We start from the raw sequence: 55,683 nt of genomic DNA, 5'->3' as shown, positions 1-55,683 counted from the left end.
GACCGGTCGATGGTCGCGGCGTCCTTCGGCCTGGATGCGCCGGTGGGCCGCGGCGGCGAGCACGGCATGGCGCTCGTCGACTGCACGGGCGTCGACGCGGGCGTGCGGGCCGAGGCGGGCGTGCTCCGCGGGCCGCGCGGCGCGGTCGCGTACGCCGTCATGGTCCACTTCGACGACGCGGACCTCCGTGCCCGCCTCGCCGTCCGCGACGCCCTGGGCGTGGTCGGGCTCGACCTGCTGGAGCACGTGCACTGAGCCGGGCGGATCCCGCCGCCCTGCGGTCGTGGATCCGCCCGGGCGTAGAGTCGTATGTCGCCCGCCACCCCTCCCGGGCGACGGAGGAGACCCCCACGATGACCGGCATGAACCCCGCCACCGCCAAGCGCCTCGCCCGCGACGACGTGGCGCCGATGTACGCGGAGGTGGACGCCGCGATCGCCCGGGCGGAGATCCCCGGCACCCCGGAGTGGCAGGAGAAGATCCGCGGCCGCATCGTCATGGTGCGCCACGGGCAGACCGAGTGGAGCGTCAACGGGCGCCACACCGGCACGACCGACATCCCCCTCACGGAGACCGGCGAGGAGCAGGCGCGCGCGGTCGGCGGCGTGCTCGCGGGCACCGAGTTCGGCCTCGTGCTCGCCAGCCCCCGCTCGCGCGCCCAGCGCACCGCGGAGCTCATCGGCTACGGCGACCAGGCCGAGGTCGACGACCGGCTGGTCGAGTTCGACTACGGCGCGTACGAGGGCCGCACCACCGCCGACATCCAGTCCGAGCGCGGCCACTGGGACCTCTGGACCGACGGCGTGCCCGCGGGCGACACTCCGGGCGAGACGTCCCAGCAGGTCCGCGACCGCGTGCTCCAGGTGCTCGAGCGCGTGCTGCCCGTGCTCGAGTCCGGCCAGGACGTGCTCCTCGTCGCGCACGCGCACGTGATCCGCGCGCTCGCCGTCGCGTGGGTCGGCCTGCCCGCGGAGGCCGGCGGGATCCTCACGCTCTCCACCTCCACGCTCAGCGAGCTCGGCTTCGAGCACGGCCGCCACGCGATCATGCGCTGGAACTGCCCGGCGGACGGCTGGGCGCCGTCGCCCGTGGGCGGCAGCCGCTAGCGCCGCGGTCGCCGGGACCGCCGTCGTCGCGCGGCCCGGCGCCCCGGCGCGGTTCCGATCGCCCGGCGCGGTCGTGCACCGGCTCCCCGCGTAGGATCGCCCCTCGTGGCACAGAAGAAGAAGCGCACCCGGCAGGCCCCCTCGTCCGCAGCCCGCACCCGACCGGGATCGCCCGCCAAGGCCCGCTCCGGCAACCCCGCGAAGGCGCGCAAGGCCACCGCAGGTGATTGGATCTCCGGCGCCCGCATCCGCACCCTCCCGCTCGCCGTCGCCCCCGTCGCGATCGGCGCGGGAGCGGCTCGCGCGCTCGGCCCCGACGAGGGCGTCTCCCTCGGCCTCGCGCTCCTCTGCCTCGCGGTCGCGGTGCTGCTGCAGATCGGCGTGAACTACGCCAACGACTACTCCGACGGCGTGCGCGGCACCGACGACGTGCGCGTCGGCCCCGCCCGCCTCACCGGATCCGGCGCCGCCAAGCCCCGCACCGTGCTCACCGTGGCGCTCGCGTTCTTCGGCCTCGCCGCGGTCGCGGGTCTCGCGATCGTGCTCATCACCGGCCACTGGTGGCTGCTCGCGGTCGGCGCCGTCGCGATCGTCGCGGCGTACTTCTACACGGGAGGCAAGCGGCCCTACGGCTACGCGGGCCTCGGCGACGTCGTCGTCTTCGTGTTCTTCGGGCTGGTCGCGACGGCCGGCACGCAGTTCATCCTCATCGGCATGATCACGGGCGAGGGCTGGCTGGGCGGCGTCGCGGCGGGCGGCTTCGCGTGCGCGGTGCTCATGGTCAACAACATCCGCGACATCGAGCAGGACGGCAAGGTCGGCAAGCGCACCCTCGCGGTGCGGCTCGGCCCGCGCGGCTCGCGCATCGTCTACTGCATCGAGATCGCGATCGCCTACGGCATCGTGGTCTTCTTCTTCCTCTTCTACCCGAAGGCGCTGCTCGTGCTGTTCACGCTCGTGCTGGCGCTGCCCGCCGCGATCATCGCGTGCACCGGCCGCACCCCCAAGGAGCTGATCCTCTCGCTGCAGCTCACGAGCATGGCGGCGCTCACCTTCGGCCTGGGGCTCGGGGCGGCGTTCGCGTTCTGAGCGCGATGTATCCGGCGGTCGTCGCGGCGCTCGACGCCGACCACGAGACGTGGGCGACCGACGACCCGCGGCTGCTCGTGCTGCGGCAGCGGTCGGGCGGCGGGCGGCGCGCGGTGCTCGTGGTGGACGCGGGGCTCGAGGCGTGGTGGACGGAGCGCCAGGCGACGGATCCCGAGCGGGCGGCCGCCGCCCTCGCGGCCCAGGTCGCACGGGCGTCCGCGGAGGCGCGGCCGGGGGAGCGGTACCTGGTCATGGACCACGGACGGCTCACGTCGTCCACGCGCATCACGCCTCCCGCGGTGCGCGATCAGGCTCCTCCGACCACCGGCCGGTGGGTCGCCTACGTGCCGATCGAGCGCGACGGACCCGCTGGCCCTGTCTGACGCGCGCGGCTCAGCTGCGCTCGGCCTCGCCGTCGGCGCGCGGGGCGGCCGCGGCGGTGTCCGGGCTGCCGGCACGCGGCGTGCCCGTGGCCGTAGCGGCGGGCGCGACGTCGGCGGATCCGGTTGCGCGAGCCCGGCGCTCGGCCGCGTCGACCGCGGCGTCCTCGGAGTCGTCGTCCTCCACGGGCTTGCGGCGCCCGGCGGCGACGGCCGCGAGATCCGCGGCCATGGCCTGGCGCTGCTTGCTCAGGAAGATGTACGAGCCGCAGAAGGACACCACCGCGCCGATGACGGCGGCCAGCGGCCAGAAGTCCGGGCTCACGGCGACGACCAGCCCGAACGGGACGGCGAACAGGAGGATGCGGACGACGGTGTAGACGAGCCAGTAGCGACGGGAACTCACCGGGTCAGCATAGGTCGGTCGCCTGGACGGGCCCGCCGCCTGTGCGGGCCGCCGCCGCCCAGCCGGGGTGCGGCCGGCGCCCTCTTCCCGCTCGCTGGACGCCCGGCGTCCTCCCCGGTTGCGGAGCTACCATCGGGAGATGCCCCGCCTGTTGATCGGTCTCGCCGTCGTGATCGTGTTCTTCACGGTCTTCGTCATCGTGGACACCTCCCTGACGCCGCGGACCCGCATGCGCGGCCTCCCGAAGCCCGCGTGGATCGCGGTGGTCGTCCTGGTGCCCGTCATCGGCGGCATCCTGTGGCTCGCGATCGGCAAGGACCGCACCGACCTCGCGCGCGCATCCGGTCGCCGCCTCGGCCCGGACGACGACCCCGACTTCCTCTCCGGCCTCGGCCGCACGCGCTCCGAGGAGGAGCGCATCCGCCGCCTCGAGCAGGAGCTCGCCGACCTCGACAGCGACGGCACCGCTCCGGACGACCCGCAGGAGCCGGGCGCCACGGGCGGCCCCACCCGCCCGAACCGCGACGACGACGACCGCGCGCCGGGCCGCCGGGACGCCTGACCTCCGGTGACCACGACAGACTCCCGCCCCACCCGCCCCTCCTCCGCCGCTCCCCGCACCGGGAACCCGTCGACGGATCGCGCCATCGCGATGCTGCTGGCGCTGGTGCGCGAGGGCGTCACCGACGTCGTCCTCTGCCCCGGATCCCGCTCCCAGGCCCTCGCGCTCGTCGCCGCCGAGCTCGAGCGCGTCGAGGGCGTGCGCCTGCACGTGCGGATCGACGAGCGCGCCGCCGGGTTCCTCGCGCTCGGCCTGGGCGTGGAGTCCGGCCGCCCGGCGCCCGTCATCACGACCTCCGGCACGGCCGTCGCGAACCTGCACCCCGCCGTGCTCGAGGGCTGGCACTCGGGCGTCCCGATGCTGCTCCTCACGGGCGACCGCCCGGCGGAGCTCCGCGGCATCGCGAGCAACCAGACCACGCGCCAGCCCGGGATGTTCGGCGACCGGGTGGTCGTCGTCGACGTGCCGGCGCCCGAGGAGACCGCCGACGACCTGGCGCACGATGCGGGTCTCGCGCGCGACGCGTACCGCCGTGCCCGCGACGAGCGGACGCCCGTGCACGTGAACGTCGCGTTCCGGGATCCGCTGTCCGTCGCGGTGCCGGACCTCGCGGACGCCGTCGCGGAGGCCCGCGCCGCCGCCGACGAGGCCGCCGCCGCTCCCGCCGCGCCTTCGCCCGCCGACGTCCTCGACCTCCCGCACGGCCCGCGCACCCTCGTCGTCGCCGGCCATGCCGCGGGCGAGGCCGCCGAGGAGCTCGCGCGCGCCGGGGGCTGGCCGCTCGCGGCCGAGATCTCCAGCGGATCCCACTTCGGCCCGAACCTCGTCGTCTCCTTCCGCGAGCTGCTCGCGCGCGAGGGCTTCGGCGACCGCGTCGAGCGCGTCATCGTGTTCGGCCACCCCACGCTCACGCGCGAGGTGCCGCTGCTCGTGGGACGCGAGGACGTCGAGGCGATCGTCGTCGGATCCACCGGCGGCGAGGACTACGACCCGCGCCACCGCGTCACCGCCCACCCGGCCGCCGTGCGCGTGGTGGGCGAGCCCGCGGATCCCGCGGACGCCCGCCGCTGGCTCGGCACGTGGGTGCAGGCGAGCCGCGCGATCCTCGACGAGGCGAGCGCCGCGGAGTCCGCGCCGCTCCTGCCCTCGGGCACCACGCCCGCCGAGCGCCGCGACTTCGCGCGCGCCGAGCTCGCCGCCGTCCGCGCCGACGTCACCCGCCGCCACCTCGTGCGCGCGCTCTGGCAGGCCACCTGGCCGCACGACCGCCTCGTGCTCGGGGCGTCGCGCCTCATCCGCGAGGCCGACCGGGCGCTCCCCGGCAAGCGCGTGCGCGTGCACGCCAACCGCGGGCTCGCCGGCATCGACGGCACGATCTCCACCGGGCTCGGCATCGCGCTCGCGTCGCAGGCCGGATCCGGGAGCGCGGCCGCCGGGATCACGCGCGTGCTCGTCGGCGACCTCACGCTCCTGCACGACGTCGGCTCGCTGCTCATCGGCACGGGCGAGCGGGTGCCGCGGATCCAGGTCATCGTGGGCAACGACGGCGGTGGCACCATCTTCGACGGCCTCGAGGTCGCGGACACGGCCGCGCCCGCCGCCATCGACCGCGTCATGTTCACGCCCCAGCGGGTGGACCTCGCGAGCCTCGCGAAGGCCTACGGCTGGACGCACCTGCGCGCCGCGACGCACGGCGAGCTGGAGGCGGCGCTCACGACCGCGTCCGAGGCGCCGCTCCTCATCGAGGTGCCGCTGGCCAGGTAGCGCCTGCCCTCGTGGCGCGCCCCGCCGCGCGTCGTCCGATACCGTCGGGGCGCGGGCCCGGACCCGCGCGATCGGGGGACGCATGCTGGGGGTCGCGCTCGCGCTCGGATCCGCGGTCGCGCACACCGGCTGGAACACGCTGAGCAAGGCCGGCGCGGCCGGCGGCACGGCCTTCGTCTGGCTCAGCACCGCCGTCGGCCCGATGGTCGCCCTCCCGGTCGCGGTCGTCGTCGTGCTCGCCCAGGGGTCCGTCCCGGCGTGGTCGTGGATCGGCGCGGGCGCGGTGGGCGCCGTCCTCCACGGCGGCTACATGCTGGTGCTGCAGGCGGGCTACCGGCGCGGGGAGGTGAGCGTGGTGTACCCCGTGTCGCGCGGCCTGGCGCCCGTGCTCGTGGCGGTGCTCGGGGTGGCCCTGTTCCGCCAGCCCCTCGGGATCCCGTCGGGCGTCGGCGTCGCGCTCATCGCGGCCTCCGTGCTGCTGCTCCTGCGCGACGGATCCGGCGACGGGCGCGGGAGGGGCGTCGGCTGGGGCGCGCTCACGGCCGTCGTCATCGCGGCGTACACGCTGTGGGACGCCGCCGTGGTCGTGAGCTGGGGGATCCCGCCGCTGCCGTACTACGCGGTCGTCGCGGTGCTGCAGCTCGGGATGATCAGCGTCGTCGCCCGCCGCCACCTCGGTGCCGCCGCGACCGGGGACCGCCGTCGGCTCGGCCTCGCCGCGGTCGTGGGCGTGCTCATCCCGCTCTCCTACGTGCTCAGCCTGGTGGCGCTCGAGCACGCGCCCGTGGCCGAGGTGGCGGCGCTGCGGAGCACGAGCATCGTCATGTCGGGGATCGTCGCGTGGCTCGCGCTCGGCGAGCGGCTCAGCGCGCGTCGGGTCGCCTCGACCGCGCTCGCGACCGGCGCGGTGCTCCTGATCGCGGTGTCGTCGACCTGAGGCGCGTCCGTCCGGTCCCGGGCGCGGCTAGGAGGCCGGGATCGTGCCGCGCCACGTGCCGAGCGCCCGGCGCTCGTCGGCGGTGGAGCCGACCGCCTCGAAGAGCGCGTCGAGGTCGACGCCGTCCATCGCCTCCCGGAACGCGGCCTCGCTCGTGGTGCCGCGCTCGGCGAGGAACGCCTCGATCGCGGGCTCCATGTCGGGCTGGCCCGAGTTCGCCGACCGCTCGGGGCCCCGGCGGATCGCCTCCAGGTAGTCGTCGACGATGTCGTCCGGCTCGGCGCCGACCGCGAGCAGGAGCAGCAGGGCGACGAGGCCCGTGCGGTCGCGCCCGGCGCCGCAGTGGAAGAGGACGCCGCCCGCGGGGGCCTCGAGGATCGCCCGCAGCGCGGATCCGGCGCGCTCCGGCAGCTCGGCGAGGTGCGGCAGGTAGTACAGGGGCGTGCCGACGAGGCCGGTGTCCCAGTAGGGCACCCAGAAGTCCGGGTGGTCGTCGAGGCCGTCGAGGTCGACGTGCGCGACGTGGATCCAGTCGGGTCGCGGGTGCGTGTCGCGGGCGCGCTCCGCCGGCTGGCGGAGGTCGAGCACCGTGCGGAAGCCCAGCTCGCGCACGTGCTCCCATCCGGCGTCGGTGACGAGGTCGGCGTCCTCGCAGCGGGCGAGGACGCCGGTCGGGGTCGTGCCGCCGCCGCGGAGGCGGATGCCGCCGAGGTCGCGGGCGTTGACGAGGCCGTCGATCGGGAGGGCGCGGTCGGATGCGGTCATCGCTCGAGTCGACCACGGCGGCGAGCGGCCCCGCATCATCCTCCCGACCCTCAAACACTTATTTGACAGTTGGTGCTCCCGCGTGGTCGGATGGCCGCGTGCCCGCCGACGAGACCGACCTCCGCGACCTCCGCGTCATCGCGCACCCGCTGCGCCTGCGCCTCCTCTCGCTCTGCACCCGCTCGCCCGTGAGCGCGTCCGAGGCCGCGCGCGAGCTCGGCGAGACGCAGGCGAACGTGAGCTACCACCTGCGGCGGCTGCGCGAGGCGGGACTCCTCGAGGAGGCGGGCACCGAGCGGATCCGCGGGGGAGCGGCCAAGCGCTACCGCCACGTGCCCGCGAGCGGCGAGCGGCTCGACGCGCTGACCGGGGGCGCCATGCCGACCCTGGCCGCCGCGCTCACGGCCGAGCTGACCCGCCGTGCCGCGCTGCACGCGGAGGGCACGCGGCCGGTGATCACGGACGCCGAGCTCACGGTCTCGACCGGCACGTGGATCCGCGTGCAGGAGCTGGCCCGCGAGCTCGGCACTGTGCTCCACGACGACTCGGCGCGCCGCCCGGGCGACGACGACGTGGCGGTGAGCGCGACGATGGCGCTGTTCGCGATGGCGGCGCCCGCGACCGATCCGTCGGCGGCGCCCGCGCCCGCGGATCCGGCGCCCGCGTGACCGCGACCCGCACGCCGCCTCCCGCCCGCACCGGCTACCTCGCCGTCCTGGCCCTGCCCGGCGCGCTGCGCGTGTTCCTCCCGGCGATGCTCGGCCGGCTCTCGTTCGCGATGGTCGCGCTCGCGCTGCTGCTCCTCGTCCAGGCGCGCACCGGGTCCTTCGCCGCCGCCGGTCTCGCGACCGGCGCGTTCGGCCTGGCCAACGTGCTCGCCTCACCGGCCCGCGCGCGGCTCGTGGACGCCCGCGGCCAGCGTCCCGTGCTCGTGGCGCTCGCGGTCGCCCACGCCCTCGGGCTCGTCGGGGTCCTCGCGGTCGTCCGCGTGAGCGCGCCGGTCGCGGTCGTCGTCGCGACCGCCGCGCTCGCCGGCCTCGCGATGCCGCCGCTCGGCGCGGCGATGCGCGTCGTCTGGGCCGCGCTCGTGCCCGACGCGCGGATGCGGACGCGCGCCTACAGCCTCGACGCCGTGGGGGAGGAGGTCGTCTTCACCGTCGGCCCGCTCCTCGTGGCGGCGCTCGTCGCGGTCGCGGATCCCGAGGTCGCCGTGCTCGCGTCGGCCGCCGCGAGCGTGCTGGGGACGCTCGGGATGACGTCGTCACGGCTGTCCCGAGCGCAGGGCGGGCGGCCGACGCCGCCGCGGGAGGCGACGGCGGGCGGGGCGGAGCGAGCGGCGCGCCGCCGGCCAGCGGATCCGCTCCGCCAGCCGCTCGTGATCCCCCTGCTCGTGATGCTCCTCGGGGTTGGCGCGGTCCTCGGATCCGTCGAGGTCGCCGTGGCCGCGCTGGCCGAGCGCGCCGGCAGCACGGCGCTCGCGGGCCCGCTGCTCGCCGCCTTCGCCGCGGGCAGCGCGGTCGGTGGCCTCGCGTACGGGACGCGCGCGTGGCGGGCGCCCGCGCGGATCCGCCTGGTCGTGCTCGTGGCCGCCATGCTCGCCGCGACGGCCCTGCTCGCCGGGGTCGCGGCCGGGCTCCCCGCCGCGCCCGACGCGCTCGCCCTGCTCCTGCTCGGCGCCGCGCTCGTGCCGGTCGGCCTGTTCCTCGCGCCCGCCATGGTGTCGGGCTACCTCCTCGCCGACGCGCAGACCGCGCCGTCGGTGCGCACCGAGGCGTCCGCGTGGGTGAACACGGCCGTCAACACGGGGGTCGCGCTCGCGGCGGCCGGGGTCGGCGCGGTGGTGGATGCGGCGGGCCCGGTCGCCGGCATCGTCGTCGGCGGGCTCGCGGCGCTGGTCGTCGCGTCGATCGCCGCGCCGTCGCTGCTGCGGAGACGCGTGGCGGTGGAGCGAGCGGCGGCGGAGGCGCCAGCCGTCGACGGGGCCGGACTCTAGCCCAGCGCCTCCACGACGGGCCGGAACTTCATGGCCGTCTCGGCGCGCTCGCGCTCGGGGTCGGATCCCGCGACGATGCCGGCGCCCGCGTGCGCGACGATGGCGCCCGACGGATCCACCTGGGCTCCCCGCAGCGCGATGGCCCACTCGCCGTCGCCGTCGGCCGCGACCCAGCCGACCGGCCCGGCGTAGCGTCCGCGGTCGGCGGGCTCGAGCTCGGCGATGAGCTCCAGGGCGGCGGCCGTCGGATGCCCGGCGACCGCGGCCGTCGGGTGCAGCGCGCCCACGAGGTCGAGCGACGAGGATCCGTCGCCCAGCGTGCCCGTGACGTCGCTCGCCAGGTGCCACAGGTTCGGCAGCTTGAGCGTGAACGGCGCGTCCGTGGTGGCGAGGTCGCGGCTGTGGGGTCGGAGCGCGTCGAGCACGCTGTCGCGCGCGAACGCGTGCTCCTCGTTGTCCTTGGGGCTCGCGGCGAGGCCGGCGGCCGCGGCGGCATCGGCCCGCGCGTCCGCGCCGCGGGAGACCGTGCCGGCCAGCACGCGCGCGCCGACCGTGCCGCCGCCGACGCGCACCAGGGTCTCGGGGCTCGCGCCGATGAGGCCGTCGACCGCGTACGTCCAGCAGTCCGGGTAGCCGAGCGCGAAGCGGCTGAGGGCGAGCCGCAGGTCGCCGCCGAGGGGGAGGCGGCCCACGAGGTCGCGCGCGAGCACGACCTTCTGCACGTCGCCGGCGCCGATCGCGGCGACGGCTCGCGCCACGGCCGCCTCGTAGTCGTCGGGGCCCATGGATCCCGGCCGCAGGTGCAGGCGGTACTCGGCGCCGGAGCGCTCGGGCACGGGGATCGCGCCGGCGGCGAGCGCGTCGAGCGGGGAGGCGACGTCGCCCTCCTCCTCGTCGGCCAGCCGGATGCGCGTCACCCACGACACCCCGTCCCGCCGCCCGACGACGACGCGCGGCACGACGAGGACGCTCGCGGCTTCGGAGTCGTCGGCGAAGGCGAAGGCGCCGAACGCGATGAGGCCCGAGCCGGGGATCCCGAGGGGATCCGTCACGGTCGAGGCCGCGGCCACCTCGCGCCATGCGGCGGCAGCGGCGCGCACGCGGTCGGGCCCGCGGAACTCGAGCCGGAGGGCCTCGCCGATGCCGCCCATCCCGGATCCGTGCCGCAGCCACAGGAGCGGGTGCCGGGCGTCGAGGAGGGGGACGAGCCGGGCGATGGAGTCGACGGGCGTGGTGTCGACGAGCAGCGCTCGGACGCGGGATGCGGTCACGGATGCCAGCCTACCGCCGGGGATCCGGGCCTCCCCGGGTGCCGGCCGACCCCCGATGCGGGCCCCGCCCACGCTCGCCGCCCCCGTCCTCTGATGGGCCCCTGGGCATCCGGCCGCCGCCCACCGCGCGCCCAGCGCGCCCGAATAGACTGAACGCGTGATGCGAGCAGACCTCAGCAAGAAGCCCGGCCAGGTGTCGGCCATGTTCGACGAGGTCTCGAGCGCCTACGACCGCACGAACACCCTCCTCTCGGTAGGGAACGACCAGCTGTGGCGCGTCGCCACCACGCGGGCCGTCGCGCCGGTCGCCGGGGAGCGCATCCTCGACCTCGCCGCGGGCACGGGCACCTCCAGCGCCGCGCTCGCCGCGTCCGGCGCCCACGTGGTCGCCGCCGACTTCTCCGAGGGCATGCTCGAGGTCGGCCGCCGCCGTCACGCCGGGAACCCGCGCATCGAGTTCGTGCACGCCGACGCCACCGACCTCCCCTTCGAGGACGACTCCTTCGACGCCGTCACCATCTCCTTCGGCCTCCGCAACGTGGTCGAGCCGCGGAAGGGCCTCGACGAGCTGCTCCGCGTGCTCAAGCCCGGCGGACGCCTCGTCATCTGCGAGTTCAGCACGCCGCCCGTGCCGCTCGTGCGCCGCGGCTACGACCTCTACATGAAGGCCGTCGCGCCGTCGCTCGTGAAGCTCGTGAGCTCCAACGCCAGCGCGTACGAGTACCTCAACGAGTCGATCCAGGCCTGGCCCGACCAGGAGACGCTGGCCTCGTGGCTCCGCGAGGCGGGATTCGCGTCCGTCGAGCACCGCAACCTCACCGCGGGGATCGTGGCGCTGCACCGCGGCGTCAAGCCCGCCGGCCGTCACGCCGCTCCCCGTCCCGCCGCGTCCTGACCGCGCGTGAACCCACAGACAAGGACGCCGAACATGAGTCCGAGCATCCCGCTCGCCCGCCGCGGCACCTCCGTCGCCTCCCACGCCAGCCTCACCGAGCGCCTCTTCTCGTCCTCCGGTGATCGCCGCATGGCGCGCAGCATCGACGACGGGCTCGCGCTCGTGGAGGAGCAGCTGCTCCGCGAGGTCCGGTTCGCCGACGACGTGGCCGACGTCACCACGCGCTACCTGCTCGACGCGGGCGGCAAGCGCGTGCGCCCGATGCTCGCGCTCCTCATCGCGCAGCTCGGCGAGGGCAACACGCAGCAGGTCGTGGATGCGGCCGTCGCCATCGAGATCACGCACCTCGCGTCGCTGTACCACGACGACGTCATGGACGAGGCGGACATGCGCCGCGGCGTCCCGAGCGCGCAGGCCGTGTGGGGCAACTCCATCGCCATCCTCGCGGGCGACCTCCTGTTCGCCCGCGCCAGCAAGATCGTCGCCGACCTCGGCCCGCGCGCCATCCGCCTGCAGGCGGCCACCTTCGAGCGCCTCGTCCTCGGCCAGCTGCACGAGACCATCGGCCCGCGCGAGGACCAGGACCCCATCGAGCACTACCTCGACGTCCTCGCCGACAAGACCGGCTCCCTCATCGCGTGCGCCGCGCAGATGGGCGTCATCTACTCCGGCGCGGATCCCGAGCTCGAGTCGGCCGTGCTGGCCTTCGGCGAGCGCACCGGCGTGGCCTTCCAGCTCGTCGACGACGTGCTCGACCTCGCCGACCAGCCCGAGGAGACCGGCAAGCTCGCCGGCACCGACCTCCGCGCGGGCGTCGCCACCCTCCCGCTCCTCTACCTGCGCCGGCTCGCGGAGACGGACGCCGCCGCCGCGACGCTGCTCGCCCGGATCCAGCGCGACGTGGAGCACGAGGAGACGCCCGAGTCCGAGGCCGACCTCACCGCCGCCATCGCCGAGCTCCGCGACCACGAGGTCACGGCGCGCACCATCGCGGAGGCCCACCGCTGGGCCGCCGAGGCGGTCGACGCGCTCGCGCCCCTCCCCGAGGGCCCGGTCAAGAAGGCGCTCACGCGCTTCGCCGACACCATCGTCGAGCGCACGCGCTAGCTGCCGCTCGTCCCCGCCGGCTCTCGCGGGGATCCGCACCACCACGCCCCCGCACGGCCGGCACGGGGACGACGACGAACCGGAGACACCAGTGACCAAGCTCAGGCTGGCCATCGTGGGCGCAGGGCCCGCGGGCATCTACGCGGCCGACATCATCCTGAAGGCCGAGAAGCAGTTCGACGTCTCCATCGACCTGTTCGAGCGCCTCCCCGCGCCGTACGGCCTGGTCCGCTACGGCGTCGCGCCCGACCACCCGCGCATCAAGGGCATCATCGGCGCGCTGCGCGACGTGCTCGACCGCGGCGACATCCGCATCTTCGGCAACGTCGACTACGGCCGCGACATCACGCTGGAGGACCTGCAGAAGCACTACAACGCGGTCATCTTCTCCACGGGCGCGATCCGCGACGCCGAGCTCGACATCCCCGGCATCGACCTGCCGGGCTCCTACGGCGCGGCCGACTTCGTCAACTGGTTCGACGGCCACCCGGACTTCCCGCGCGACTGGCCGCTCGACGCCCGCGAGGTCGCGGTGATCGGCAACGGCAACGTCGCGCTCGACGTGGCGCGCATGCTCGCGAAGCACGCCGACGACCTGCTCCCCACCGAGATCCCGGACAACGTCTACACGGGGCTCAAGCACTCGCCCGTCACCGACGTGCACGTCTTCGGCCGCCGCGGTCCCGCGCAGGTGAAGTTCACGCCGCTCGAGCTCCGCGAGCTCGGCGAGGTGCCCGACGTCGACGTGATCGTCTACGACGAGGACTTCGGCGTGGATCCCGCCGCCGAGGAGGCCGCGAAGACCAACAAGCAGGTCATGGTCATCAGCCGCGTGCTGGAGAAGTGGCGCACGCGCGAGACCGGATCCGCGTCCCGCCGCCTGCACCTGCACTTCTACTCGCGCCCGGCGGAGGTGCTCGCGTCCGACGACGCCGAGCCGCGCGTGGCGGGCCTGCGCATCGAGCGCACGCGTCCGGACGGCCTCGGCGGCGTCGAGGGCACGGGCGAGTACCGCGACGTGCCCGTGCAGGCCATCTACCGCGCGGTCGGCTACTTCGGCTCGCCCGTCGACGGGATCCCGTTCGACGAGCGCCGCGGCGTCATCCCGAACCACGAGGGCCAGGTCCTCGACATGGACAACACGCGCATCCCCGGCGTCTACGCCACGGGCTGGATCAAGCGCGGGCCCATCGGCCTCATCGGGCACACCAAGTCCGACGCCATGGAGACCGTCTCCCACGTGCTCAACGACCAGGGCGACTGGTGGACGCCCGAGGCGCCCGAGGAGCAGGCGATCGTCGACCTCCTCGCGGAGCGCGGCATCGAGTACACCGACCTCGCCGGCTGGCACGCGCTCGACGAGCACGAGATCGCCCTGGGGCAGCCGCACGGCCGCGCCCGCATCAAGGTGGTCGAGCGCGACGAGATGCTCGAGGCGTCGCGCCCGCGCCAGTCCGTGTGATCCGCACGCGCTGACGGACTCTCCCTGATCGACGCCGACGGGCGCCCGCGGTCCTTCCGCGGGCGCCCGTCCGTCGTCCGTCCCCAGCCGCGCGCCCGTCCGCCCGGTCGGAGCATCGCAACCCCTAGGGTCGCCGCGTGATCCCCGCCGCCCCGCCCGCCCTGGTCGTCGCGGCCGGGGTCGCGGGCCTCGCGGGTGCCGCGCTCGGCGCCTGGTCCCCGGCGCTCGCCCGCGTCGCCCTCGCCGGCGGCCGCCGCCGCGACGGCCTCGACGCGCGCCCGCTGGATCCGCTCCCCGGCCTCGGCCGCACCGCCGCGATCGCCGCCGCGCTGGTCACGGGCGCCGTCGCGGCACTGGTCGTCGCGGAGACGCCGCCCGCGCGGATCCCCGTGGCGCTCCTCGTCGTGGCCGTCGGCCCGGTGCTGGTGCTCGCCGACCTCGCCGCGCACCGCCTGCCCGACCGCGCCACCGCTCCCGCGGCGGTCTCGGCCGCGGCGCTCGCGCTGGCCACCGGCGGATCCCCCCTCCTGCTGCAGGCGGCGGCGTGCGGTGCCGGTGCCGTCCTCGTGCTCGGGCTCCTCCAGGCCGCGACCGGCGGCGGCCTCGGCACCGGCGACGTCAAGCTCGCCGGCGTCGTCGGCCTGGTGCTCGGGCTGCTCGGGCCCGCGCAGGTCGCGCTGGGCCTGGCCGCGGGCACGCTCCTCGGCGGCGTCGCGGCGACGGCCCTCCTCGTGGGAGGCCGCGCGCGGGCGTCGACCGCCGTCCCCTTCGGCCCGTGGCTCGTGCTGGGCGCGCTCCTCGTGGCGTCCGCTCCCAGTACGCTCACCTGAGCGTGCGGACGACCCCGGCCGATGGTTGCCTGTGCGCGGAGGTCCCCCTCGCCGCGACAGGCGTACGGTGGACGTAGTGTCCAAGACCCCGGCATCGACGTACTGACGAGCCAGAGGAAGAGAAATGGCACAGAGATCGCTCACGCTGCTGCAGGACGAGACCGGCGTCCTCTTGGCTGCGGCCTCGCGCGCGGTGGTCTCGCTCTACCGCCCGCTGCTCCAGCCGCTCAACCTGACGCATCCGCAGTACCTCGTGCTCCTGGCCCTCGACGAGGAGGAGCCGCAGGCCGTCGTCGACCTCGCGGAGAAGCTGCATCTGACCCCCGGCACGCTCTCGCCGCTGCTCAAGCGCCTCGAGGTGTTCGGCTACGTCACCCGGTTCCGCGACACCAGCGACGAGCGGCGCCTCTCCGTCGGCCTGACCGACGCCGGGCGCGACATGCTGCCCGTCATCTGGCGCGTGGGCGACCAGGTCCGCCGCGACATCGCCGGCGACGCGTCGATCGAGGACTCCGGCGACTCGGAGCTGCGCTCGCTCCTGCAAGCCGTGCTCGACCGGGCCGTCGCGCATGAGCAGGACGGCGCCGACGGCCCGGCGCCCGAGGCCGACTGACCCTCGCGGCTACTGCACGCCCGAGGTGAGGCGTGCCAGGTTGTCGAGCACCGTGCTGGTGCGGGTGCGCCGGCTCCACTCCTCCAGGGTCAGCTCGCGGCTGCGCTTCCGATAGCCGTCCTCGACCCGCCGCATCTCACGCACGAAGCCGGGACCGCGCACCATCAGCGAGACCTCCATGTTGAGGCTGAACGACCGCATGTCCATGTTGCTCGAGCCGATGACGGCCACGTCGTCGTCGATCGTGAAGTGCTTGCTGTGCAGGATGTACGGCGCCCGGTACATCCAGATCCGCACGCCCGCCTTCAGCAGCTCCTCGTAGTACGAGCGCTGCGCGTGGTAGACCACGGGCTGGTCGCCGATCTCGCTCACGAACAGCTCCACCGAGAGCCCGCGCTGCACGGCCGTCGTGATCGCGTACCGCATCGAGTCGTCGGGCACGAAGTACGGCGACGTGATCACGATCCGCTCCTGCGCGTAGTAGAGCAGCGCGTTGAACAGCCGCAGGTTGTTCTCGCCGGGGAACCCGGGGCCGGACGGCACGACCTGGCAGTCGAGCTCCTCGTCGTCGTCCGAGGCCGCGATCTCGATGGGCTCGGTCTCGCGCACGAGCAGCTGGTCGGTCTCCGCGTACCAGTCGGTGATGAAGATCGCGTTGAGGCCGCTGACGATGGGGCCCTCGAGCCGGGTCATGAGGTCCTGCCACTTGAGGCCGCGCTTGCGGTTGACGACCTTGTTGTAGCTGCGGTGCACCATGTTCTGGGATCCCATGAAGCCCACGCGACCGTCGACCACGAGCACCTTGCGGTGGTTGCGGAGGTCCGGCCGCTGGTAGCGCCCGCGCAGCGGCTGCACGGGGAGCATGAGGTTCCAGTCCGCGCCGATCGCCGTGAGCTTGCGCGTGGTGCGCTTGTAGCCGGGCGCGCGCAGCGACGCGATGTGGTCGAGCAGCACCCGCACGGTGACGCCGCGCTGCACCGCGCGCTCGAGCGCGTCGAAGAAGGGGGCGCTCGTGACGTCCCACGCGAGGATGTAGAACTCGACGTGCACGTACCGCGTGGCCTTCTCGACCTCCGCGGTCATCGCCTGGATCGACTCGTCGTAGTGGCTGTACAGCTTCGCCCGGTTGCCGCCCACGAGCGGCATGGAGCCGAGCGTGCGGTTGAGCTCCACGACCGAGTCGAGCCACGACGGCCAGGAGTGCTCGCGCGTGACGCGCTCGATGCCCTCGGTCGACTCGATGATGAACCGGTTGATCTCCTGCTGCTTCTCCCGGCGCCGCTTCGGCAGCCGGGTGGAGCCGATGAGGAGGAACAGGAAGATGCCGATGTACGGCAGGAAGAAGATCGCCATCAGCCACGCCATGGCGGTGGACGGCCGGCGATTCCGGGGGATGACCAGCAGGGCCACTACGCGCACGATGAAGTCGACGACGACCGCGAGCCCCGCTAGGACGAGGGTGGTCATCGAGGGGTCCATCAGCCGGAGTCTATCCGGCGGGATGCCGTCGCGACCGGGCCGGGCGCCGCACGGACACGGGCCTGCGGCGCCCGGCGGATCAGCGGAAGTTGACGAACTGCAGGTCGAGATCCACGTCGGCGCCCTTGAGCAGCGCGATGGTCTGCTGCAGGTCGTCGCGGCTCTTGCTCGAGACGCGGAGCTCGTCGCCCTCGACGCGGCTCTTGATGCTCTTGGGGCCCTCGTCGCGGATGATCTTGCCGATCTTCTTCGCGTTGGCCTGGTCGATGCCCTGCTTGAGGGTGACCTCGATCCGATACTCCTTGCCCGACGCGAAGGGCTCGCCCTCCTCGAGGCTCTTGAGGCCGATGCCGCGCTTGATCATCTTCGTCTGCAGCACGTCGAGGATCGCCTTCACGCGCTCCTCGCTCGAGGCCTTCATGAGGATGGTGTCGCCGCTCCACTCGATGGAGGCGCCCACGTTCTTGAAGTCGTAGCGCTGCTCCACCTCCTTCTGGGTCTGGTGGACGGCGTTGTCCGCCTCCATGCGGTCGACCTTGCTGACGACGTCGAACGAGGAATCTGCCATGCCGACCATGTTAAGGGACGGGCGGCTGCGGGCCCGCGGCGAGGGGATCCGACGATTTCGGTTCGCGGCCCGGCGCCCGCTATCATCGACGAGCGTCTCCGGTCCGTGATCACACAGGTCGGGTGCGCATGGCGAGTTACCCTAGCGGCCAAAGGGATCTGACTGTAAATCAGACGGCTCAGCCTTCGGGGGTTCGAATCCCTCACTCGCCACCGCACTGGACGGCCCCGCTCGCGCGGGGCCGTTCGTCTGCCTCGACGCATCCGTCGGGGCCCGCCCGCGCGGGCAGAGTCGCCCGCGCGCCCGACGACCTGGATCCACCACCGATGTTCCCCGCCGCACCCGGCCCCTCGACGCGCGCCCTCGGCACGTCCGGCGTCGTCGTCTCCACGCTCGGCCTCGGCACGAGCGGCTTCGGCTGGACCGCCGACCGCGAGGCGGCGTGGGCGATCCTCGACGCCTACCGCGAGGAGGGCGGCACCTTCGTCGACACCGCGTCCTCGTACTCGCAGTGGGTGCCCGGCCACGCGGGCGGCGAGTCCGAGGCGATCATCGGCGGCTGGCTGGCCGCGCGCGGCTGCCGCGACGACGTGGTCGTCGGCACGAAGGTCGGCAAGAGCCGCGACGCCCCCGGCACGTCGGCGGAGTCCATCCGCCGCGGGGTCGATGCCTCGTTGCGCCGGCTCGGCACGACGCACGTCGACGTCGTGCACGCCCACCTCGACGACACCCGCACCCCGCTCGAGGAGACCGTCGCCGCGCTGTCCGACCTGGTGAAGGAGGGCAAGGCGCGTCTCGTCGGCGTCTCCGGGTTCCGGCCCGAGCGGATCGAGCAGGCGCTCGCGCTCGCGCACGGATCCGGCGCCGTGCCGGTCGGCGTGGTGCAGGAGGAGTACAGCCTGCTGGCGCGCGACCACGCGGAGGGGCGTCTGCAGGCGCTCGTCAGGCGGGAGGGCCTCGGCCTCGTCGCGCACAGCGTGCTCGCCAAGGGGTTCCTCACGGGCAAGTACCTGCCGGGTGCGCCCGCCGTGCCGTCGGCCCGCGCGCTCGACGCCGAGCAGTACATGTCGGCGGGCGGGCACGCGACGGTGCGCGCCGCCGAGGAGGTCGCGCGGACGCGCGGGGTCACGGTCGCCGAGGTCGCCATCGCGTGGGTGCTCGGCCGGCCCGGGATCGCGAGCGCTCTCGTGGGCGCGCGCACGGTCCGGCAGATCCGGCAGCTGATGCCCGCGGCGCAGCTCGCGCTCGACGACGACGAGGTGTCCCGGCTCGCGTCCGCGGCCGCCCGGGCGACGCGCGACGAGATCGCCTGACCCGCCCGCATCCCGCCCCGCCCGTATCCTGGGGCGACCGCCGCCCGAGCCGTCCGAGCCTCCCGAGGAGATCCGCCCGTGTCCCGTCCCTGGCCCGAGGGCTCCTACATCGCCGCCCTGCTCGTGATGACCACCGCGACGGGCGCCATCGACGGCGTCAGCTACCTCGCGCTCGACCGCGTCTTCACCGGCAACATGACCGGCAACGTGCTCTTCATCGGCTTCGGCCTGGTGGGCGTCGCCGACATCCCCGTGCTCAACAACCTCGTGGCGCTCGTGGCCTTCATGCTCGGCGCGGTCATCGCGTCGCGCATCACCCGACGCGCGCCCACCGACGTGCACCTGCCGCGCTCCTCCGTCTGGATCCTCGTCACGGGCACCCTGCTCACCCTCGCGCTCGCCGTGGTCTGGCTCGCGGTCGGCACGCTCGAGACCGGGGTCATGATCGGCATCACCGGCTTCCTCGCGCTGCTGCTCGGCGCGCAGGCGGCGGCCGTGAAGAGCATCGGCCTGCGGGACCTCTCCACCGTCGTCGTGACGATGACGATGGTGAACCTCTCCTCCGACAGCCGCGTCGCCGGGGGCACGGGCGCCGCGTGGGCCCGCCGCATCGGCGCGATCGTGTGCATGGGGCTCGGCGCGCTGGTCGCCGCGCTCATCACGACGCACGTCGGCGGCGCGTGGGCGCTGCTCGCCGCGGGCGGCCTGATGGTGCTGGGCGTCGGCCTGCTGTGGAACGCGCGCCGGATCGAGCGGGGGCGCCTCCGCGAGGCCGCGACGGAGATCCCCGCGGTCGACGAGCGCACGGGCGTCGCGCCGGCCTGAGCCGTCGCGCCGCGGCGTCCCCGAAGGCTCTGGCAGGGTGGTCGCATGACGACCCCCGGTGACACCGCGCTCCTGACCATCGCCCGCGACATCGCCGTCCGCGCCGGGGAGCTCGCGCTCCGCCGCCGCCGGGAGGGCGTCGAGGTGGCCGCGTCGAAGTCGAGCCCCGAGGACATCGTCACCCACACCGACCGCGAGACCGAGGACCTCATCCGGCAGGCGCTCCAGGACGTCCGCCCCGACGACGGCTTCCTCGGCGAGGAGTCCGAGGGCACGTCGGGCAGCTCGGGCCTCACCTGGGTCGTCGACCCCATCGACGGCACCGTCAACTTCCTCTACGGGATCCCGGCATGGGCCGTGAGCGTGGCCGTGGTCGAGGGCGAGGCGGATCCGCTCACCTGGACCGCCCGGGCCGGCTGCGTCGTGAACCCCACCCTCGGCGAGGTGTACACGGCGACGGCGGGCGGCGGATCCGCGCTCGACGGGCGGCCGCTCGCCGTGAACGCCGGCGTGCCGCTCAGCCTCGCCCTCGTCGGCACCGGCTTCTCCTACGGCGCCGAGACGCGCATGCGGCAGGGGCGCGTGATCACCGACCTGCTCGGCGAGGTGCGCGACATCCGCCGCATCGGCGCCGCGTCGCTCGACCTCTGCAACGTGGCGGCGGGCCGCACCGACGCCTACTTCGAGCGCGGGCTCAAGCCGTGGGACCACGCGGCCGGCGCCCTCATCGCCGCGGAGGCGGGTGCGCGCGTGACCGGGATCGGCGGCGGACCGGCCTCCGACGACCTGCTCATCGCGGCCGATCCCGAGCTCGCGCGCGCCCTCGAGGAGCGGCTGGAGCGCCCGCGCGCATAGCCCCTGAGGGCCCTCCGGCGCATCCCCCGGGTGGCGCGAATCCCTTCCGGCGGTTAGCCTTTACCGATCCGTTACATCGCGACCGGGCTGGAACCGGTCGCTGGCGCACGCCCCGACACCGCTCGGCCGGCATCGCGCAGCACCTGTCCCTCGCACTAGGAGTCCCACGATCCTGTCCGTCCTCCACGCCTCGCGTGCCCCCCAGGCCTCCGACCGGCGGCCCTCGTGCTGACCCCCGACGAGACCGCAGGGACCGTGTACGCGACGCGACGCGAGCGACGCGAGGCAGAGCGGCGGGCCGCCGAGGCGCAGCAGGCACCCGAGGCGCAGCAGGCACCCGAGGCGCAGCCGGCACCCCACGTGCGGCAGGCACCCGAGGGCGACGCGGCTGAGCAGCCCGCGGCCGAGCAGCCCGCGCTGGTCGCGCCCGCGCCCCGCATCATCCACATCCCGGTCGAGGCACCCTCCGCCCCCACCACGCACCTCCCCGCGGACGCCGAGCCCGCCGCCGCGATCGCCGCGGAGACCGTCCCCCTCGCGACCCGCGCCCGTCGCCTCCGCGCCGCGTCCGCCGCCGCCGCTCCCGAGTCGCGCCGCTCCTCGTACGTGCCCGCGAAGCGCGCGAGCGTGCCGGCCGCCGCACCGCACGCCCGCATCCGCGGGCGCCGCGTCCCCGCCTCCGCGCGTCCCGCCCTCGCCGCCCCGGCGCCCGAGGCCGCCGCCGGCCGTCGCCGCGCGAACGCGTCGCGCGGGCTCACGCTCCTCACCATGGCGTTCGTCGCGACGGTCACCATCGCGACCTCGCTGCCGTCCTCCGCGTTCCTGACCGGCCAGGACATGGCGCAGGCGAACGTCGTCACCGACGCGCCGGCCACGTCGATCCCCAGCCAGAGCGTCGCGCTCTCCGCGGCTCCCGAGGCGATCGTCGTCGGCGGCACCGACGACGCCTTCACCGCCACGACGCCGCAGCAGATCATGCTCGCCCAGACGTCCAAGGGCGCCGGCGCCTTCACGAACAACATCAACGGCACGATCCAGTGGCCCTTCGCCTCGGGCGTGCCCATCAGCGGCGTCTTCGGCCACCGCATCGCGCCCTGCTCCAACGGCTGCTCGAGCGACCACAAGGGCGTCGACTTCGCGCCGGGCCTCGGGGCCCCCATCCAGGCGATCGCCGACGGCGTCGTCCGCGAGGCCGTGCCCACCGACTCCAGCGGCCTCGGCGTCCACCTCGTCATCGACCACGTCATCGACGGGCAGCTCGTCACGAGCGTCTACGGCCACATGCTGCCGGGATCGCTCCTCGTGAAGGCGGGCGACGCCGTCAAGGTCGGCCAGCAGATCGGCCAGGTCGGCAACACGGGTGCGTCCACCGGCCCGCACCTGCACCTCGAGATCCACGTCGCGGACGGCACCCCGGTGGATCCCTTCGCCTGGCTGAAGGAGCACGCGAACTAGCCCGCGCAGCGCTCGCACGACGACGCCCCCTCGCCCGAAGGCGAGGGGGCGTCGTCGTGCCGGGGCCGGTCAGCCCCGGATCAGCCACACGGTCGTGTCGGACGGCACGGCGTCGCCGTCGAGCGGCCGGCTCGCGAGCAGCACGCGGCCCTCGGGCAGCGGCACCGCGGCCTGCCCGAGGTTCGCGATGACCGTGACGCCCGCGCTCTCGAACGCGATCACGTCGTCGCCCTCCGCGTCGATCCACTCCAGCGCACCCAGCGCCAGGCCGTGCTCGCGACGCAGCAGCAGCGCCTCCGTGTAGAGGGAGAGGGTCGACGCGGGATCCGCCTGCTCGGCGTCGCGCGCGAACCGGTCCCAGTCGTCGGGCTGCGGCAGCCAGCTGGCGTCGCCGTCGCTGAAGCCGTACGACGGCTTCCCGGCCTCCCACGGGATCGGCACGCGGCAGCCGTCGCGGCCGTAGCGCTCGCCCGCGGTGCGGTGGAACGTCGGATCCTGGCGCGCGGAGTCCGGCAGGCGGATGTCCTCGGGCAACCCGAGCTCCTCGCCCTGGTAGACGTAGGCGCTGCCGGGCAGCGCGAGCATGAGCGCGCTGGCGGCGCGGGCGCGGCGGAGGCCGAGCTCCTCGTCGACCGTCACGGTCGAGTTCGGCCCGATGCCCACGCCCTGCGGGTTATCGCCCGAGAGCGCGAGGCGGCTGGCGTGCCGCACCACGTCGTGGTTCGAGAGCACCCAGGTGCTCGGCGCGCCCACGGAGGAGAAGGTCGCGAGCGACGCGTCGATCGTGCGGCGGAGCGCGGCGGCGTCCCAGGGCGTCTCGAGGTAGCTGAAGTTGAACGCCTGGTGCATCTCGTCCGGGCGCACCCAGTCGGCCAGCTTCGCGAGCGGCTCGACCCACGCCTCGGCGACCATCGCGCGGTCGCCCTCGTAGGAGTCGAAGATCTCGCGCCACTCGCGGTAGATCTCGTGCACGCCCTCCTGCGCGAAGTACGGCGGCGGGGGAGCGGGCTGGTCGTCGGCACCGCCGGCGCCGCCCATGCTGCCCTGGCCCTCGGGCGGCGTGTAGTCGGGGAGGCCGGGCGCCTTGACCATGCCGTGCGCGACGTCCACGCGGAACCCGTCGACGCCGCGGTCGAGCCAGAAGCGGAGGATCTCGCGGAAGCGCTCGCGCACCCACGGGTTCGTCCAGTCGAGGTCGGGCTGCGACGAGTCGAACAGGTGCAGGTACCACTGGCCGGGCGTGCCGTCGGGCTCGGTGAGCCGGGTCCACGCCGGGCCGCCGAAGATCGACTCCCAGTTGTTCGGGGGCAGCTCGCCGTCGGCGCCCTTCCCGTCGCGGAACATGTAGCGGGCGCGCTCCTCGCTGCCGGCGGGGGCGGCCAGCGCCTCCTGGAACCAGCGGTGCGCGGAGGACGTGTGGTTCGGGACGATGTCGACGATCACGCGGAGGCCGAGCTCGTGCGCGCGGCGCTGCATCCGCTCGAAGTCGTCGAGGGTGCCGAACAGCGGATCCACGGCGCAGTAGTCCGCGACGTCGTAGCCCGCGTCGTTCTGCGGCGACAGGAAGAAGGGGGAGAGCCAGACGGCGTCGACCCCGAGCTCGCGGAGCGCGGGCAGGCGCTCGGTGATGCCGGGGAGGTCGCCGATGCCGTCGCCGTCGGAGTCGGCGAAGGAGCGCGGGTAGATCTGGTAGATGACGGCGGTGCGCCACCACTCGGATCCGGTTCCGTGCTGCGGTGTGCTGTCGGGGTGGGCCGAGGTGTCGTCCCGGGCAGCCGTGGACAGGGCTGTGGGGGCAGGCGAAGTCATGCGACGAGCCTAGGCGACGGGCAGGGAGCGCTCCCGACGCCCGGGGAGCGGCGGAATACGCGGGGGCGCGGGCCGGCTTGACCCTGGGGACGGCCGCCGCCGCCATCACCGGACGAAGGAGATCAGCCATGACGAACCCCGCACGCGTGCCCCTCGGATCCAGCGGCCTGGAGGTGCTGCCCCTGTCCTTCGGCGGCAACGTCTTCGGCTGGACCGCCGACGAGGCCACCTCGTTCCAGCTCCTCGACGCCTACGTCGCGGCCGGCGGCAACTTCATCGACACGGCCGACGTGTACTCCGCGTGGAAGCCCGGCAACTCGGGCGGCGAGTCCGAGGAGATCATCGGCCGCTGGCTCGCCGCGCGCGGCCGCCCCGACGACCTCGTCATCGCCACGAAGGTCGGAGCGCACGAGGCCGCGAAGGGCACCTCGCGCGACAGCGTCCGCCGCGGCGTCGAGGCCAGCCTCCGCCGGCTCGGCGTCGACGCGATCGACCTCTACTACGCGCACGTCGACGACCAGGACACCCCGATCGAGGAGACCGTCACCGCGCTCGCCGAGCTCGTGACGGAGGGCAAGGTCCGTGCGATCGGCGCCTCCAACTTCACGGCCGAGCGCCTGCAGGCCGCGCTCGACGTCTCGGCCCGCGAGGGCATCGCCCGCTTCGAGGTCCTCCAGAACCGCTACAACCTCGTCGCCCGTGACGACTACGAGGGCGCGCTCGCCGACCTGCTGATCCGCGAGGGCATCGCGTCCGCGCCCTACTCGAGCCTCGCGAGCGGCTTCCTCACGGGCAAGTACCGCGGCGCGGACGTCGACAGCCCGCGCGCGGGCGCGGCATCCAAGTACTACGACGACCACGGCCGCGCGCTGCTCGAGGTGCTCGACCGGGTCGCCGAGGCCCACGGCGTCTCCGTCACGACGGTGTCGCTCGCGTGGCTGCGGGCGCAGCCGTCGGTCACCGCGCCGATCGCCAGCGCGCGCGACCTCACGCAGCTGCCCGACCTCCTCGCCTCCGTCGAGCTCGAGCTGACGGCCGACGAGATCCGCGACCTCTCCGCGGTCTGATCCCCGGGAGCCCGGCCGGACGTGCGCCGGTCCGGGCCGTCACGCGTCTCGTGGGCGGTCCCGGACCTGCTATCGTCGTAGGGTTCCAGCGCGTCTCCGACGCGCCCGGGCACGCCCCCATAGCTCATTGGTAGAGCACTTCCTTGGTAAGGAAGAGGTAGTGAGTTCAATCCTCACTGGGGGCTCGATCCCCGGCCCTCGATCACGGGCGGCCGCGGGGATCGTGGCGGGGTAGCTCAGGTGGTTAGAGCACACGGCTCATAATCGTGGTGTCGCGGGTTCAAGTCCCGCTCCCGCTACGGAAGCGCGGATCCCTCGGGGTCCGTCCTCCTCGATAGGCCCCGGACACCTCTCGCCAGGTTCCGGGGCCTTTCCTTCGTCCGCCGGGCATCTGCCGCCGGGGCCCTGCCCGCGTGTCCTCCCGCGGCGCCCGGCCTTCCGGCGTCGCCCACCACGGCGTAGCCTCCGGGCATGACCCACCACGACTCCACGGACCCCACCGACCACGACGACGTGCTCTACAAGACCCAGGGCAACCCCGTCCCCGACGCGCACGACGAGGAGCGCCGCGAGGCTCCCGCCGGCGGCGACTACACCGCCAGCGAATCGGAGGAGGAGAAGGAGGCGCGCGAGGGCGGCGCCTGATCCGCATCCCGCGCACCGAGCGCACGAGGGCCGCCGCGACGCGTTCGCGGCGGCCCTCCATCCGGCCGACACGCCGAGTCCGCGCGGGCGTCGGATCCGGTCCGGCATCCCGGATCCGCATGACGACGCGGGAGGCGCCGCGACACGCCGAAACACTAGATGTAGTGGAATGACAGGTCTGTAGTTCGGGTTATATAGTGGAGAACCTCACCGCCCCACCGGGTGGCCGAGCAACCCGGATCCTCGCGAAGACGCGGAACCGGAGGCCATCGGGGCGAGAGCCACGAGACCTGAGGAACCGCACCGGCGGTTCCCGACCAGACACAACGGGAGGCACCCATGGACTACGACAACAACGACACCGTCGGCGGCTACGCGATCCCCGTCGACCCCATGGAGCTCCTGCAGTGCGACTCCTGCCAGTAGGCATCTGACGCCGCACGAGCGGCATCGCGACCCGGGCCCCGGTCCCCACGAGAAGTGGGGGCCGGGGCTCTCGCATGCCCGGACGGACCGCGGCCCGGGCGCGCGGACGCCCGCCGCGTAGGATCGTCCGGTGCCAGTGAATCCAGAGCTCCAGGGTCGCGTGCTCCCCGCCGCCGCCCCGTACCTGGTGGGACGCGAGAAGGTGCGCGAGTTCGCCCGCGCCGTCGGCGCCACCCACCCCGTCCACCTCGACCCCGAGGCGGCGCGCGCCGCCGGCCACGCCGACGTGGTCGCGCCGAGCACGTTCCCCGTGGTCGTGCAGGAGGCGACGCTCGCGCAGCTGCTCGCCGAGCCCGACGCCGGCATCGACTTCAGCCGCGTGGTCCACGGCGAGCAGGCCTTCACGTACTCCCGCCCGGTGGTCGCGGGCGACGAGCTCACGGCGACGCTCACCGTCACCAAGGTGGCGACCCTGGGCGGCAACGCGATGGTGACCGCCGAGTCCGCCATGGTCGACGGATCCGGCGCCCACGTCGTCACGGCCGTCTCCACCCTCGTGGTCCGCGGGGACGACGCGTGAGCGCCGGATCCGGCGCAGCCGCCGCGGCCGTGCCCGTGCTCGCCGACCTCGCCGTGGGCGACGTCGTGGCGGAGCGATCGCTGCACCTCACGCGCGACTCCCTCGTCCGCTACGCGGGCGCGTCGGGTGACTTCAACCCCATCCACTACCGCGATGACGTGGCCGCGTCGGTCGGGCTACCCGGCGTCCTCGCCCACGGCATGCTCACGATGGGCCAGGCCGTGCAGCCCGTGGCCGACTGGGCGGGGGATCCCTCGCGCATCGTCTCCTACGGCGTGCGGTTCACGCGGCCCGTGGTCGTGGATCCCGCCGACGGCCAGGACCTCTCGATCGTGGCCAAGCTCGGCGCGATCGACGCCGAGGCGGGCACCGTGCGCGTCGACATCGCCGTCTCCGTCGACGGGAAGACCGTCCTCGGCCGCGCCCAGGCGCAGGTCCGGCTGGCGTAGGGCCCCCGTGACGATCGAGACCCACCGCGACGCCCCGCTCGCCGACCTCACCACGCTGCGCGTGGGCGGTCCGGCGGAGGAGCTCGTGACCGTGAGCGAGCGCGACGAGCTGGTCGACACGCTCCTCGGCCTGTGGGCCGTGGGCGAGGACTGGATGGTCCTCGGCGGCGGATCCAACTCCCTCATCTCCGACGAGGGGGTCGAGGGCACGGTCATCCGGATCGCGACCCGCGGAGTCGAGGTCGGCGAGGAGCGGGCGGACGGCACCGTCCTCGTGCGCGTGCAGGCCGGCGAGCCGTGGGACGCGCTCGTCGCCCGCACCGTGGCCGACGGCCTCGCCGGGCTCGAGGCGCTGTCGGGGATCCCCGGATCCACCGGCGCCTCGCCCGTGCAGAACATCGGCGCGTACGGCCAGGAGGTCGCCGATGTCCTCGAGGGCGTCGACTTCCTCGACTACGAGACGGGCGAGGTGGAGCGGCTGGGTGCCGCCGACCTCGACCTCGGCTACCGCACCTCCGCGCTCAAGCGCGGCCGCGTGGGCGTCGTGCTGTCCGTCGACTTCGCGCTCACCCGCGGCGAGGGCCCCGACGCGCTCGGCCTGCCCGTCGCCTACCCGCAGCTCGCCGGCGCGCTCGGCGTCGAGCTCGGCGAGCGGGTGCCCGTGGCCCGGGTGCGCGAGACCGTGCTGACGCTCCGCGCGTCCAAGGGCATGGTGCTCGACGACGCGGATCACGACACCTGGAGCGCCGGTTCCTTCTTCACCAACCCCATCGTCAGCGCCGCGTTCGCGCGCACGCTCCCGGCCGACGCCCCGCGCTGGCCGCAGGAGGATCCGCCCCAGGACCTCGTCGTGCCGCTCGGCGACCAGTGGGAGGTGGCGGAGGCCATCGAGCGCCAGGCCGCCGCGCGCCGCCGACACGAGCCCGCGGGCGTCAAGCTCAGCGCCGCGTGGCTCATCGAGCACTCGGGCGTGCGGCGCGGCTTCCGGCTGCCGGGATCCGGCGCGGCGGTCTCGTCCAAGCACACGCTGGCGCTCACCAACCGCGGCACCGCGACCGCCGAGGACGTCGCCGCCCTCGCGCGCTACGTGCAGGGCCGCGTGATGAGCGAGCACGGCGTGATCCTGCAGCCCGAGCCCGTGCTGGTCGGCCTCTCCCTCTAGCGGCGGGCCGACCGGCGGGGCCGGGCGGCGGATCAGGCCAGCAGGTCGCGGATCCGGCGCACGCCCTCGAGCAGCGCGTCGTCGCCCAGCGCGTAGCTGAAGCGCAGGAACCCGCTCGGGCCGAACGCCTCGCCGGGCACCGCCGCGACCTCCGCCTTCTCGAGCAGCACGTCGGCGACCTCGAGCGAGGTGGTCGGGGTGACGCCGTCGATGTCGCGGCCGAAGAGGCCCGTCACGTCGGGGTAGACGTAGAACGCGCCCTGCGGCGTGGGCGTGACGAAGCCGGGGATGGCGTCGAGCTCGGCGACGATCGTGCGGCGGCGGCGGTCGAAGGCCTCGCGCATCCGGTCGACGGTGTCGCGGGGGCCGCGGAGCGCCGCGATAGCCGCGCGCTGCGAGACGTTCGAGACGTTCGAGGAGAGGTGCGACTGCAGGTTGCCCGCGGCCTTGATGGCGTCGGCCGGGCCGACCATCCACCCGACGCGCCAGCCCGTCATGGCGTAGGTCTTGGCGACGCCGTTGACGAGGATCGTGCGGTCGGCCAGCGCCGGGACCACGTCGACGATGCTCGCGGCCTCGGCCCCGTCGTAGACGAGGTCCTGGTAGATCTCGTCGCTGATGACCCAGAGGCCCTTCGAGTCGGCCCACTCGCCGATCTCGCGGGTCTGCTCCCGCGAGTAGACGGCGCCCGTGGGGTTCGACGGCGAGACGAACAGCAGCACCTTGGTGCGCGGCGTCCACGCGGCCTCGAGCTGCTCGACGGTCACGAGGTAGCCCTGGTCGGCGCCCGCGAAGACGTCGACGGGCACGCCGCCCGCGAGGCGGATGGCCTCGGGGTAGGTGGTCCAGTAGGGCGTGGGCACGAGGACCTCGTCGCCCGGGTCGAGCAGCGTCTGGAAGGCCTGGTAGACGGCCTGCTTGCCGCCGTTGGTGACGATGATCCGGTTGATCCCCACGTCGAGGCCGGAGGAGGCGCGGGTCTTGTCGGCGATCGCCTCGCGGAGGTCGGGGAGGCCGGCGGCCGCGGTGTAGCGGTGGTTGCGGGGATCCCGCGCGGCCTCGACCGCGGCCTCGACCACGTAGTCGGGCGTCGGGAAGTCGGGCTCGCCCGCCGCGAAGCTGATGACGGGGCGTCCGGCGGCCTGCAGGGCCTTGGCCTTGCCGTCGACCTTGAGGGTCGCGGACTCGGCGATGGATCCGATGCGGGTGGAGACGCGGCTGAGGGGGACGGTGCTCTGCGGTTCGGCCATGCATGTGAGCATAGGGATCCGCGCCCGCCGCCACGCGGGTGCCGACGCCGGCCTGGCCGCCGCCCGACCGTGGGCCCGCGGATGCTGGTACACTCGTCCGGGTCGGTATCTCCGCCATGCTCTTCCGCGCCTTCTTCCGTCCGTGCTCGCACGGTCGTGGCGCATGAGGGCAGGCGGGTGTCGACGCAGAGGGTGGTGGCTCAATTGGTAGAGCAGCGGTCTCCAAAACCGCAGGTTGCAGGTTCGAGTCCTGTCCGCCCTGCTAGATGGAACGGGTCCCCGGGCACGTGACATCGCGGCTCGCCCGAACTCCGGGCGACAGCCGAGCAATGCAGGAAGGGACCCACGCGTGGCGCGGAAGATCGTCGACGAGCCGAGCGAGGAGATCGTCGCGCAGGCTCGCGAGCAGCGGGACGCACGACGCAACCCCTTCGCCCGGCTGGTGCTCTTCATCAAGCAGGTCGTGCAGGAGCTCAAGAAGGTGGTCACCCCCACCCGCAAGGAGCTGCTGACGTTCACGGGAGTGGTGCTGGCCTTCGTCATCGTCATGATGGTGATCGTCTCGCTCCTCGACCAGCTGTTCGGGTACCTCGCCATCGTGGTGTTCGGCAACGGCGCCTAGCACCAGGGCCTCCACGCGGAGGCGGCACGGGCCGGAAGGCGAGCGACGCGGGGACCTGAGGGTCCACGCGCGCGGAGCACGGCAGCGGCGCGGATCCTCACGGGTCCCGCATCCGCGCGGCCCGGCGCCCGGGAGCAGCACGGCACAGAACGGCAACGCACGACGAAGAACGAGGGAAGTAGATCCATTGGCTGAGAGCAAGCGCGACGACGTCGACCTCGCCCCCGCGGCGGAGCAGTCCTCCGAGGTGGACGAGGTCCAGGAGGGCCACGCCATCGAGTCCTCCGAGGAGAGCTCGGATGCGGCAGAGCACACCGCCCTGCACGTCGAGGGCGACTCGGTCGAGACCGACCTGACGGCCGCGCTCGACGCGATGGAGTCCGTCGAGGACCCCGAGGCCGACGCCATCGTCGAGGACGCGCTCGACATCGACTCGGCCGACGAGGCCGAGGCCGCCGTCGAGGCGACCGACGACGAGGCGGAGGAGGAGGCGGCCGAGGAGGCCCTCGAGCCCGCCGACGTCGCGCCCGCCACCGCGGAGGACGTCGCCCAGGCCGAGGCTGACCTGGTGCCGGACGAGGACGCGGACGACGCCGAGGTCGACCCCTACGAGGACTTCCGCAAGGAGCTCCGCTCCAAGCCGGGCAAGTGGTACGTCATCCACTCCTACGCGGGCTTCGAGCGCCGCGTGAAGAGCAACATCGAGAACCGCATGGTGTCGCTCAACATGGAGGACGACATCTACCAGATCGAGGTCCCGATGGAGGACGTCGTCGAGATCAAGAACGGCCAGCGCAAGATGGTCAACCGCGTGCGCATCCCGGGCTACGTGCTCGTGCGCATGAGCCTCAACGAGGACAGCTGGTCGGTCGTCCGCCACACCCCCGGCGTCACGGGCTTCGTGGGCAACGCCCACAACCCCACGCCCCTCCGCTTCGAGGAGGCCTTCTCCATGCTGAAGAGCCTCGTCGAGATCAAGGAGGTGGCGCAGGTCAAGGGCCAGCCCACCAAGGGCGGCCAGGCGCAGCGCGTCGTCGCCGCCGAGGTCGACTTCGAGATCGGCGAGACCATCACGATCAAGGAGGGCTCGTTCGCGGGCCTCCCCGGCTCCATCAGCGAGATCAAGCCCGAGAGCGGCAAGCTCACGGTGCTCGTCTCCCTGTTCGAGCGCGAGACCCCGGTCGAGCTCAGCTTCGACCAGGTCACCAAGCTCTAGGCGGTCGGGCCGCGCGGCCCGCTCGATCTAGCAATCAAGAAGAAGGAAGAGAAATGGCACCGAAGAAGAAGGTCACGGGTCTGATCAAGCTGCAGATCAAGGCCGGCGCCGCCAACCCCGCACCGCCCATCGGGCCGGCGCTGGGACAGCACGGCGTCAACATCATGGAGTTCTGCAAGGCGTACAACGCCCAGACCGAGGCTCAGCGCGGGAACGTCATCCCCGTCGAGATCACCGTCTACGAGGACCGGACGTTCACGTTCATCCTCAAGACGCCCCCGGCCGCGGAGCTCATCAAGAAGGCCGCCGGAGTCGCCAAGGGCTCGGGCACGCCGCACACGGTCAAGGTCGCGAAGCTCACGATGGACCAGGTCCGCGAGATCGCCGAGCAGAAGCAGGCCGACCTCAACGCCAACGACATCGACGCCGCGGCGAAGATCATCGCCGGCACCGCCCGCTCCATGGGCATCACGGTCGAGGCCTAGCCTCCACCACCCGCGGGTCCCGACCGGGATCCGCTCCAGCATCACGCGGGAGAGCCGGCCAGGCTCACATCAACCGCACTCTCGAATCAGGAGACACGAATGGCGAAGTCAAAGGCCTACCGGGCCGCAGCCGAGAAGATCGATCCCGCCAAGGCGTACACCGCCTCGGAGGCCGTCGAGCTCGCGCGCGAGACCGGTTCCAGCAAGTTCGACAGCACCGTCGAGGTCGCGCTCAAGCTCGGCGTCGACCCCCGCAAGGCAGACCAGATGGTCCGCGGCACCGTCATCCTTCCTCACGGTACCGGCAAGACCGCTCGCGTCATCGTCTTCGCGACGGGCCCCGCGGCCGAGGCGGCCATCGCCGCCGGCGCCGACGAGGTCGGCGGCGACGAGCTCATCGAGAAGGTGGCGGGCGGCTACACGTCGTTCGACTCCGCCGTCTCGACGCCCGAGCTCATGGGCAAGGTCGGTCGTCTCGGCAAGGTGCTCGGCCCGCGTGGCCTCATGCCCAACCCGAAGACCGGCACGGTCACCCCGGACGTCGCGCGCGCGGTGTCCGACATCAAGGGCGGCAAGATCGAGTTCCGCGTCGACAAGCACGCGAACGTCCACTTCGTGGTCGGCAAGGCGAGCTTCTCGCCCGAGCGGCTCTCCGAGAACGTCGGCGCCGCGCTCGAGGAGATCATCCGCCTCAAGCCGTCCTCCTCGAAGGGCCGCTACGTGCAGAAGGCCACGGTCTCCACGACCTTCGGCCCCGGCATCCCGGTGGACGTCAACTCCATCTAGCCCCATCGCGCGAGACGCGCACGCACGACATGCACCACAGGAAGGGCCCGCCTCGGCGGGCCCTTCCGTCGTCTCCGGGGCGCGCGGCTGCCTAGGCTCGTCAGGGTGAGCATCCCGGATCCCGCCGCCGCCCCTGTCCCCGCTGTCCCGTCCTTCCGCGTCGCCGCGCCCGCCGACGCGGAGGAGGTGGCGGACCTCGCCGCCCGCACCTTCGCGCTCGCGTGCCCGCCGACGACGACGGCCGCCGCGATCGCGGAGCACATCCGCACCGTCCTGTCGCCCGCGCGCTTCCGGGCGCACCTCGCGGATCCCACGCACCGGGTCGTGCTCGCGGAGGTCGGGGGCCGCCCGGTCGGCTACACGATGGTCGTCCAGGCTCCCCCCGCGGACGCCGACGTGGCCGGCGCGCTGCGGCTGCGGCCGGAGGTCGAGCTGAGCAAGGTGTACGTCGAGCGGGGGTCGCACGGCGCGGGGCTGGCAGGGCCGCTCATGGCCGAGACGCTGCGGGTCGCGCGCGAGCTCGCGGGGGAGCGAGGGCGGGACGCGGAGGCCGGGATCTGGCTCGGCGTGAACGAGCACAACGCCCGCGCGATCCGCTTCTACGAGCGCAGCGGCTTCCGCATCGTGGGGACGCGGTCGTTCCGGCTCTCGGATGCCGTGGAGACGGATCACGTGATGGAGCAGCCGCTGACCGCGACCGCCTAGGCCGGCAGGGCCGCGGTGCCCGACGTCAGGCCGTCGCCGCCAGGGCCGCCAGGCGCGCGGCAGCGACCCCGGCCGCGTCGCCGTCCGCCGGGGCGACCGGGGCGATCGAGCCGCGCTCGACCACGGGCATCCCCACGAGGCGCTCGCCCGGCTCCGTGTCGCGCAGGACGAGACGCACCGCCTCGCGTCCCATCTCCTCGTGCGGGAGGGCGATGGTCGTGAGGCCGGGCCGCAGGTAGGACGCCAGCTCGTCGTTGTCGAAGCCGACGAGCGAGACGTCGGTGCCGACGCGGATCCCGCGCTCCTGGCACGCCTGGTACGCGCCGAACGCCAGGCGGTCGTTCAAGCAGAGGATCGCGCGCAGGCCGGGAGTCGCGTCCAGGATCGCGCCCGCGGCCTCGTACCCGGCGTCCGGCTCCCATTCCCCGCACGACCGCTCGACCGCGAAGCGCAGCCCGAGCTCGGCCATCTCGGCGCGGATCCCGTGCAGCCGACGCGCCACGGTCTCCGACCGGAAGAGGGTCCTCTCGGTCGCGACGTCGCTGCCGAGGAGCGCGATGCCGTCGGAGTGGCCGGCGGCGGCGAGGAGGTCCACCACGCGGCGTCCGCCCTCCTCCTCGTCCGGCAGCACGGAGCTACCGTGGTGCGGGCTGGTGGCGTTGAGCATCACGACGCGCGTCGAGGCGGGCACGTCGGGGACCACGAGCTCCCGTGCGCGCATGGTGGCGAAGACGATGCCGTCGACCTGGCGGTCGAGCACCGCGGACACGGCCTCGGCCTCCCGCGCCTCCTCGCCGCCGGTCTCGAGCACGAGCACGACGTGACCGGCGCGCTCCGCCTCGACGAGGGCGCCGCGGATGAGGCCGCTCGCGAAGCGCGTGGTGGCGACGACGTCGGAGATGAACCCGATGGTGAGCGACCGGTCGGTGCGGAGGGCCCGGGCGCCCATGTTGGGGCGGTAGCCGAGCTCGGCGGCGGCGGCCAGCACGCGGCGGTGGGACTCCTCGGAGAAGCGCGTCGCGGGCGTGCCGTTGAGGATCTGCGACGCCGCCGTCGGGGACAGGCCGGCGAGCCGGGCCACGTCCGCCAGGGTCGGTCGCTTCTGGCGCATGTGGCGTCCTCCTCCTCGTGAGCGTATCCGGTGATCCGCGGGCCGCGGCGATGCCGGGTTGACACCCGCCGTCGCGGCGCGCATGATCTCCTGCGACGGGTAAATGGATTTACCACCACCCTGTCATACCGCGTGCACCGCCGCCCGCGGCTCCCGCACCGCCCCGCCCCGCATCACCTGACGAAGGAGTCACCGCATGTCCACCATGAGAAGGGCGGGACGCGCGGCAGCGCTCACCGCCGTCGCCGCCGTCTCGGCGCTCGCCCTCGCGAGCTGCGCGCCCGGCAGCGCGCCCGTCGCCTCCGCGCCCGCGGGCGACGTGAGCACCGCGATCCCGACCGACGCCGTCACCATCCGGATCCAGGACGAGACCGGCTTCCCGGTCACGGACGAGCTGACGGCCGAGTTCACGAAGCAGCACCCGAACGTGACGTTCGACATCACGCGCGACAGCTTCCAGAACCTCCTCGCGAACACGCCGCGCCTCCTCGCGAGCGACGACGCCCCGGACCTGATCCGCCTCTCGACGCTCGGCACCACGGTCAAGGACGGGCTCCTCACGAACCTCGACCCCTACTTCGACGCCTACGGCTGGGACCGCTTCCCGGCGGGCCAGCTCGCGGGGGCCCGGATGGACGACCAGGGCGTGCGCGGCGAGGGCTCGCTGTGGCAGTTCGGCATCGGGTACAGCGTCACCGGCATCTACATGAACCAGAAGCTCGCCGACCAGGTGGGCATCACCGAGATGCCGACCACCATGGACGAGCTGGAGGCGGACCTCGCGAAGGCGAAGGACGCGGGCGTGCTCCCCATCCAGACGGGCATGCAGGACGGCGTCGGCACCTTCATCCTCCAGTCGCTGATCAACCAGCAGGGGGACAAGCAGGACCTCGTCGACTGGATGTACAACAAGCCGGGCGCGACCATCCAGACCGACGCGGCGCTCGCGGGCGCCACGCAGTTCCAGGACTGGGCGAAGGCCGGGTACCTCCCGCCGGACGTCAACGCCATCAACTACACGACCATGGTGTCGAACTTCTCGGCCGGCCAGGGGCTGTTCATGTGGGACGGGAACTGGGACGCGGCGAACGTCGAGAAGGCCCTCGGGCAGGGCGGCGCGCAGTTCGGCCTCGTCCCGCCGCTCGAGGCGGGCGGCGAGCACGTCGCGATGGGCACGGGCAACACCTTCGCCATCCCGGCCAAGTCGAAGAACGCCGACGTGGTCGCCGCGTTCCTCAACTGGATCGTGACCGACGAGAAGGCGCGCCAGATCGTGGTCGACGTCACGGGCGCCTCGCCCGGCGGCGACCCGGCCCAGGCGCTGCCCACAGCCCAGGAGGGCAGCCTCATCGCGAAGGCCCTCGAGCTGTCCGCCGAGGTCGGCGACGACGACGGCTTCGTCGACTTCATGGCGAACAGCACCGCCGGGATCTACCAGGGCTCGCTCCAGCCGAACGAGCAGCTGCTGCTCACCGACAAGATGACGCCCGCGGACTTCCTGAAGGCCACGCAGGACTTCTACGAGCAGGACCTCGCCGCACAGTGAGCACCACGGACCGCACCATCCCCGCGGGGGCGACGGCGACCGCCGCCGTCCCCGCGGGGCCGTCCCCGCGCGGCAGCGGGCCCGGGCGCGCGCCCGCGAGGCGCCGCCGGCTCGGCCCCGAGGCCCGCCGGACCGCGACCGTCGGCTGGATCATGCTGCTGCCGGCCGTCGCCGCCTACGGCGCGTTCGTCGTCTGGCCGCTCCTCACCGCGGTGCAGTACTCGTTCTACAAGTGGAACGGGATCGGCGCCTCCACCTTCATCGGGCTCGACAACTACGTGCAGATCTTCACCGACACCCGGCTGCTGACGCCCATCGTCAACGCGCTGGTCCTCGTGGTCTTCTTCATGGTGATCCCCATCACCGCCGGCCTCGCGCTCGCCACGCTCCTGCGCGGCATGAAGCCCGGACCGTTCGCGTCGATCTCGCGCACCATCCTGTTCCTGCCGCAGATCGTGCCGCTCGTCGCGGCCGGCATTGCGTGGTCGTGGATGTACGCGCAGTCCGGCACCATCAACTCCATCCTCGACGCGGTGGGGCTCGGCTTCCTGTCGCGCTCCTGGCTCGCCGACTTCGGCACGGCGCTGCCCGCGGTCGGGCTCATCGGATCCTGGGTGCTCACGGGCCTCTGCACCGTGCTGCTGCTCACGGGCATGGGCAAGATCGACGGCTCGCTCTACGAGGCCGTGCGGCTCGACGGCGCCGGCTTCCTCCGCGAGTTCGTCACCATCACCCTGCCAGGCCTCCGGCAGGAGATCGCGGTGCTCGTGACCATCACGGTCATCGCCGCCCTGAGCACGTTCGACATCATCTACACGACCACCAAGGGCGGGCCGGGCACCACGACGCTCGTGCCCGGCATCGAGATCTTCCGGCTCGCGTTCGTGCAGAGCCAGGTGGGCCTCGCGTCCGCGTTCGGCGTGGTGCTGCTCGTGTTCGTGCTGCTGCTCGTGCTCCCCGTCCAACGACTCTCGAGGGAGCGCGACTGATGATCGTCAACCGCACCGAGCTCGTCGTGGGCCGCATCCTCCTGATCGCGGTCCTCGTGCTCACCCTGCTGCCCTTCGCCAGCATGCTCACCGCCGCGCTGCAGTCGCCCGACTCGCTGCCGAACGGCTTCTCCTGGCCGACGCCCGCCTACTGGGAGAACTTCGTCACGGCGTTCACGGTCGGGAACATCGGCACGCTGATGCTCTCGAGCCTGTTCATCGTCGTGATGGTCGTGCCCGTCAGCCTCGTCTGCGCGACGCTCGCCGGCTACTCGCTCGGGAACCTCCGGGTCCCCGGCGGGAAGTACGTGCTCGTCGCCATGATCATCGGGCTGACCATACCGTTCGAGGCGATCATCATCCCGCTCTACTACCAGATGACCGGGTTCGGCCTGATCAACACCAGGTGGGCGGTCATCCTCCCGCTCATCGGGCTGTACATGCCGTTCAGCGTGTTCTGGATGCGCGCCCACTTCGTGGGCGTGCCGCGGGAGCTGTCGGAGGCCGCGCGCGTGGACGGCGCGAGCATCTGGCAGGAGTTCCGGAGCATCCAGCTGCCGCTCGCGCGACCGGCGCTCTCGGCGCTCGGGATCCTGCTGTTCCTCTGGACCTGGAACCAGTTCCTGCTGCCGCTCGTGATGATCGACGACCCGAGCGAGCGCACCATGGCCGGGGCGCTCGGCGCGTTCCAGGGCCAGTACATCGACGCGCTGCCGCTGCTGTTCGCGGCGTCGCTCATCGTGATGCTGCCCACGGTGATCGTGTACGTCATCTTCCAGCGGCAGTTCATCGCGGCCCTGCTGCAGGGCGCGGTGAAGGGCTGATGGCGTTCGCGCTGCCCGGGCTCTGGGTCTGGGACTCGTGGATCGCCGTCGACGGCGACACGACGCACCTCTTCTACCTGCACGCGCCGACCGCGCTCGGGGATCCGGACCTCCGGCACCGGAACGCCGCCGTGGGCCACGCGACCTCGACCGACCTCGTCACGTGGACCGACCACGGCGTCGTGCTCGAGCACGGGCAGGTCGGGTCGCCGGACGCGTCCGCGACGTGGACGGGGAGCGTCGTGCGCGACCCGTCGGGCCTCTGGCGCATGGCGTACACGGGCTCGGTCTTCCTCCGGGACGACGCCGGCGTGAACGTGGAGACCGTGCTGCAGGCGACCTCGACCGACCTGCACCGGTGGGAGAAGGCGAGCGTGTCCGCGCTGTCGGCCGACCCGCGCTGGTACGAGACGCTCGCCGACGGCACGTGGCGCGAGGAGGCGTGGCGGGATCCGTGGATCGAGCCGGACCCCGCGGGCGACGGCTGGCGCATGCTCGTCACGGCGCGGTCGCGGGCCGCCGCGCCGGGTGCGGGGGCGGATCCGCTCGACCGCGGCGTCGTGGGGCACGCCGTCTCGCGCGACCTCGTGACGTGGACCGCCGCGGCGCCGCTCAGCGCGCCCGGCGCCGGGTTCGCGCACCTCGAGGTGCTGCAGGTCGCGGAGGTGGACGGCCGCCGGGTGCTCGTGTTCTCGTGCGCGGGATCCGACCTCGCGGGTGCGCGCGCCGGGCAGGAGGGCGGAGTCTTCGCGCTGCCGCTCGACGACGACCAGCCGTTCGGCCGTCCCGTCGACATCGGGCGCGCCCGGCTCCTGCACGGCGCGGGGCTGTACGCCGCGCGCATCGTGCGGACGCCGTCGGGCCCGGCGCTCCTCGGCTTCGAGGACGCCGGCGCTGACGGCGCGTTCGTCGGCCGCATACCGGATCCGGTGCCCGTGCGCTGGGACGCGGCCGGGCACCTGGTCGCGACGCCCGCCGGGTCCGCGTCGTGAGCACCGCGGACCCGGGGACGCGCGTCGACGGCGTGGTCGGCTGGGTCGCGCCCGGTTTCGAGGGCGTGCGGCGGGCCTTCGCGGACGCTGTCGCGTCCGACGTCGGCACGGGCGCCGCCCTCTCCATCCGGCACCGCGGCGACGTGGTGGTGGACCTCGCGGGCGGCGTCGCCGACGATGTGACCGGCCGCGCGTGGGGGCTCGACACCCCGAGCGTGCTGTTCTCCGCGACCAAGGGGGTCATGTCGATCCTGGTCGCGCGCCTCGTGCAGGAGGGGCGGCTCCGCTACGACCAGCCGCTCGCCGAGCTGTGGCCGGAGTACGCGCAGGCGGGCAAGGCGGGCACCCGGGTCGCGGACGCGCTCGCGCACCGGGCCGGGCTCGCCGCGCCGCGCGGGGACTGGACGCTCGCCGACCTCGTCGACTGGGATCGCGCGACCGCGCTCGTCGCGGCGGAGGAGCCGCGGTGGGACCCCGGCACCGCCTGGGCCTACCACGCCATCACGCACGGCTGGCTGACGGGCGAGATCGTGCGGAGGGTCACCGGCCTGATGCCGGGCGCGTCGTTCCGGGAGCTCGCGACCGGGCCGCTGGGCGTGGACGCCTGGATCGGTATCCCGCCCGAGGTCGGCGACCGCGTCGCGCGCATGCACGTGGGCACGACGCTGCGGCAGCTCACCTCCCGGCAGCGGGCGGAGGTGGCGGCCGGCGGATCCGACCTGCCGCTGCGGGCGCTCACCCTCGGCGGCGCGCTGCCCCTGGAGCTCGTGGGCGACGACGCGGGCTTCTCCCGCGCGGACGTCCAGGCCGCGGAGATCCCGGGCGCCGGGGGGATCGGCACCGCCCACGCGCTCGCCGCCGTCTGGTCGGCCGTGGTCGTGGAGACCGCGGGCGTGCGGCTGCTCGACGACGACACGATCCGCCTCGCCACCCGTCCCGTCTCCGGCGGCGACGAGCCGCCCGCGTTCGACGTGCCGGCGCCGTGGCCGCGCTGGGGCATGGGCTTCCAGCTCGACTCGGCCGCGCGCCTCTACCTCGGATCCGGCAGCCTCGGCCACGACGGCGCCGGCGGCCAGGTCGCGTTCGCCGACGTCGAGCACCGGGTCGGCTTCGCGTTCCTCACCAACCGGATGGAGGCCGACGACGACCGCGGGACCCGGATCGTCGACGCGCTGCGGGTGGCGCTGGGCGGATGAGCGCGGGCGCGCGGGGCTGGCGCAGGTCAGCCCCGCGCCACGTTCAGCACGACCTTGCCCCGGGCGTGCCCGCTCTCCATGTGGCGGTGCGCCTCGGCGGCGTCCTCCAGGTCGAAGACCTCGTCGACGTAGACCTTGATGTCGCCCGACTCCAGGAGCCGGGAGATCACCGCGAGCTTCTGCCCGTCGGGCGCGACCTCGTAGTGGGTGGCGCGCACGCCGACCGCCGCGGCGTCCTGCACGAGCGTCGGCCAGCCGCGCACCGGCGCGCTGACCAGGAGGCCGCCGCGGCGGAGGACCTGCAGCGAGCGGGTGCCGGTGTCGTCGGTGCAGTTGCCGACCAGGTCGATCACCACGTCCACGTCGGCGAGCACGTCCTCGAAGCGCACCTGCGTGCGGTCGATGACCTCGTCGGCGCCGAGCTCCGCCAGCCAGTCCACGTTGCGGGGCGATCCCGTCGCGACGACCCGCGCGCCGAAGTGGCGCGCGAACTGCACCGCGAAGTGGCCGACGCCGCCGGCCCCCGCGTGGATCAGGACGACCTGGCCCTCGTGCGCCCGGCCGATGTCGACGACCATGCCCCACGCCGTGAGGGCGCTCACCGGCGTCGCCGCGGCCTCGACGTGCGAGAGCCGGGCGGGCTTCCGGGCGAGGCTGACGCTGGGGACGGCGATGTAGGGGGCGTAGCTGCCGGGCATCCGCGGCACCATCGCGAGGCCGAACACCTCGTCGCCCGGATGCAGCGCGTGGTCCTCGTAGGGCGACTCGACGACGACGCCGCTGAAGTCGCGGCCGAGCACCGCGGGAAGACTGGCGAGCGTCGGGCCGCCGGGCTCGCCCGCGCGCAGCCGCAGGTCGATGGGGTTGACGCCCGCGGCGACGACCTTCACGAGCACCTCCGAGTCGAGGCGGTGCGGCACCGGGACGTCGGCGACGTGGAGCACGTCGGGCCCGCCGGTCTCCGTGACGACGACCGCGCGCATGGTCTCCCCGTGGGGCGCGAGGGCGATGGCGGCGGCCGCCCGATCCCGCTCGGCCTCCGCGGCGACGCCGGCTCTGGACTGGATGACCTGGCTCATCGTGCGACCCCTCCTCGGAACGAAGCGGCATGGTGGATCCCACCCGGCCCCCGCTCGTCCAGTGAAGTCGCCGCGTGAGTCGGGCGTGTTTCCGCGGTGTTCCCCGGGCGAGAAGAATGCCGAGGGCACTCGTCGATGGCGGGGGGCCGCGCGCGGCGCCCTCGCATCGGGCCGGGCAGTGCGGCCGGCGCGGCTCAGGCCAGGCCGCGGGCTCCCGCCGGCGCGTTCGCCATCCGCACGATGAGCGCGATGAGGTCGTTCGCGCGCGCCACGAGCGCGGCGATCTCGGCCTCGTCGCGGTCGATCCACTTCCACTTCGGGATGTCGTGCACGGGCACGAAGTCCACGTGCTGCTCCCACACGATGAGGGAGCGCTCGGCGCCGAGCACGTACTGCTGCCACCAGATCTGCCGCAGGTAGTTGCGGGGGATGCTGCGCCACGGCTTCGCGGTCGTCTTGATCTCCGCGAGCTCGAGCCGCCCGTCGGCGCGCAGGCCCACGCCGTCGGGGGTGGCGAGGTGGCGGCGCTGCCCCTCCGCGTGGAACAGGTGCGCGCTCGGGACGATGCCGTGCTCGGCCTCGACCCAGCGGGCGATCTCGGGCTCGCGCTCCCGGCCGTGGTCGGTGTAGCGGTTGCCGCCGAAGCCGGATCCGTAGAGCTTCTCGAGCGCGACGGCCTGCAGCGACGCGTCGGTCGCGAGGCGCGCGACGTCGGTCGCGGTGATGCCGAAGCTGCGGGCGCGGAGCCACGCGACGCGATCCGACGAGTGGGCGACGATGCGCGTCAGGTGCGGCGGGGGAGGAGGCGGCGCGGGGGCCGCGGGGGCGAGGTCGTCCTCCCAGGGGAAGGCCAGCATCTCGTCCGTCACGGGCTCCAGGGTACGCGTCGGATCTGGCACGGGCCGCCTCGACGCGGGCGGATCGTGCCGTCCCGAGCACGCGTTGTCAACAGGTGATGCGCATCTGCCCCGGGCACGGAAGATCGTGCTAGAAAGGCGTCGTCCCACCCACCCAGAGGAAGGAACGGCAATGTCACTGCTCATGGAGACGGCGGCCACGGCCCCGCTGCGCACCACCGCGACCGGGGTCGCCCCCGCGTCCGGAGGCGACGACGCGTCCGACGCGCTGCTGGCGGAGGCCTTCGGCTTCACCATCACGCACCGCGGCGCGGAGGAGGAGCTCGTGATGGGCGATGTCACCCTGTGCTGCAGCACGACGTGCTCGTCGAGCGGCAACGGCCGGCAGCAGCAGCGCTGATCGCCTCCGCATGGATTCGTCGACCACGTACTCGGTGAGTCCCCGCTACGCCGTCGGGGAGGTGGAGGACACCCTCCACCTCCTCGGCGGTCGCGAGCTGGTCTCCCTGCAGCTGCCCTCGGGCGATGCCGTCTCCGCGGTGTCGCGCCTCCTCTCCCGCCCCTTCACCCGCGCGGACCTCGACCGGGCGTTCGCCGCGCACGCCCCCGCCGTGGCGCACCTCGTCGACGAGCTCGTGCTGCGCGACGTCGTGGTCGGCGCGCCGACGGGCTCCGCGGGATCCGTCCCCGACGAGCTCGCGCACGTGCTCGACGAGGCGCGGCGCAACGGCGGCGACCGCACCGCGCTCGGGCCCGTCCGCGACCCGGCGTCGCCCGCGCGGGTGGCGCTCGTGGGCGACATGATCCCGTCGCTGCTCACGGGCCTCGCGGAGGCGCTCCCCTCGGCCGAGCTCGGCGACGAGGACGACGCCGACCTGGTCATCGCGGTCGGCTCCCGGCGCGTCCTCCGCGATGTGGGGGCGCGCATGCACGCCGCCGGGCGTTCGTGGCTCCCCGTGCACCCGTTCGACGGCCGGTTCCAGCTCGTCGGGCCGGTCGTCGTCCCCGGCGAGGGGCCGTGCCTCGAATGCGTCGCGCTGCGCTGGGCGTCGACCACGCCGTTCGCCGCGGACCACGCCGCGGCGGCCGACGCGGTCGCCGTGGTGTCGCGCGACCCGAGCCTCGACGCCATCACGGCCGGGTTCGCCGCGCGCTACGCCGCACGGTGGATTTACGCCCACGACTGGCTCGTCGCCAGCACCGTGCTCGTCATCGAGCCGAAGGTCATGGAGGCGGAGGCGCACGCCGTGTTCCGCGTGGCGCGCTGCGGCACGTGCGGTCCGCGCCCCTACGCCGGCGTGGCCTCGCCGTGGCGGGCATGAGCCGCGGCGGCGCGGGCGTCGTCAGCCCGTACACGGGGCTCGTGGAGCACGCGCATCCCATGGCCTTCACGCCCGACGCCATCCCGGACGCGCTCTACTCGGGCCGCTCCGCGGACACGGGGTTCCTCACCGGCACGGAGTCCGAGCGCTTCAGCATGGGGCCGGGCGGGTCCCGGATGGAGGCGCGCCGCTCCTGCATCGGCGAGGCGGTCGAGCGCATGTCGCTCGCGGGCGCGCCCGGCGGATTCCGTGCGCCACTCGGCGCCGACGCCCGCCAGGTGGGGCCGGACGCGTTCCAGCGCTTCCACCCGACGCAGCGCGAGGATCCGGCCTTCCACTACGAGCGCGCCCAGCCGGGCGACCTCCTCACCTGGATGCCGGCGCGGTCCCTGCACCGGGGCGACGCGGTGCACGTGCCCGCGCAGCTCGTGGTGTTCGACGACCCGCACCGGGCCGACGGGCACCGGGAGCCGCATGTGGAGCCGGCCACCTCGTCCGGCGTCGCGGCGGGGCCGCACTTCGGGTTCGCCGCGGGCCGCGCCGTGCTGGAGCTCATCGAGCGCGATGCGTTCCAGCGCATGTGGCTGCGCGGATCCACGCCCCCGGCCTTCGACTGGCGCGGCAGTCCCCGGCTGGCCGCCGCGACGCTCCGCGAGCTCGAGCGCCTGGAGGAGCTGTGCGGCCGGTTCGGGGCGTCGTTCTCGGTGCGCGTGCTGGACGCGGCGGCCGACGTGCCCGTGCTGCTCGCGGTCATGCGCAGCGACCGCATCGGCGTCGCGGTGGGCTGCGCCGCCGACTTCCGGCTCGACCGGGCGATCCTCAACGCGCTCCGCGAGGCGCTGCACACGCACAACTGGTGCCTGCGGCTGCTCGCGGAGCCGACGATCGACCCCGCCGACGTGGTCGAGTTCGAGGACCACATCCGGCTGCACTGCCGCCCGTCGGCGCGCCCCCTCACGGCCGCGCTCGACGCCTCGGACGAGCGCATCGCGGCCGTCGGCGGCCCGGCCAGCTGGGCGGAGGTCGTCGCCGGGCTCGACCGGGAGGGCATCGAGGTGCTGCTCGCCGACATCACGGCGCCCGAGGTGCGCGCGGCCGGCTTCCACGTGGTGCGCGCGCTCAGCCCCGACCTCGTGGCGCTCGACGTGGTGCACGCCGCCCGGTTCCTCGGGCACCCGCGCCTCTACCGGCGGTGGCGCGACGGGCCCGCGATCGACGGGCCCGCCGACCTCGTCGCCGTCCCGCACCCGTTCCCGTGACGGCCGGCGCCGCCCGTCCGCGTCCCCGCCGCCGTCCCACTGCCCGCCGCACCAGGAGGATCCCATGAGCACCATCGAGACCGACTCCGCCCCCGACCGGGCGGAGGCCCCGACGGGTCCGTCCGCGGGGGCGGATCCCGGCGCACCCGCGTCCGCCCGCTCCCTCGGGAGCGTCGGGCCGATCTTCAGCGTCGGGGGCGCCGTCGACCGGCCCGCGGGCGACCCCGCCGAGGACTTCCACGAGGCGTCGAAGATCACGCGGATCACCCACCCCGGCTGGACCGACGTGCGGTACGCCCACCAGATGGCGCAGGAGGCGCAGGGCGTCACGGACGCCGGGCCGGGCGGGGCCACCTCCGCGCCGCGGCTCCTCCCGGCGCTGCCGCTCCCGAGCGCGCTCCCGCTGCGGCACGAGCTGGGCGCGACGCTGGCGGCGCGCCGGTCGGCCGAGCCGCGCACGCTCGGGCGGCCGGTCGAGCTGGCCGAGCTCTCCACGGTGCTGCGCCTCGCCTACGGACCGCGCGGCGACGGCACGCCGGGGCGCTTCGTGCCCTCGGGCGGCGGGCTGTACCCGCTCGACCTGCACGTGGTCGCGCGGTCGGTGGTGGGGCTGGCGCCGGGGATCCACCAGCTCGACCCGCTGGAGGAGACGCTCGTCGACGTGTCCGGGCTCGACCGGGACGGGCGGCTCGCGCGCTTCCGTCGCGCCGCGCCGTCGCTCATGGCGCCGATCCCGGAGACGGCGGCGGTCACCATCGTCATCACGGGCAGCTTCGAGCGCTCGCGCTGCAAGTACGGGCTCCGCGGCTACCGGCTCACGCTGCTCGAGGCGGGGCACGTGGGGCAGAACGCGCTCCTGGTCGCGACCGCGCTGGGGCTGCCGGTGCTGGGCTGGGTCGGGTTCGTCGACCACGAGCTCGACGCGGTGCTCGGGCTCGACGGGGTGACGCAATCGTCCCTCTACGCGATCTCGTTCGGCGGTGCGGAGCCCGGTGCGCGGCGCTTCGCCGAGGAGGAGGCATCCCATGACTGACGCGGTGGAGCTCGACGGGATCACCCGCACCTTCGGGCGCACGCGCGCCCTCGATGCCGCGACGTTCTCCCTCGCGCCGGGGCTCGTGCACGCGCTGCTCGGGCCGAACGGATCCGGCAAGACCACGGCCATCGACGTGCTCACCGCCACCCGGCGCCCGGACGCAGGCCGGGCGCGCGTGCTCGGCCACGACGTGCGGCGCGGCGGGCCCACGGCGGCGCTGGTGGCCGTGATGCCGCAGGCGCTCGCGTTCCCCGAGTACCTCACGGTGCGCGAGGTGCTGGCGCTCGCCCTCGTGCCGCACGCCGCCGCGCTCACGCCGGCCGCCGCGATCGACCGGTTCGACCTCGACCGCCTCGCGTCGCGCCAGACCGGGGGTCTGAGCGGCGGCGAGCGACGGCGGGTCGCGCTCGCGTGCGTGGTGGGCGCGGGGACGCCCGTGGTGGTGCTCGACGAGCCCTCCGCGGCGCTCGACATCCCGGGCCGGGCCGCCGTGCGCGACGCCATCGTCGCGGTGCGCGACTCCGGGCGCACCGTGCTCCTCGCGTCGCACGACATGGAGGAGGTCGCGGCGCTCGCCGACACCGTCGTCTGCCTCGACCACGGGCGGGTCGTCGGCCACTGGACCGCCGCCGACTTCCGGGGTCTCGCCGGCGTGCGGCGGGTCGGATTCGACGCGAACGCCGCCGAGGCGCGGCGCCTGCGGTCGTCCGGCGCGGTGCCCGAGGCGGGGGAGGAGCCCCGCGGCCTCGAGCGGATCCGGTGGGTCATCGACACCGACCGCTCCGACGTCGTCGCCGGGCTGGTGCTCGCCGCCGTGCCGCAGCCCCGCCTCACGGTCGTGGAGCCGGGGCTCGGCGAGATCGTGGAGCGCGTGCTGGCAGGTGGCGCGGACGCCATCCCCGGCGATCCGTCGCGCACCGAGGATCGCGCGGGATGCGCCCGATGACCGCCGCGCCGATCCCGGTCCGCCCCACCGCGGCCCGCCGGTTCCCCATCTACCGCGCCCACGTCGTCAGCGAGCTCGCGCAGAACGCGCGCATGCCGGCGTTCGTGCTCCCGCTCCTCGCGTACCCCGTGCTCATCTACGCGGTCGTCGGACTGCCGCAGGGCGGTCCGCCGAGCGCGCGGCTGAGCGTCCTGCTCGGCTACGTGCTGTTCTCGGTGCTCGGCACGGTGACGTTCCAGTTCGGCGTCGGCGTCGCGTCGGCCCGGGAGTCGCCGTGGGAGCGGTGGCTGTTCACGGCGCCGGTGCCCGCGTGGATCCGGCTCGCCGCCAAGCTCACGGTCGCGTGCGTCTTCGGCGTCGTGTTCGTGATCCCGGTGGTCGCGGTCGGGATCCTCGTGGGCGGCGTCCGGGTGGACGCGGCCACCCTCGGCGCCGTCGCGCTCGCCGTGCTGGCCGGCGCCGTGCCGATGGCGCTGCTCGGCCTCGCGATGGGCTACTGGTTCCCCGCCCGCGGCGCGCTCGGCCTCGCCAACCTCGTGTACCTGCCGCTGTCCTTCGCGGGCGGCCTGTTCACGGGCGGCGATACGAGCGGCACGCCCTGGGCGTCGCTCACGGTGCTGCTGCCGACCGGCGCGTGGAGCACGCTCACGAGCGCCGCCGCCCGGCAGGACACGGCGGCGATGGGGATCCCGCTCATCCTCCTCGCGGCGTGGGCGGTGCTCCTCGGCGGCATCACGCTCGCGGGCTACCAGCGCACCCAGTCGGCGAACTTTCGCTGACGGCCACCCGGGAGCGGGCGCGGCCCGGTGTGTAGCGTGGATCCCGCGCGCCGTCACCGGGCCGCGCCACCGCACCGTCACCGTCGACGAGAGGGAACCATGCCCCAGATCACCACGCCCGTAGCGCTCTTCACCGGCCAGTGGGCCGACCTGCCGCTGGAGGAGGTGGCCCGGCTCGCGAGCGGCTGGGGGTTCGACGCCCTCGAGATCGCCTGCTCCGCCGAGCACCTCGACGTGTGGCGCGCGGCCGAGGACCCGGCCTACCTCCGCGGTCGCCTCGAGATCCTCGAGCGCCACGGCCTCCAGGTGCACGCCCTCTCGCAGCACCTCACCGGCCAGGCCGTGTGCGACGACCCCATCGACTTCCGGCACCAGGCGATCCTGCGCTCCAAGGTATGGGGCGACGGCCAGGCCGAGGGCGTGCGCCAGCGCGCGGCGCAGGAGCTGAAGCTGACGGCGAAGGCGGCCGCGGGGCTCGGGGTCACGCGCGTGACCGGATTCACCGGATCCCGCATCTGGCCGTACGTCGCCATGTTCCCGCCCGTGCCCGAGTCGGTCATCGACGCCGGCTACCAGGACTTCGCCGACCGCTGGAACCCGATCATCGACGTGTTCGACGACGCGGGCGTGCAGTACGCGCTCGAGGTGCACCCGAGCGAGATCGCCTACGACCACTGGACCACCCGCCGCACGCTCGAGGCCATCGGGCACCGCCCGGGCTTCGGCCTCAACTGGGATCCGAGCCACATGATGTGGCAGGGCATCGACCCGGTGGGCTTCCTCCTCGACTTCGCCGACCGGATCTACCACGTGCACGCCAAGGACACCCGGGTCACGTCGGACGGCCGCGGCGGCCGCCTCGGCTCCCACCTCCCGTGGGGCCACCCGCGCCGCGGCTGGGACTTCGTCTCGGTCGGCCACGGTGACGTGCCCTTCGAGCGCGCCTTCCGGGCGCTCCGCAGCATCGGCTACGACGGACCCGTCTCGGTCGAGTGGGAGGATGCGGGGATGGACCGCATGCACGGAGCCCCCGACGCCCTCGCGCAGGTGCGCTCCCTCCTCTGGCCGACGCCGGACAGCCTCTTCGACTCGGCGTTCGCCAACAACCGCGACGACGCGCAGGGAGCCGCCCCTGCCGACGGCACCGCCGGATCCACCGCGTGACGCTGCGCGACGGCCAGCTGGCCCGCCTCCTCGTCGTCGACGTGGAGACGGGCGCCGAGCGCATGGTCGCCGAGTCGGCCGTGCTGCACATCGAGGCGCCGAACTGGACGCCCGACGGACGCTGGCTCGTCGTCAACGCGGAGGGCGGGCTCTGGCGGCTGCCGGCGCCTCTCGCCGAGGAGCCGGATCCGGACCTCCCCGAGCCCGCGGTCGACTTCCATGCGGTCGACCTCGGCGGCGTGCCGCCCATCAACAACGACCACGTCTTCTCGCCCGACGGCGCGCACGTGTACGTCTCCGGCCGCGACGGCCACCTGTACAGCGTGCTCTGGAACGACGGCGCGGGCGGCGAGGGGCGGCGGATCACGGCCGACCGGGATCCGGCGCTCGGCTTCAAGAACTACCTGCACGGCGTCTCGCCCGACGGCTCGACGCTCAGCGTCATCGGCGGCCAGCTCGACGCGCGCGGCGAGTGGACCACGAACATCCACCTCGTGCCCGTGGACGGCGGCCCCACGACGCAGCTCACCGACGACGGCTTCCCCGACGACGGTGCCGAGTTCTCGCCCGACGGCGGCTGGCTCTACTTCAACTCCGAGCGCGGATCCGACCTGCCGGGCCACGCGCAGCTGTTCACGATGCGCATCGACGGCTCCGACACGCACCAGTTCACCGCCGACGAGCGCGTCAACTGGTTCCCGCACCCGTCACCGGACGGCGAGCACATCGTCTACCTCAGCTTCCCGCCCGGCACGCTCGGGCATCCGGCCGACCACGACGTGATCCTCCGCGTCATCGACCGGCAGAGCCACCGCACGCGCGACCTCGCGGCGTTCCCCGGCGGCCAGGGCACCATCAACGTCACGAGCTGGGCGCCCGACTCGCGCCGGTTCGCCTACGTCGCGTACCCGTTCGAGGCGCCGAGCCTGACCTGACCCGGCGGGGCGCACGATCCGCGGAGCGTAGGCGCAGGCATTTCCCCGGTATGGGGAGATCCTGCATGGGATCATGGGGGCGTCCGCGCGCCACCTAGCCGTTCCGATTCCCGTCGGCCTCATCACCGGAGACCCCCGTGAACATCACCACGACCACCTGGCTCATCACGATCGCGGTCACCATCGCGTTCTTCGTCTACGAGTTCTTCACCCACGTGCGCAAGCCGCACGAGCCCACCATCGGCGAGTCCGCCCGCTGGTCGGCCTTCTACATCGGCCTCGCCCTGATCTTCGGCGTCGGCATCGGCTTCACGAGCGGCTGGGGCTACGGCGGCGAGTACTTCGCCGGCTACCTCACCGAGAAGGCCCTGTCGATCGACAACCTGTTCGTGTTCCTGCTGATCATGACCGGGTTCGCCGTGCCCCGGAAGTACCAGCAGAAGGTGCTGATGATCGGCATCGTCATCGCGCTGATCATGCGCGCCGGCTTCATCGCGCTCGGCGCCGCCCTCATCGAGAACTTCTCCTGGGTCTTCTACATCTTCGGCGCGCTGCTGTTCGTGCTCGCGTACCAGCAGCTGAAGGGCGACCACGGCGGCAACGCGGCGGACAACATGTTCGTGCGCATCGCCCGCCGGATCCTCCCCGTCCACGACGAGTTCGTCGGCGACCGCTTCACCACCAAGATCGACGGCAAGCGCTTCGTCACGCCGCTGCTGCTCTGCGTCATCGCGATCGGCTTCGTCGACCTGGTGTTCGCGCTCGACTCGATCCCCGCGATCTACGGCCTCACGAACGAGGCGTACATCGTGTTCACCGCGAACGCCTTCGCGCTGATGGGCCTCCGCCAGCTGTACTTCCTCATCGGCGGGCTGCTCGAGCGCCTCGTGTACCTGTCGCAGGGCCTCGCGGTGATCCTCGCGTTCATCGGCCTCAAGCTCGTGCTGCACGCGATGCACGTCAACGAGCTGCCCTTCATCAACGGCGGCGAGCCGATGCTGTGGGCGCCCGAGATCCCGATCTGGTTCTCGCTCCTCTTCATCGGCGCGACCATCACGGTCGCCACCGTCGCGAGCCTCGCGAAGACCCGCGGCGACAAGCAGAAGAAGGACCGCGCGAGCGTCGACGGCGAGACCGTCACGCGCGCGACGGAGGACAAGCACTAGCTCCCGCACCCGCACGACACGACGGGCCCGGCGCACCATGCGCCGGGCCCGTCATCGTCCGCAAATGACGCTTAGGCAGGTGGGGCTTGAGGCCGGTGGGCAGTTGCGCTTCAATCAGCGATGAAAATCGGGGCTAGGCTTGCATTGTTGGAATGGAGTCGTCGGATGCAATTTGTTAGAAGAAAGATGCAAGCAAAAGCTAGTGACAAAGCGCAGCGAGCCGGTGGAGGAAAGGAATCGCTGAAGCTGCCTCCCTTCCTATTGAGTTTGGTAATAGTATTCGCCCTGGCGACGGCCTTGCTGTGGGGTATCTTCGTTGCGTATGGGCGCTTAGCTGGTAACGATATCTCGCTTTTTGATCCGGCGATTGACTCCATCGAGACTGCTGATTTATACGACATTGTGCGCTCCGCGGTAACTACTGCCGGCGTGTTCGCCGGCGTGTTTGCTATCGTGTACTCATATCGAAAACAGAGAGTGCAAGAGGCTGCTAGTACTCGAGAAGATGACGCACAGCTCGCCGACCGGTATAAAAGTGCGGCGGAGCAGCTGGGTCACGAAAAGGAGTCCGTGCGCTTCGCCGGCATCTATGCCCTGTCCAGATTGGCTGATGACTGGGCGGAGCAGCGTCAAGAGTGCATAGATGTTCTATGCGCGTATTTGCGTCTCCCCGAACCTTCTGATCCAGACGGCCGGGCGAGGGAGGCGGTTCTGCGTCGAGCCGTGCTGACTCAGATCGCGGCGCACACGACGCCTAATGCTCGAGGCCAGGGCCTTTGGAGCGGTATGCGATTTGACTTGTCCGGAGCGTCTCTCCCAAGATTTAGCTTCCGGCAGTGTGTTTTTAAGGAGTTTATTCTAGACGACGCTCGCATTGTGGGTGAATTTGAATTTGAGCAATGTCGCGTAAAATCTCGTCTTAGTCTTCGCTCGACGCGCATCTCGGACAATCTAAGATTAGGCGTGAGGGGCAAAGGCGCGACCATTTTTGCTTGGGATGCCCACATCGAGCCCGGTGCAAAATTGTGGCTGACGGAAACTCCGCAAGAAAGCACGGCCGAGGATTTTCCGAGATTTGTTTTCGGTAACGGATACGTAGCAGACTCGGCTGAGCTTCGTATTGAAATCGGCTCGGGGACAAAAGCAAAACAGTTCGATTTTTGGGGTACGAGGGTTGCGGGCCGCCTTGCGCTCTACGGAACCGGTCAAGGCTGTCAAGACGGTGCCATACGTCTTAGAGACGTCGTCACTGAGGGGAGCGGCATGGTAGGTATGCAAGTCGAGTTGTTTGAGGCTCAAGGTGTGGTCAAGCCGCTTCCGACGACCCTTAAGGCCCACATAGGAACATTCAGTGTTGGAGAGTGGGAGGTTGTCGAAGATGACTAGACAGCGATAAGTGCCATAGGGGCCTGCCTGACCTCAAATCCAGCGCACCTGATCGGCGCTCCACTTGGCGGGATCCGTGCCAAGGGACGGGCCCGGCGCACCACGCGCCGGGTTCGTCGTCGTCCAGGAGCGTTCGGCGGACCGGTCCGACGGCGCGGGTCTGACGCGGCAGCGCGCATCGGCTCCTGAAGGCGCGTGCTCGACGCGGCGGTCCGCACTGGTTCCGCCCGTGCGCTGCCCGCTCGCCGTGAGCGTGGACCTGGCAGCATCGGCCGGTGCCCGACGATCCCGACGCCCTGACCCGTGCCCGCCTCCTCTGGGCCGACGACCGTCGGACGGACGCGCTCGCCCTCCTCAAGGAGCGGGTGCGCGCGGATCCCACGGACGGGGCCGCCCGACTCGCCCTCGCCGAGCTGTACCGTGAGCTCATCGCGCCTGACCAGGCCGGTCGGTGGGGCATCGTCGTCCCCGGCTGGACGACGGAGGTCGAGCGCAATCGGCTGGCCCGGATGATCGCGCACTCGGGGATTGGGGATCACGAGATCCCGGCCTTCCTGGCGCTGCCGCCGGATACCGCGCTGCCGGAGGAACTCGAGGCGCTCGCTCCGGCGATCACCGATCACCGCGCGCACTTCGCCGACCCCGCCCGGATGACGCGCCGCGAGCGGAAGGCCGCGCGCTACCGGCTGCCGGGGCCCCATCCGCACGTCGTCGAGGACTTGGCGCGGGAGCTGTCGGTGGCGGTGGCGGAGGAGGGACTGAAGGCCGTGGGGTGGATCCTCGGGGTCGTCTTCGGCCTGGGCCTCCTGGCGGTGTGGGTGGTCGCGCTGGTGGGCGGACCGGCGGCGGCGCTCGCGCGCTGGACGGGCATCGCCGTGGTCGGGACGCTCGTGGTCATCTGCATCGGGTGCGCCTACGGGGCGCGTGCCGCACGGCGGCTCGAGCGCCGCGTGGACCCGGAGCTCGGCGACGTGGACGTGAGCTCGTGGATCATCGGCGCGATCTTGATCGCGCTCGTCCTGTACGCCCTCATCGCGGAGGGCCTGCGCAGCGGGGCGCTGATCCTGTCCTGATCCGCTACAGCGGAAGCCGGCCCATGGCCGCCTCATGGCCGCTTCATAGGAACATCCGCATGATGGATCCCGTGACCACCACCCCGCCCTCCGGCTTCCAGCCCGCCGCCGCCCCGCAGCCCCGCCTCACGCGCGCCGACGGATCGCCCATCCGGGTGCTCGTCGTCGACGACGAGGCGTCCCTCACCGACCTGCTCCAGATGGCGCTGCGCTACGAGGGCTGGCAGATCCGCACGGCCGAGAACGGGCACCAGGCGCTCGCCGCCGCGCGCGAGTTCAAGCCCGACGCCGTGGTGCTCGACATCATGCTGCCCGACCTCGACGGGCTCCAGGTGCTGTCACGGCTGCGGGCCGACGCCGAGGACATCCCCGTCCTCTTCCTCACCGCGAAGGACTCGCTCGACGACCGGCTCGCCGGCCTCACCGCGGGCGGCGACGACTACGTGACGAAGCCGTTCAGCCTGGAGGAGGTCGTGGCCCGGCTGCGCGGCCTCATCCGCCGCTCGACGCTCGTGGTGAGCGACAGCGTCGACCCGGTGATCCGCGTCGGCGACCTCACGCTCGACGAGGACAGCCACGAGGTCGCGCGCGCCGGCGACCCCATCGAGCTCACCGCCACCGAGTTCGAGCTGCTGCGCTACCTGATGCGGAACCCGCGCCGCGTGCTGAGCAAGCTGCAGATCCTCGACCGGGTGTGGAGCTACGACTTCGGCGGCAAGTCGAGCGTGGTCGAGATCTACATCTCCTACCTGCGCCGCAAGATCGATGCCGGGCGGAACCCGATGATCCACACGGTGCGCGGCAGCGGCTACATGCTCAAGGCCGCGGAGTGACCCAGCCGCAGGCCGCCACGCCGCCGGGCACGACGCCGCTGCGCGCCACACCGCTGCGGGCCCGGCTCACCGCCGCCGCGCGCGGCATGACCCTCCGTCGCCGCCTCGTGCTCAGCGTGGTGGGGCTGCTGGCGCTCGCGAGCATCCTCATCGGCACGGTGAGCATCCTCGCGCTGCGGGCGTCGCTCGTGCAGCAGGTCGACCAGCAGCTGCAGGCCACCGCGGCGCGCTCCTCGAACCTCATCGACCGGGACGCGGATCAGTACGGCAGCTTCCCCGGCGCCCCTCCCGGCGGGCTCGGCGCGTTCGGGCAGCAGGTCGGCACGATCAGCGCGACCATCGTCGACGGCGTGGTCTCGGGCGGCTACATCGCCGACCGCGATGCGGCAGAGGGCGAGCCGGGCGGCGCGGGCGCGGTGGAGCTGACGCAGGTGCAGAGCCAGCAGCTGCGGAGCGTGCCCACCGACGGGATCCCCCGCACGGTCGACCTCGGCGGCGCGCTCGGCCGCTATCGGCTCGTCGGTGACACCGCGGCCACCGGCGCGACCCTCGTCACCGGCCTGCCGATGAAGCCCGCCGACGACGTGGTCGAGCAGCTCATCGTCGTGATCACGGTGGTCGCCGCCCTCACGCTGGCCCTCGCCGCGGTGCTCGGCGCCGTCATCGTGCGCCGCGCGCTGCGGCCGCTGGACCGGGTCGTCGACACGGCGACCCACGTGGCCGCGCTCGAGCTGGACCGCGGCGACGTCGCGCTCGAGGCGCGCGTGCCCGCATCCGACACCGACGAGCGCACCGAGGTCGGCCGCGTGGGCGCCGCGCTCAACGGCCTGCTCGGGCACGTCTCCGCGGCGCTGTCATCGCGGCAGGCGAGCGAGGCGAAGGTGCGGCGATTCGTGTCGGACGCGAGCCACGAGCTGCGCACGCCGCTCGCCTCCATCCGCGGCTACGCCGAGCTCACGCGTCGCGGGCCCCACCAGCTGCCCGAGGACGTGACGCACTCGCTGTCGCGCATCGAGTCGGAGTCGGTGCGCATGACCACGATCGTCGAGGACCTCCTGCTCCTCGCGCGGCTCGACGAGGGGCGCGAGCTCGAGTCGGATCCGGTCGACCTCACGCGCATCCTCCTCGACACGGTCGGCGACGCGAGCGCCGCGGGCCCGGATCACGACTGGGACCTCGACCTGCCCGAGGACTCCGTGACCGTCCCCGGCGACGACGCCCGGCTCCGCCAGGTGGTCGTCAACCTGCTCGCGAACGCCCGCACGCACACGCCGGCGGGGACGCGCGTCGTCGCGTCGCTCGCGGTCGAGGGCGCGGGGCCGGATGCGCACGCCGTCATCCGCGTGACCGACGACGGCCCCGGCATCCCGCCCGATCTGCAGGCCTCCCTGTTCGAGCGCTTCGTGCGCGGCGACGGATCCCGCGCGCGCTCCACCGGCGGCACGGGCCTCGGCCTCGCGATCGCGCAGGCGATCGTGTCGGCGCACCACGGCGCGGTCTGGGTCGAGTCGGAGCCGGGACGCACCGTGTTCGGGGTGCGGCTGCCGGTGGCGCGGCGCGCGGTGGATTCGCGCTCCGAGTCGGGCGCGCCCGCGGGATCCGCGTCCGATCGCTGGGCGCCGCCGTCGGGCGCACCCGTTGCGGATCGTCCGGGGCCGGTCGGCGGCAGCTGACATGGATCCCGTCCGCCGCCTCATGTTCTGGCTGCGCGTGCCGTTCGTCGCGGACGCCGCGCTCGTCGTCATCGGGATCGCGCTCATCGTCGGCGGCGACGGGGTCGGCTGGTGGGTGCTCGTGTTCGCCGGGCTGCGCGCGGTGGTCGGCGTGGTGGCGATCGTGTGGATCGCGCCGCGGATGATCGCGCGGCTCACCCGCGGCGCCGAGCTGCCCGGCGCCGAGCCGGCCGCCCCGGACGCGGGGGACGCTCGTCGCTAGGCTGGACACCTGATCCGGGCGCCCGTGCCGCGGATCGAGAGGGTCGTCACCGTGAGCGCAGAGCCAGTCACCGCCGAGTCCGTGGAGCCCGCAGCCGGCATCCGCGTGCGACGCGCGCGCACCGGCGACGTGCCGCGCATCCAGCAGCTCGTCGAGCCGCTCGTGATGGAGGGCATCCTCCTCGGCAAGGACCTCGTGGTGCTCTACGAGAACGTGCAGGAGTTCCGGGTCGCGGTCGACGCGTCCGGCGAGGTCGTCGGCTGCGGCGCCCTGCACGTGATGTGGGAGGACCTCGGCGAGATCCGCACCCTCGCGGCCGCCCCGCACACGCGCGGCACCGGCGTCGGCCACGCGATCCTCGAGCGCCTCGAGGACGAC

Annotated in this window: 58 protein-coding genes and 4 tRNA genes (2 of these 62 cut by a window edge); 52 read left to right on the top strand and 10 right to left on the bottom strand. The window is 73.4% G+C overall.

Annotation, left to right across the window (positions count from 1 at the left end; genetic code table 11):
• The 4 genes from JOE38_RS09495 to JOE38_RS09480 form a co-directional block, all read left to right on the top strand.
• Window positions 1-255: the final stretch of a serine hydrolase gene (locus JOE38_RS09495; protein WP_204577169.1), read on the top strand. Its footprint begins 654 nt before the window's first position; 255 of the gene's 909 nt are visible here — the last part of the coding sequence; the start codon falls outside the window, past its left edge; the stop codon is at window positions 253-255.
• A 107-nt stretch (window positions 256-362) separates the two neighbouring features.
• On the top strand, window positions 363-1,106 hold the full coding sequence (locus JOE38_RS09490) for a histidine phosphatase family protein (RefSeq protein WP_445222980.1): 744 nt from the start codon (window positions 363-365) through the stop codon (window positions 1,104-1,106).
• A gap of 105 nt (window positions 1,107-1,211) precedes the next feature.
• Window positions 1,212-2,195, top strand: coding sequence for a 1,4-dihydroxy-2-naphthoate polyprenyltransferase (locus tag JOE38_RS09485; protein WP_204575991.1), 984 nt, complete (start codon window positions 1,212-1,214; stop codon window positions 2,193-2,195).
• Window positions 2,196-2,200: 5 nt separating this feature from the next.
• Window positions 2,201-2,578, top strand: coding sequence for a hypothetical protein (locus JOE38_RS09480; protein WP_204575990.1), 378 nt, complete (start codon window positions 2,201-2,203; stop codon window positions 2,576-2,578).
• Between the two features lie 10 nt (window positions 2,579-2,588).
• Here JOE38_RS09480 and JOE38_RS09475 read toward each other — a convergent pair whose 3' ends face one another.
• Complete coding sequence (locus JOE38_RS09475; RefSeq protein ID WP_204575989.1) at window positions 2,589-2,981, bottom strand: DUF4229 domain-containing protein; 393 nt, start codon at window positions 2,979-2,981, stop codon at window positions 2,589-2,591.
• Between the two features lie 139 nt (window positions 2,982-3,120).
• On the opposite strand from JOE38_RS09475, the gene JOE38_RS09470 reads away from it, so the two are divergent.
• The 3 genes from JOE38_RS09470 (at window position 3,121) to JOE38_RS09460 (ending at window position 6,244) form a co-directional block, all read left to right on the top strand.
• The gene (locus tag JOE38_RS09470; RefSeq protein WP_204575987.1) at window positions 3,121-3,543 is read left to right on the top strand and encodes a PLD nuclease N-terminal domain-containing protein; all 423 of its coding nucleotides are present in this window, start codon (window positions 3,121-3,123) and stop codon (window positions 3,541-3,543) included.
• 6 nt (window positions 3,544-3,549) lie between these two features.
• Window positions 3,550-5,307 (top strand): 2-succinyl-5-enolpyruvyl-6-hydroxy-3-cyclohexene-1-carboxylic-acid synthase, encoded by a 1,758-nt coding sequence (gene menD / locus JOE38_RS09465; protein WP_204575984.1) that lies wholly within the window; start codon window positions 3,550-3,552, stop codon window positions 5,305-5,307.
• 82 nt (window positions 5,308-5,389) lie between these two features.
• On the top strand, window positions 5,390-6,244 hold the full coding sequence (locus tag JOE38_RS09460; protein ID WP_204575983.1) for a DMT family transporter: 855 nt from the start codon (window positions 5,390-5,392) through the stop codon (window positions 6,242-6,244).
• Between the two features lie 27 nt (window positions 6,245-6,271).
• On the opposite strand, the gene JOE38_RS09455 is transcribed toward JOE38_RS09460, so the two are convergent.
• Window positions 6,272-7,009, bottom strand: coding sequence for a tyrosine-protein phosphatase (locus JOE38_RS09455; RefSeq protein WP_239544796.1), 738 nt, complete (start codon window positions 7,007-7,009; stop codon window positions 6,272-6,274).
• A gap of 98 nt (window positions 7,010-7,107) precedes the next feature.
• On the opposite strand from JOE38_RS09455, the gene JOE38_RS09450 reads away from it, so the two are divergent.
• Window positions 7,108-7,677, top strand: a complete 570-nt coding sequence (locus tag JOE38_RS09450) for an ArsR/SmtB family transcription factor (protein WP_204575982.1) — start codon at window positions 7,108-7,110, stop codon at window positions 7,675-7,677.
• The gene (locus JOE38_RS09445) at window positions 7,674-9,002 is read left to right on the top strand and encodes an MFS transporter (RefSeq protein ID WP_204575981.1); all 1,329 of its coding nucleotides are present in this window, start codon (window positions 7,674-7,676) and stop codon (window positions 9,000-9,002) included. The genes JOE38_RS09450 and JOE38_RS09445 overlap by 4 nt, the downstream gene beginning before the upstream one ends.
• Here the strand turns inward: JOE38_RS09445 and JOE38_RS09440 are convergent.
• The gene (locus tag JOE38_RS09440) at window positions 8,999-10,273 is read right to left on the bottom strand and encodes an isochorismate synthase (protein WP_204575980.1); all 1,275 of its coding nucleotides are present in this window, start codon (window positions 10,271-10,273) and stop codon (window positions 8,999-9,001) included. The genes JOE38_RS09445 and JOE38_RS09440 overlap by 4 nt on opposite strands.
• A 160-nt stretch (window positions 10,274-10,433) precedes the next feature.
• Between JOE38_RS09440 and ubiE the strand changes: the two genes are divergently transcribed.
• From ubiE to JOE38_RS09415, 5 genes are all read left to right on the top strand, one after another.
• Window positions 10,434-11,168, top strand: coding sequence for a bifunctional demethylmenaquinone methyltransferase/2-methoxy-6-polyprenyl-1,4-benzoquinol methylase UbiE (ubiE, locus tag JOE38_RS09435; protein ID WP_204577167.1), 735 nt, complete (start codon window positions 10,434-10,436; stop codon window positions 11,166-11,168).
• Between the two features lie 33 nt (window positions 11,169-11,201).
• Window positions 11,202-12,275, top strand: coding sequence for a polyprenyl synthetase family protein (locus tag JOE38_RS09430; protein WP_204575977.1), 1,074 nt, complete (start codon window positions 11,202-11,204; stop codon window positions 12,273-12,275).
• Between the two features lie 91 nt (window positions 12,276-12,366).
• Window positions 12,367-13,737, top strand: a complete 1,371-nt coding sequence (locus JOE38_RS09425) for an FAD-dependent oxidoreductase (protein ID WP_204575975.1) — start codon at window positions 12,367-12,369, stop codon at window positions 13,735-13,737.
• 137 nt (window positions 13,738-13,874) lie between these two features.
• Window positions 13,875-14,567, top strand: a complete 693-nt coding sequence (locus JOE38_RS09420; RefSeq protein ID WP_204575972.1) for a prepilin peptidase — start codon at window positions 13,875-13,877, stop codon at window positions 14,565-14,567.
• Between the two features lie 124 nt (window positions 14,568-14,691).
• The gene (locus tag JOE38_RS09415; RefSeq protein ID WP_204575970.1) at window positions 14,692-15,180 is read left to right on the top strand and encodes a MarR family winged helix-turn-helix transcriptional regulator; all 489 of its coding nucleotides are present in this window, start codon (window positions 14,692-14,694) and stop codon (window positions 15,178-15,180) included.
• Window positions 15,181-15,189: 9 nt separating this feature from the next.
• On the opposite strand, the gene cls is transcribed toward JOE38_RS09415, so the two are convergent.
• Both cls and JOE38_RS09405 read right to left on the bottom strand, forming a co-directional pair.
• Window positions 15,190-16,659, bottom strand: coding sequence for a cardiolipin synthase (gene cls / locus JOE38_RS09410; protein ID WP_204575968.1), 1,470 nt, complete (start codon window positions 16,657-16,659; stop codon window positions 15,190-15,192).
• Window positions 16,660-16,738: 79 nt separating this feature from the next.
• Window positions 16,739-17,227: a YajQ family cyclic di-GMP-binding protein gene (locus JOE38_RS09405; protein WP_043583901.1), complete on the bottom strand. Its 489-nt coding sequence runs from the start codon at window positions 17,225-17,227 to the stop codon at window positions 16,739-16,741.
• A gap of 130 nt (window positions 17,228-17,357) precedes the next feature.
• On the opposite strand from JOE38_RS09405, the gene JOE38_RS09400 reads away from it, so the two are divergent.
• The 5 genes from JOE38_RS09400 to JOE38_RS09380 all read left to right on the top strand — a co-directional run bounded on the left by JOE38_RS09400 (window position 17,358) and on the right by JOE38_RS09380 (window position 21,675).
• A tRNA-Tyr gene (locus JOE38_RS09400) sits at window positions 17,358-17,439 on the top strand.
• Window positions 17,440-17,553: 114 nt separating this feature from the next.
• Window positions 17,554-18,540: an aldo/keto reductase gene (locus JOE38_RS09395; RefSeq protein ID WP_204575966.1), complete on the top strand. Its 987-nt coding sequence runs from the start codon at window positions 17,554-17,556 to the stop codon at window positions 18,538-18,540.
• A gap of 78 nt (window positions 18,541-18,618) precedes the next feature.
• The gene (locus JOE38_RS09390; RefSeq protein ID WP_204575963.1) at window positions 18,619-19,365 is read left to right on the top strand and encodes a YoaK family protein; all 747 of its coding nucleotides are present in this window, start codon (window positions 18,619-18,621) and stop codon (window positions 19,363-19,365) included.
• Between the two features lie 45 nt (window positions 19,366-19,410).
• Window positions 19,411-20,220 carry an inositol monophosphatase family protein gene (locus JOE38_RS09385; RefSeq protein ID WP_204575958.1) on the top strand — a complete coding sequence of 270 codons (810 nt, stop codon included), beginning with the start codon at window positions 19,411-19,413 and terminating at the stop codon, window positions 20,218-20,220.
• A gap of 225 nt (window positions 20,221-20,445) precedes the next feature.
• Window positions 20,446-21,675, top strand: coding sequence for a M23 family metallopeptidase (locus JOE38_RS09380; RefSeq protein ID WP_204575955.1), 1,230 nt, complete (start codon window positions 20,446-20,448; stop codon window positions 21,673-21,675).
• A 69-nt stretch (window positions 21,676-21,744) separates the two neighbouring features.
• Here JOE38_RS09380 and JOE38_RS09375 read toward each other — a convergent pair whose 3' ends face one another.
• Window positions 21,745-23,484 (bottom strand): glycoside hydrolase family 13 protein, encoded by a 1,740-nt coding sequence (locus tag JOE38_RS09375; RefSeq protein ID WP_204575953.1) that lies wholly within the window; start codon window positions 23,482-23,484, stop codon window positions 21,745-21,747.
• A 128-nt stretch (window positions 23,485-23,612) separates the two neighbouring features.
• Here JOE38_RS09375 and JOE38_RS09370 point away from each other — a divergent pair, with 128 nt between their 5' ends.
• The 7 genes from JOE38_RS09370 to JOE38_RS09340 all read left to right on the top strand — a co-directional run bounded on the left by JOE38_RS09370 (window position 23,613) and on the right by JOE38_RS09340 (window position 27,813).
• Window positions 23,613-24,551: an aldo/keto reductase gene (locus JOE38_RS09370; protein WP_204575950.1), complete on the top strand. Its 939-nt coding sequence runs from the start codon at window positions 23,613-23,615 to the stop codon at window positions 24,549-24,551.
• 113 nt (window positions 24,552-24,664) lie between these two features.
• A tRNA-Thr gene (locus JOE38_RS09365) sits at window positions 24,665-24,736 on the top strand.
• A 40-nt stretch (window positions 24,737-24,776) separates the two neighbouring features.
• Window positions 24,777-24,850, top strand: a tRNA-Met gene (locus JOE38_RS09360).
• Window positions 24,851-25,022: 172 nt separating this feature from the next.
• Entirely contained in the window at window positions 25,023-25,196 is a 174-nt protein-coding gene (locus tag JOE38_RS09355; RefSeq protein WP_165770596.1) for a hypothetical protein, read from the top strand.
• Window positions 25,197-25,752: 556 nt separating this feature from the next.
• Window positions 25,753-26,202, top strand: a complete 450-nt coding sequence (locus tag JOE38_RS09350) for an FAS1-like dehydratase domain-containing protein (protein ID WP_204575948.1) — start codon at window positions 25,753-25,755, stop codon at window positions 26,200-26,202.
• On the top strand, window positions 26,199-26,651 hold the full coding sequence (locus tag JOE38_RS09345) for a MaoC family dehydratase (protein ID WP_307838854.1): 453 nt from the start codon (window positions 26,199-26,201) through the stop codon (window positions 26,649-26,651). The genes JOE38_RS09350 and JOE38_RS09345 overlap by 4 nt, the downstream gene beginning before the upstream one ends.
• A 7-nt stretch (window positions 26,652-26,658) precedes the next feature.
• A complete protein-coding gene (locus tag JOE38_RS09340; protein WP_204575946.1) occupies window positions 26,659-27,813 on the top strand; it encodes a UDP-N-acetylmuramate dehydrogenase in 1,155 nt (384 codons plus the stop codon).
• A 32-nt stretch (window positions 27,814-27,845) separates the two neighbouring features.
• On the opposite strand, the gene JOE38_RS09335 is transcribed toward JOE38_RS09340, so the two are convergent.
• A complete protein-coding gene (locus JOE38_RS09335; RefSeq protein WP_204575944.1) occupies window positions 27,846-29,063 on the bottom strand; it encodes a pyridoxal phosphate-dependent aminotransferase in 1,218 nt (405 codons plus the stop codon).
• 189 nt (window positions 29,064-29,252) lie between these two features.
• Between JOE38_RS09335 and JOE38_RS09330 the strand changes: the two genes are divergently transcribed.
• The 6 genes from JOE38_RS09330 to JOE38_RS09305 all read left to right on the top strand — a co-directional run bounded on the left by JOE38_RS09330 (window position 29,253) and on the right by JOE38_RS09305 (window position 32,877).
• Window positions 29,253-29,325 (top strand) — tRNA-Trp (locus JOE38_RS09330).
• A gap of 87 nt (window positions 29,326-29,412) precedes the next feature.
• Entirely contained in the window at window positions 29,413-29,685 is a 273-nt protein-coding gene (secE, locus tag JOE38_RS09325; RefSeq protein WP_012039478.1) for a preprotein translocase subunit SecE, read from the top strand.
• 187 nt (window positions 29,686-29,872) lie between these two features.
• Entirely contained in the window at window positions 29,873-30,901 is a 1,029-nt protein-coding gene (nusG, locus tag JOE38_RS09320; RefSeq protein ID WP_204575942.1) for a transcription termination/antitermination protein NusG, read from the top strand.
• A gap of 53 nt (window positions 30,902-30,954) precedes the next feature.
• Complete coding sequence (gene rplK, locus JOE38_RS09315; protein ID WP_012039476.1) at window positions 30,955-31,386, top strand: 50S ribosomal protein L11; 432 nt, start codon at window positions 30,955-30,957, stop codon at window positions 31,384-31,386.
• Window positions 31,387-31,485: 99 nt separating this feature from the next.
• Window positions 31,486-32,172 carry a 50S ribosomal protein L1 gene (gene rplA / locus JOE38_RS09310; protein WP_204575940.1) on the top strand — a complete coding sequence of 229 codons (687 nt, stop codon included), beginning with the start codon at window positions 31,486-31,488 and terminating at the stop codon, window positions 32,170-32,172.
• A 105-nt stretch (window positions 32,173-32,277) separates the two neighbouring features.
• A complete protein-coding gene (locus JOE38_RS09305; protein ID WP_204575939.1) occupies window positions 32,278-32,877 on the top strand; it encodes a GNAT family N-acetyltransferase in 600 nt (199 codons plus the stop codon).
• A 25-nt stretch (window positions 32,878-32,902) separates the two neighbouring features.
• Here the strand turns inward: JOE38_RS09305 and JOE38_RS09300 are convergent, their stop codons facing one another.
• The gene (locus JOE38_RS09300) at window positions 32,903-33,988 is read right to left on the bottom strand and encodes a LacI family DNA-binding transcriptional regulator (RefSeq protein WP_204575938.1); all 1,086 of its coding nucleotides are present in this window, start codon (window positions 33,986-33,988) and stop codon (window positions 32,903-32,905) included.
• Window positions 33,989-34,184: 196 nt separating this feature from the next.
• On the opposite strand from JOE38_RS09300, the gene JOE38_RS09295 reads away from it, so the two are divergent.
• Genes JOE38_RS09295 through JOE38_RS09275 form a run of 5 tightly spaced genes read left to right on the top strand, consistent with a single transcriptional unit; the run spans window position 34,185 to window position 39,535 of the window.
• Window positions 34,185-35,534: an ABC transporter substrate-binding protein gene (locus JOE38_RS09295; protein ID WP_204575937.1), complete on the top strand. Its 1,350-nt coding sequence runs from the start codon at window positions 34,185-34,187 to the stop codon at window positions 35,532-35,534.
• A complete protein-coding gene (locus tag JOE38_RS09290) occupies window positions 35,531-36,523 on the top strand; it encodes a carbohydrate ABC transporter permease (protein ID WP_204575936.1) in 993 nt (330 codons plus the stop codon). The genes JOE38_RS09295 and JOE38_RS09290 overlap by 4 nt, the downstream gene beginning before the upstream one ends.
• Window positions 36,523-37,347, top strand: a complete 825-nt coding sequence (locus JOE38_RS09285) for a carbohydrate ABC transporter permease (RefSeq protein ID WP_012039470.1) — start codon at window positions 36,523-36,525, stop codon at window positions 37,345-37,347. The genes JOE38_RS09290 and JOE38_RS09285 overlap by 1 nt, the downstream gene beginning before the upstream one ends.
• Window positions 37,347-38,339 (top strand): glycosyl hydrolase family 32, encoded by a 993-nt coding sequence (locus JOE38_RS09280; protein ID WP_204575934.1) that lies wholly within the window; start codon window positions 37,347-37,349, stop codon window positions 38,337-38,339. Before JOE38_RS09285 ends, JOE38_RS09280 begins: the two co-directional genes overlap by 1 nt.
• Complete coding sequence (locus JOE38_RS09275) at window positions 38,336-39,535, top strand: serine hydrolase domain-containing protein (protein ID WP_204575932.1); 1,200 nt, start codon at window positions 38,336-38,338, stop codon at window positions 39,533-39,535. The genes JOE38_RS09280 and JOE38_RS09275 overlap by 4 nt, the downstream gene beginning before the upstream one ends.
• Before the next feature lie 26 nt (window positions 39,536-39,561).
• Here JOE38_RS09275 and JOE38_RS09270 read toward each other — a convergent pair whose 3' ends face one another.
• Together JOE38_RS09270 and JOE38_RS09265 are read right to left on the bottom strand one after the other, a co-directional pair.
• On the bottom strand, window positions 39,562-40,518 hold the full coding sequence (locus JOE38_RS09270) for an NADP-dependent oxidoreductase (RefSeq protein WP_204577165.1): 957 nt from the start codon (window positions 40,516-40,518) through the stop codon (window positions 39,562-39,564).
• Window positions 40,519-40,808: 290 nt separating this feature from the next.
• Entirely contained in the window at window positions 40,809-41,471 is a 663-nt protein-coding gene (locus tag JOE38_RS09265) for a YqaJ viral recombinase family protein (protein WP_012039466.1), read from the bottom strand.
• A gap of 172 nt (window positions 41,472-41,643) precedes the next feature.
• On the opposite strand from JOE38_RS09265, the gene JOE38_RS09260 reads away from it, so the two are divergent.
• From JOE38_RS09260 to JOE38_RS09190, 15 genes are all read left to right on the top strand, one after another.
• Entirely contained in the window at window positions 41,644-41,871 is a 228-nt protein-coding gene (locus JOE38_RS09260) for a hypothetical protein (protein WP_204575929.1), read from the top strand.
• 10 nt (window positions 41,872-41,881) lie between these two features.
• On the top strand, window positions 41,882-42,793 hold the full coding sequence (locus JOE38_RS09255; protein WP_204575927.1) for a TOMM precursor leader peptide-binding protein: 912 nt from the start codon (window positions 41,882-41,884) through the stop codon (window positions 42,791-42,793).
• Window positions 42,790-44,052 carry a YcaO-like family protein gene (locus JOE38_RS09250; protein WP_204575924.1) on the top strand — a complete coding sequence of 421 codons (1,263 nt, stop codon included), beginning with the start codon at window positions 42,790-42,792 and terminating at the stop codon, window positions 44,050-44,052. The genes JOE38_RS09255 and JOE38_RS09250 overlap by 4 nt, the downstream gene beginning before the upstream one ends.
• Before the next feature lie 64 nt (window positions 44,053-44,116).
• Complete coding sequence (locus JOE38_RS09245) at window positions 44,117-45,085, top strand: SagB/ThcOx family dehydrogenase (RefSeq protein ID WP_204575922.1); 969 nt, start codon at window positions 44,117-44,119, stop codon at window positions 45,083-45,085.
• Window positions 45,078-46,034, top strand: coding sequence for an ABC transporter ATP-binding protein (locus JOE38_RS09240; RefSeq protein ID WP_204575919.1), 957 nt, complete (start codon window positions 45,078-45,080; stop codon window positions 46,032-46,034). The genes JOE38_RS09245 and JOE38_RS09240 overlap by 8 nt, the downstream gene beginning before the upstream one ends.
• Window positions 46,022-46,813, top strand: coding sequence for an ABC transporter permease (locus JOE38_RS09235; RefSeq protein WP_239544794.1), 792 nt, complete (start codon window positions 46,022-46,024; stop codon window positions 46,811-46,813). Before JOE38_RS09240 ends, JOE38_RS09235 begins: the two co-directional genes overlap by 13 nt.
• A 99-nt stretch (window positions 46,814-46,912) precedes the next feature.
• Complete coding sequence (locus JOE38_RS09230) at window positions 46,913-47,977, top strand: sugar phosphate isomerase/epimerase family protein (protein ID WP_204575916.1); 1,065 nt, start codon at window positions 46,913-46,915, stop codon at window positions 47,975-47,977.
• Window positions 47,974-48,912 (top strand): PD40 domain-containing protein, encoded by a 939-nt coding sequence (locus JOE38_RS09225; protein WP_204575914.1) that lies wholly within the window; start codon window positions 47,974-47,976, stop codon window positions 48,910-48,912. The genes JOE38_RS09230 and JOE38_RS09225 overlap by 4 nt, the downstream gene beginning before the upstream one ends.
• Window positions 48,913-49,049: 137 nt before the next feature.
• Complete coding sequence (locus tag JOE38_RS09220) at window positions 49,050-50,078, top strand: TerC family protein (protein ID WP_204575912.1); 1,029 nt, start codon at window positions 49,050-49,052, stop codon at window positions 50,076-50,078.
• Between the two features lie 165 nt (window positions 50,079-50,243).
• A complete protein-coding gene (locus JOE38_RS09215) occupies window positions 50,244-51,464 on the top strand; it encodes a hypothetical protein (RefSeq protein ID WP_204575911.1) in 1,221 nt (406 codons plus the stop codon).
• Between the two features lie 275 nt (window positions 51,465-51,739).
• Complete coding sequence (locus JOE38_RS09210; protein ID WP_204575910.1) at window positions 51,740-52,537, top strand: tetratricopeptide repeat protein; 798 nt, start codon at window positions 51,740-51,742, stop codon at window positions 52,535-52,537.
• Window positions 52,538-52,596: 59 nt separating this feature from the next.
• Entirely contained in the window at window positions 52,597-53,370 is a 774-nt protein-coding gene (locus JOE38_RS09205) for a response regulator transcription factor (RefSeq protein WP_012039455.1), read from the top strand.
• A gap of 86 nt (window positions 53,371-53,456) precedes the next feature.
• Window positions 53,457-55,043, top strand: coding sequence for a sensor histidine kinase (locus JOE38_RS09200; protein ID WP_204577163.1), 1,587 nt, complete (start codon window positions 53,457-53,459; stop codon window positions 55,041-55,043).
• Between the two features lies 1 nt (window position 55,044).
• Entirely contained in the window at window positions 55,045-55,305 is a 261-nt protein-coding gene (locus JOE38_RS09195) for a hypothetical protein (RefSeq protein ID WP_204575909.1), read from the top strand.
• A 51-nt stretch (window positions 55,306-55,356) separates the two neighbouring features.
• Window positions 55,357-55,683, top strand: partial view of an amino-acid N-acetyltransferase gene (locus JOE38_RS09190; RefSeq protein ID WP_204575908.1) — the 5' portion only. Its footprint extends 216 nt past the window's final position; 327 of the gene's 543 nt are visible here — the first part of the coding sequence; it begins with the start codon at window positions 55,357-55,359; its stop codon lies off the right edge, out of view.

It is taken from the genome of Clavibacter michiganensis, assembly GCF_016907085.1.
Classification (GTDB): domain Bacteria; phylum Actinomycetota; class Actinomycetes; order Actinomycetales; family Microbacteriaceae; genus Clavibacter; species Clavibacter michiganensis_O.
This window is presented reverse-complemented; position numbering and strand designations above follow the sequence as displayed.

Coding starts and splice junctions, on each gene's coding strand:
- JOE38_RS09490 (WP_445222980.1), top strand. CDS start 363: ATGAACCCCGCCACCGCCAAGCGCCTCGCCCGCGACGACGTGGCGCCG.
- JOE38_RS09480 (WP_204575990.1), top strand. CDS start 2,201: ATGTATCCGGCGGTCGTCGCGGCGCTCGACGCCGACCACGAGACGTGG.
- JOE38_RS09470 (WP_204575987.1), top strand. CDS start 3,121: ATGCCCCGCCTGTTGATCGGTCTCGCCGTCGTGATCGTGTTCTTCACG.
- JOE38_RS09460 (WP_204575983.1), top strand. CDS start 5,390: ATGCTGGGGGTCGCGCTCGCGCTCGGATCCGCGGTCGCGCACACCGGC.
- JOE38_RS09455 (WP_239544796.1), bottom strand. CDS start 7,009: ATGACCGCATCCGACCGCGCCCTCCCGATCGACGGCCTCGTCAACGCC.
- ubiE (WP_204577167.1), top strand. CDS start 10,434: ATGCGAGCAGACCTCAGCAAGAAGCCCGGCCAGGTGTCGGCCATGTTC.
- JOE38_RS09430 (WP_204575977.1), top strand. CDS start 11,202: ATGAGTCCGAGCATCCCGCTCGCCCGCCGCGGCACCTCCGTCGCCTCC.
- JOE38_RS09415 (WP_204575970.1), top strand. CDS start 14,692: ATGGCACAGAGATCGCTCACGCTGCTGCAGGACGAGACCGGCGTCCTC.
- cls (WP_204575968.1), bottom strand. CDS start 16,659: ATGGACCCCTCGATGACCACCCTCGTCCTAGCGGGGCTCGCGGTCGTC.
- JOE38_RS09405 (WP_043583901.1), bottom strand. CDS start 17,227: ATGGCAGATTCCTCGTTCGACGTCGTCAGCAAGGTCGACCGCATGGAG.
- JOE38_RS09395 (WP_204575966.1), top strand. CDS start 17,554: ATGTTCCCCGCCGCACCCGGCCCCTCGACGCGCGCCCTCGGCACGTCC.
- JOE38_RS09385 (WP_204575958.1), top strand. CDS start 19,411: ATGACGACCCCCGGTGACACCGCGCTCCTGACCATCGCCCGCGACATC.
- JOE38_RS09375 (WP_204575953.1), bottom strand. CDS start 23,484: ATGACTTCGCCTGCCCCCACAGCCCTGTCCACGGCTGCCCGGGACGAC.
- JOE38_RS09370 (WP_204575950.1), top strand. CDS start 23,613: ATGACGAACCCCGCACGCGTGCCCCTCGGATCCAGCGGCCTGGAGGTG.
- JOE38_RS09355 (WP_165770596.1), top strand. CDS start 25,023: ATGACCCACCACGACTCCACGGACCCCACCGACCACGACGACGTGCTC.
- JOE38_RS09335 (WP_204575944.1), bottom strand. CDS start 29,063: ATGGCCGAACCGCAGAGCACCGTCCCCCTCAGCCGCGTCTCCACCCGC.
- rplK (WP_012039476.1), top strand. CDS start 30,955: ATGGCACCGAAGAAGAAGGTCACGGGTCTGATCAAGCTGCAGATCAAG.
- rplA (WP_204575940.1), top strand. CDS start 31,486: ATGGCGAAGTCAAAGGCCTACCGGGCCGCAGCCGAGAAGATCGATCCC.
- JOE38_RS09300 (WP_204575938.1), bottom strand. CDS start 33,988: ATGCGCCAGAAGCGACCGACCCTGGCGGACGTGGCCCGGCTCGCCGGC.
- JOE38_RS09295 (WP_204575937.1), top strand. CDS start 34,185: ATGTCCACCATGAGAAGGGCGGGACGCGCGGCAGCGCTCACCGCCGTC.
- JOE38_RS09285 (WP_012039470.1), top strand. CDS start 36,523: ATGATCGTCAACCGCACCGAGCTCGTCGTGGGCCGCATCCTCCTGATC.
- JOE38_RS09280 (WP_204575934.1), top strand. CDS start 37,347: ATGGCGTTCGCGCTGCCCGGGCTCTGGGTCTGGGACTCGTGGATCGCC.
- JOE38_RS09270 (WP_204577165.1), bottom strand. CDS start 40,518: ATGCGCGCGGTCGTCGTCACGGAGACCGGCGGGCCCGACGTGCTCCAC.
- JOE38_RS09265 (WP_012039466.1), bottom strand. CDS start 41,471: ATGCTGGCCTTCCCCTGGGAGGACGACCTCGCCCCCGCGGCCCCCGCG.
- JOE38_RS09260 (WP_204575929.1), top strand. CDS start 41,644: ATGTCACTGCTCATGGAGACGGCGGCCACGGCCCCGCTGCGCACCACC.
- JOE38_RS09255 (WP_204575927.1), top strand. CDS start 41,882: ATGGATTCGTCGACCACGTACTCGGTGAGTCCCCGCTACGCCGTCGGG.
- JOE38_RS09250 (WP_204575924.1), top strand. CDS start 42,790: ATGAGCCGCGGCGGCGCGGGCGTCGTCAGCCCGTACACGGGGCTCGTG.
- JOE38_RS09245 (WP_204575922.1), top strand. CDS start 44,117: ATGAGCACCATCGAGACCGACTCCGCCCCCGACCGGGCGGAGGCCCCG.
- JOE38_RS09240 (WP_204575919.1), top strand. CDS start 45,078: ATGACTGACGCGGTGGAGCTCGACGGGATCACCCGCACCTTCGGGCGC.
- JOE38_RS09235 (WP_239544794.1), top strand. CDS start 46,022: ATGCGCCCGATGACCGCCGCGCCGATCCCGGTCCGCCCCACCGCGGCC.
- JOE38_RS09230 (WP_204575916.1), top strand. CDS start 46,913: ATGCCCCAGATCACCACGCCCGTAGCGCTCTTCACCGGCCAGTGGGCC.
- JOE38_RS09215 (WP_204575911.1), top strand. CDS start 50,244: ATGCAATTTGTTAGAAGAAAGATGCAAGCAAAAGCTAGTGACAAAGCG.
- JOE38_RS09205 (WP_012039455.1), top strand. CDS start 52,597: ATGATGGATCCCGTGACCACCACCCCGCCCTCCGGCTTCCAGCCCGCC.
- JOE38_RS09200 (WP_204577163.1), top strand. CDS start 53,457: ATGACCCTCCGTCGCCGCCTCGTGCTCAGCGTGGTGGGGCTGCTGGCG.
- JOE38_RS09195 (WP_204575909.1), top strand. CDS start 55,045: ATGGATCCCGTCCGCCGCCTCATGTTCTGGCTGCGCGTGCCGTTCGTC.